This window comes from Sinorhizobium garamanticum (assembly GCF_029892065.1).
In the GTDB taxonomy this organism is placed as follows: Bacteria; Pseudomonadota; Alphaproteobacteria; order Rhizobiales; family Rhizobiaceae; genus Sinorhizobium; species Sinorhizobium garamanticum.
This window is the reverse complement of sequence record NZ_CP120373.1, coordinates 732,174-789,001: the sequence shown is the minus strand read 5'-3', so window position 1 is coordinate 789,001 and position 56,828 is coordinate 732,174. Positions and strand designations below refer to the sequence as shown.

Annotated in this window: 51 protein-coding genes, 1 tRNA gene and 2 pseudogenes (2 of these 54 cut by a window edge); 32 read left to right on the top strand and 22 right to left on the bottom strand. The window is 62.5% G+C overall.

Translation table 11 applies throughout. The features are described from left to right. On the bottom strand, window positions 1-184 hold the 5' end (the start) of the coding sequence (locus PZN02_RS03785; protein WP_280660285.1) for a class I SAM-dependent methyltransferase. Its footprint begins 626 nt before the window's first position; 184 of the gene's 810 nt are visible here — the first part of the coding sequence; the start codon lies at window positions 182-184; the stop codon falls past the left edge of the window. 126 nt (window positions 185-310) lie between these two features. Between PZN02_RS03785 and PZN02_RS03780 the strand changes: the two genes are divergently transcribed. Continuing rightward, window positions 311-1,075, top strand: coding sequence for a winged helix-turn-helix transcriptional regulator (locus tag PZN02_RS03780; protein ID WP_280661374.1), 765 nt, complete (start codon window positions 311-313; stop codon window positions 1,073-1,075). A gap of 6 nt (window positions 1,076-1,081) precedes the next feature. Here PZN02_RS03780 and PZN02_RS03775 read toward each other — a convergent pair whose 3' ends face one another. After that, on the bottom strand, window positions 1,082-2,275 hold the full coding sequence (locus PZN02_RS03775; RefSeq protein WP_280660284.1) for a hypothetical protein: 1,194 nt from the start codon (window positions 2,273-2,275) through the stop codon (window positions 1,082-1,084). Window positions 2,276-2,662: 387 nt separating this feature from the next. Here PZN02_RS03775 and PZN02_RS03770 point away from each other — a divergent pair, with 387 nt between their 5' ends. Then, a complete protein-coding gene (locus tag PZN02_RS03770; RefSeq protein ID WP_280660283.1) occupies window positions 2,663-4,402 on the top strand; it encodes a hypothetical protein in 1,740 nt (579 codons plus the stop codon). Window positions 4,403-4,507: 105 nt separating this feature from the next. Beyond that, a complete protein-coding gene (locus tag PZN02_RS03765) occupies window positions 4,508-5,116 on the top strand; it encodes a helix-turn-helix transcriptional regulator (protein ID WP_280660282.1) in 609 nt (202 codons plus the stop codon). A 134-nt stretch (window positions 5,117-5,250) separates the two neighbouring features. Here PZN02_RS03765 and PZN02_RS03760 read toward each other — a convergent pair whose 3' ends face one another. The 7 genes from PZN02_RS03760 to spdA form a co-directional block, all read right to left on the bottom strand. Beyond that, entirely contained in the window at window positions 5,251-5,928 is a 678-nt protein-coding gene (locus PZN02_RS03760; RefSeq protein WP_280661373.1) for a methyltransferase family protein, read from the bottom strand. A gap of 423 nt (window positions 5,929-6,351) precedes the next feature. Then, on the bottom strand, window positions 6,352-6,780 hold the full coding sequence (locus PZN02_RS03755; protein WP_280660281.1) for a DUF1810 domain-containing protein: 429 nt from the start codon (window positions 6,778-6,780) through the stop codon (window positions 6,352-6,354). Between the two features lie 49 nt (window positions 6,781-6,829). Further along, window positions 6,830-7,816, bottom strand: coding sequence for an aldo/keto reductase (locus PZN02_RS03750; RefSeq protein WP_280660280.1), 987 nt, complete (start codon window positions 7,814-7,816; stop codon window positions 6,830-6,832). 62 nt (window positions 7,817-7,878) lie between these two features. Continuing rightward, a complete protein-coding gene (locus tag PZN02_RS03745; RefSeq protein ID WP_280660279.1) occupies window positions 7,879-8,463 on the bottom strand; it encodes an IMPACT family protein in 585 nt (194 codons plus the stop codon). Between the two features lie 205 nt (window positions 8,464-8,668). Beyond that, entirely contained in the window at window positions 8,669-12,376 is a 3,708-nt protein-coding gene (putA, locus tag PZN02_RS03740; RefSeq protein ID WP_280660278.1) for a trifunctional transcriptional regulator/proline dehydrogenase/L-glutamate gamma-semialdehyde dehydrogenase, read from the bottom strand. A gap of 290 nt (window positions 12,377-12,666) precedes the next feature. After that, window positions 12,667-12,981 carry a YkgJ family cysteine cluster protein gene (locus PZN02_RS03735; protein WP_280660277.1) on the bottom strand — a complete coding sequence of 105 codons (315 nt, stop codon included), beginning with the start codon at window positions 12,979-12,981 and terminating at the stop codon, window positions 12,667-12,669. Window positions 12,982-13,021: 40 nt separating this feature from the next. Beyond that, complete coding sequence (gene spdA / locus PZN02_RS03730) at window positions 13,022-13,828, bottom strand: 2', 3'cyclic nucleotide phosphodiesterase SpdA (RefSeq protein ID WP_280660276.1); 807 nt, start codon at window positions 13,826-13,828, stop codon at window positions 13,022-13,024. 235 nt (window positions 13,829-14,063) lie between these two features. On the opposite strand from spdA, the gene PZN02_RS03725 reads away from it, so the two are divergent. After that, window positions 14,064-15,098, top strand: coding sequence for a proline racemase family protein (locus PZN02_RS03725; RefSeq protein WP_280660275.1), 1,035 nt, complete (start codon window positions 14,064-14,066; stop codon window positions 15,096-15,098). A gap of 48 nt (window positions 15,099-15,146) precedes the next feature. Here PZN02_RS03725 and PZN02_RS32125 read toward each other — a convergent pair whose 3' ends face one another. Together PZN02_RS32125 and PZN02_RS32120 are read right to left on the bottom strand one after the other, a co-directional pair. Next, the gene (locus PZN02_RS32125; RefSeq protein ID WP_342394714.1) at window positions 15,147-15,431 is read right to left on the bottom strand and encodes a tetratricopeptide repeat protein; all 285 of its coding nucleotides are present in this window, start codon (window positions 15,429-15,431) and stop codon (window positions 15,147-15,149) included. Between the two features lie 33 nt (window positions 15,432-15,464). Next, a pseudogene (locus PZN02_RS32120) lies at window positions 15,465-15,995 on the bottom strand (SEL1-like repeat protein); the annotation flags it as partial. A 233-nt stretch (window positions 15,996-16,228) separates the two neighbouring features. Between PZN02_RS32120 and PZN02_RS03715 the strand changes: the two are divergent. After that, complete coding sequence (locus PZN02_RS03715; RefSeq protein ID WP_280660273.1) at window positions 16,229-16,846, top strand: FecR family protein; 618 nt, start codon at window positions 16,229-16,231, stop codon at window positions 16,844-16,846. Window positions 16,847-16,855: 9 nt separating this feature from the next. On the opposite strand, the gene PZN02_RS03710 is transcribed toward PZN02_RS03715, so the two are convergent. Beyond that, the gene (locus PZN02_RS03710; protein ID WP_280660272.1) at window positions 16,856-18,736 is read right to left on the bottom strand and encodes a CHASE2 domain-containing protein; all 1,881 of its coding nucleotides are present in this window, start codon (window positions 18,734-18,736) and stop codon (window positions 16,856-16,858) included. A gap of 5 nt (window positions 18,737-18,741) precedes the next feature. Further along, window positions 18,742-19,446 carry a Crp/Fnr family transcriptional regulator gene (locus PZN02_RS03705; protein WP_280660271.1) on the bottom strand — a complete coding sequence of 235 codons (705 nt, stop codon included), beginning with the start codon at window positions 19,444-19,446 and terminating at the stop codon, window positions 18,742-18,744. Between the two features lie 216 nt (window positions 19,447-19,662). On the opposite strand from PZN02_RS03705, the gene PZN02_RS03700 reads away from it, so the two are divergent. After that, window positions 19,663-20,103, top strand: a complete 441-nt coding sequence (locus PZN02_RS03700; protein ID WP_280660270.1) for a DoxX family protein — start codon at window positions 19,663-19,665, stop codon at window positions 20,101-20,103. A gap of 78 nt (window positions 20,104-20,181) precedes the next feature. Here the strand turns inward: PZN02_RS03700 and PZN02_RS03695 are convergent, their stop codons facing one another. After that, window positions 20,182-20,610 (bottom strand): RbsD/FucU family protein, encoded by a 429-nt coding sequence (locus tag PZN02_RS03695; RefSeq protein ID WP_280660269.1) that lies wholly within the window; start codon window positions 20,608-20,610, stop codon window positions 20,182-20,184. Continuing rightward, the gene (locus tag PZN02_RS03690; protein ID WP_280660268.1) at window positions 20,610-21,842 is read right to left on the bottom strand and encodes an ROK family transcriptional regulator; all 1,233 of its coding nucleotides are present in this window, start codon (window positions 21,840-21,842) and stop codon (window positions 20,610-20,612) included. Before PZN02_RS03690 ends, PZN02_RS03695 begins: the two co-directional genes overlap by 1 nt. Before the next feature lie 384 nt (window positions 21,843-22,226). Between PZN02_RS03690 and PZN02_RS03685 the strand changes: the two genes are divergently transcribed. The 7 genes from PZN02_RS03685 (at window position 22,227) to PZN02_RS03655 (ending at window position 28,973) form a co-directional block, all read left to right on the top strand. After that, a complete protein-coding gene (locus tag PZN02_RS03685) occupies window positions 22,227-23,252 on the top strand; it encodes a sugar ABC transporter substrate-binding protein (protein ID WP_280660267.1) in 1,026 nt (341 codons plus the stop codon). A 213-nt stretch (window positions 23,253-23,465) separates the two neighbouring features. Continuing rightward, entirely contained in the window at window positions 23,466-24,548 is a 1,083-nt protein-coding gene (locus PZN02_RS03680) for an ABC transporter permease (RefSeq protein ID WP_280660266.1), read from the top strand. Beyond that, a complete protein-coding gene (locus PZN02_RS03675) occupies window positions 24,548-25,330 on the top strand; it encodes an ATP-binding cassette domain-containing protein (RefSeq protein WP_280660265.1) in 783 nt (260 codons plus the stop codon). The genes PZN02_RS03680 and PZN02_RS03675 overlap by 1 nt, the downstream gene beginning before the upstream one ends. Then, complete coding sequence (locus tag PZN02_RS03670) at window positions 25,327-25,947, top strand: nucleoside triphosphate hydrolase (protein WP_280660264.1); 621 nt, start codon at window positions 25,327-25,329, stop codon at window positions 25,945-25,947. Before PZN02_RS03675 ends, PZN02_RS03670 begins: the two co-directional genes overlap by 4 nt. A gap of 208 nt (window positions 25,948-26,155) precedes the next feature. Next, complete coding sequence (gene pyrC, locus PZN02_RS03665; RefSeq protein WP_280660263.1) at window positions 26,156-27,193, top strand: dihydroorotase; 1,038 nt, start codon at window positions 26,156-26,158, stop codon at window positions 27,191-27,193. 73 nt (window positions 27,194-27,266) lie between these two features. Next, entirely contained in the window at window positions 27,267-27,965 is a 699-nt protein-coding gene (locus tag PZN02_RS03660; protein ID WP_280660262.1) for an orotate phosphoribosyltransferase, read from the top strand. Window positions 27,966-28,046: 81 nt separating this feature from the next. Further along, window positions 28,047-28,973 carry a carbohydrate kinase family protein gene (locus PZN02_RS03655; RefSeq protein WP_280660261.1) on the top strand — a complete coding sequence of 309 codons (927 nt, stop codon included), beginning with the start codon at window positions 28,047-28,049 and terminating at the stop codon, window positions 28,971-28,973. 298 nt (window positions 28,974-29,271) lie between these two features. Here the strand turns inward: PZN02_RS03655 and pgi are convergent, their stop codons facing one another. Both pgi and PZN02_RS03645 read right to left on the bottom strand, forming a co-directional pair. Next, a complete protein-coding gene (gene pgi, locus PZN02_RS03650) occupies window positions 29,272-30,897 on the bottom strand; it encodes a glucose-6-phosphate isomerase (RefSeq protein WP_280660260.1) in 1,626 nt (541 codons plus the stop codon). Window positions 30,898-31,198: 301 nt separating this feature from the next. Further along, window positions 31,199-32,899 carry a long-chain fatty acid--CoA ligase gene (locus tag PZN02_RS03645; protein WP_280660259.1) on the bottom strand — a complete coding sequence of 567 codons (1,701 nt, stop codon included), beginning with the start codon at window positions 32,897-32,899 and terminating at the stop codon, window positions 31,199-31,201. A 327-nt stretch (window positions 32,900-33,226) separates the two neighbouring features. Here PZN02_RS03645 and PZN02_RS03640 point away from each other — a divergent pair. The 11 genes and pseudogenes from PZN02_RS03640 to PZN02_RS32215 all read left to right on the top strand — a co-directional run. Continuing rightward, window positions 33,227-33,412 (top strand): annotated as a pseudogene (locus PZN02_RS03640) (MFS transporter); the annotation flags it as partial. A gap of 175 nt (window positions 33,413-33,587) precedes the next feature. Beyond that, a complete protein-coding gene (locus PZN02_RS03635) occupies window positions 33,588-34,766 on the top strand; it encodes an AI-2E family transporter (protein WP_280660258.1) in 1,179 nt (392 codons plus the stop codon). Window positions 34,767-35,373: 607 nt separating this feature from the next. Next, window positions 35,374-35,463 carry a K(+)-transporting ATPase subunit F gene (gene kdpF / locus PZN02_RS03630; protein ID WP_136509178.1) on the top strand — a complete coding sequence of 30 codons (90 nt, stop codon included), beginning with the start codon at window positions 35,374-35,376 and terminating at the stop codon, window positions 35,461-35,463. A 27-nt stretch (window positions 35,464-35,490) separates the two neighbouring features. Then, window positions 35,491-37,194, top strand: coding sequence for a potassium-transporting ATPase subunit KdpA (kdpA, locus tag PZN02_RS03625; protein ID WP_280660257.1), 1,704 nt, complete (start codon window positions 35,491-35,493; stop codon window positions 37,192-37,194). A gap of 10 nt (window positions 37,195-37,204) precedes the next feature. Continuing rightward, complete coding sequence (locus PZN02_RS03620; RefSeq protein WP_280660256.1) at window positions 37,205-37,378, top strand: hypothetical protein; 174 nt, start codon at window positions 37,205-37,207, stop codon at window positions 37,376-37,378. Window positions 37,379-37,414: 36 nt separating this feature from the next. After that, on the top strand, window positions 37,415-39,505 hold the full coding sequence (gene kdpB, locus PZN02_RS03615) for a potassium-transporting ATPase subunit KdpB (protein WP_280660255.1): 2,091 nt from the start codon (window positions 37,415-37,417) through the stop codon (window positions 39,503-39,505). A gap of 11 nt (window positions 39,506-39,516) precedes the next feature. Continuing rightward, window positions 39,517-40,086 carry a potassium-transporting ATPase subunit KdpC gene (gene kdpC / locus PZN02_RS03610; RefSeq protein ID WP_280660254.1) on the top strand — a complete coding sequence of 190 codons (570 nt, stop codon included), beginning with the start codon at window positions 39,517-39,519 and terminating at the stop codon, window positions 40,084-40,086. 60 nt (window positions 40,087-40,146) lie between these two features. Next, window positions 40,147-42,852 (top strand): sensor histidine kinase, encoded by a 2,706-nt coding sequence (locus PZN02_RS03605; protein WP_280660253.1) that lies wholly within the window; start codon window positions 40,147-40,149, stop codon window positions 42,850-42,852. Next, a complete protein-coding gene (locus tag PZN02_RS03600; RefSeq protein ID WP_280660252.1) occupies window positions 42,849-43,544 on the top strand; it encodes a response regulator in 696 nt (231 codons plus the stop codon). Before PZN02_RS03605 ends, PZN02_RS03600 begins: the two co-directional genes overlap by 4 nt. Window positions 43,545-43,589: 45 nt before the next feature. Beyond that, window positions 43,590-43,799: a PTS sugar transporter subunit IIA gene (locus PZN02_RS03595; protein ID WP_280660251.1), complete on the top strand. Its 210-nt coding sequence runs from the start codon at window positions 43,590-43,592 to the stop codon at window positions 43,797-43,799. Between the two features lie 16 nt (window positions 43,800-43,815). Continuing rightward, window positions 43,816-43,986 (top strand): PTS sugar transporter subunit IIA, encoded by a 171-nt coding sequence (locus PZN02_RS32215; RefSeq protein ID WP_425336267.1) that lies wholly within the window; start codon window positions 43,816-43,818, stop codon window positions 43,984-43,986. A 158-nt stretch (window positions 43,987-44,144) separates the two neighbouring features. On the opposite strand, the gene PZN02_RS03590 is transcribed toward PZN02_RS32215, so the two are convergent. Both PZN02_RS03590 and PZN02_RS03585 read right to left on the bottom strand, forming a co-directional pair. Further along, the gene (locus PZN02_RS03590; RefSeq protein ID WP_280660250.1) at window positions 44,145-44,810 is read right to left on the bottom strand and encodes a phosphoribosyltransferase; all 666 of its coding nucleotides are present in this window, start codon (window positions 44,808-44,810) and stop codon (window positions 44,145-44,147) included. 4 nt (window positions 44,811-44,814) lie between these two features. After that, window positions 44,815-45,474, bottom strand: coding sequence for a dienelactone hydrolase family protein (locus PZN02_RS03585; protein ID WP_280660249.1), 660 nt, complete (start codon window positions 45,472-45,474; stop codon window positions 44,815-44,817). 353 nt (window positions 45,475-45,827) lie between these two features. Here PZN02_RS03585 and PZN02_RS03580 point away from each other — a divergent pair, with 353 nt between their 5' ends. Further along, entirely contained in the window at window positions 45,828-46,580 is a 753-nt protein-coding gene (locus PZN02_RS03580) for an aldo/keto reductase family protein (protein ID WP_280660248.1), read from the top strand. Between the two features lie 133 nt (window positions 46,581-46,713). Here PZN02_RS03580 and PZN02_RS03575 read toward each other — a convergent pair. Next, a tRNA-Thr gene (locus PZN02_RS03575) sits at window positions 46,714-46,789 on the bottom strand. Between the two features lie 76 nt (window positions 46,790-46,865). After that, window positions 46,866-47,876 (bottom strand): NAD(P)H-dependent flavin oxidoreductase, encoded by a 1,011-nt coding sequence (locus PZN02_RS03570; RefSeq protein WP_280660247.1) that lies wholly within the window; start codon window positions 47,874-47,876, stop codon window positions 46,866-46,868. Between the two features lie 396 nt (window positions 47,877-48,272). Between PZN02_RS03570 and PZN02_RS03565 the strand changes: the two genes are divergently transcribed. After that, window positions 48,273-49,427: a biotin transporter BioY gene (locus tag PZN02_RS03565; RefSeq protein WP_280660246.1), complete on the top strand. Its 1,155-nt coding sequence runs from the start codon at window positions 48,273-48,275 to the stop codon at window positions 49,425-49,427. Window positions 49,428-49,519: 92 nt separating this feature from the next. On the opposite strand, the gene ppk2 is transcribed toward PZN02_RS03565, so the two are convergent. Further along, a complete protein-coding gene (ppk2, locus tag PZN02_RS03560) occupies window positions 49,520-50,422 on the bottom strand; it encodes a polyphosphate kinase 2 (RefSeq protein WP_280660245.1) in 903 nt (300 codons plus the stop codon). Between the two features lie 139 nt (window positions 50,423-50,561). On the opposite strand from ppk2, the gene phoR reads away from it, so the two are divergent. The 6 genes from phoR to phoU all read left to right on the top strand — a co-directional run. Further along, complete coding sequence (gene phoR / locus PZN02_RS03555) at window positions 50,562-51,821, top strand: phosphate regulon sensor histidine kinase PhoR (RefSeq protein ID WP_280660244.1); 1,260 nt, start codon at window positions 50,562-50,564, stop codon at window positions 51,819-51,821. A gap of 194 nt (window positions 51,822-52,015) precedes the next feature. Then, window positions 52,016-53,053, top strand: a complete 1,038-nt coding sequence (locus tag PZN02_RS03550; protein ID WP_280660243.1) for a substrate-binding domain-containing protein — start codon at window positions 52,016-52,018, stop codon at window positions 53,051-53,053. Window positions 53,054-53,117: 64 nt separating this feature from the next. Continuing rightward, on the top strand, window positions 53,118-54,488 hold the full coding sequence (gene pstC / locus PZN02_RS03545) for a phosphate ABC transporter permease subunit PstC (RefSeq protein ID WP_280660242.1): 1,371 nt from the start codon (window positions 53,118-53,120) through the stop codon (window positions 54,486-54,488). Window positions 54,489-54,502: 14 nt separating this feature from the next. Beyond that, window positions 54,503-55,786 (top strand): phosphate ABC transporter permease PstA, encoded by a 1,284-nt coding sequence (gene pstA / locus PZN02_RS03540; protein ID WP_405052262.1) that lies wholly within the window; start codon window positions 54,503-54,505, stop codon window positions 55,784-55,786. A gap of 12 nt (window positions 55,787-55,798) precedes the next feature. Then, a complete protein-coding gene (pstB, locus tag PZN02_RS03535) occupies window positions 55,799-56,614 on the top strand; it encodes a phosphate ABC transporter ATP-binding protein PstB (RefSeq protein ID WP_280660240.1) in 816 nt (271 codons plus the stop codon). Between the two features lie 67 nt (window positions 56,615-56,681). After that, window positions 56,682-56,828, top strand: the 5' end (the start) of a protein-coding gene (gene phoU, locus PZN02_RS03530) for a phosphate signaling complex protein PhoU (RefSeq protein WP_280660239.1). It continues 567 nt past the right edge of the window; the window shows 147 of its 714 coding nt (coding positions 1-147); it begins with the start codon at window positions 56,682-56,684; the stop codon falls past the right edge of the window.

Here is a 56,828-nt window from a genome sequence, read left to right as displayed (position 1 = left end):
AGCCGGTGCCGGTGGCAACGTCGAGCACTTTGTCACCCGGCTTCGGGCTCAATCGCTGGACAGTATGTGCCAGCGCGTCCGAGATGGCGAAGCTGACAAGGTCGTAGTGCCTGCCGCCTGCTCCCCAGATTGCTGCCGCCTCGCGGTTATGTTCCTGGATCCCGTCGCTGTCATGTTCCGACATGAAACCCTCCTTCGGCTTTCGAGGACGCCATTTCACCACTTGGCGGGTTTGGTGGCTACTTCACGATCTGTAGTGGGATCGCAATCCTGCCGGGTGTAAACTGCCGCGCGAAAGGAAGTGATCGTGATGAGGAGCTACAACCAGTTCTGCCCGATCGCCAAGGCCGCCGAGATCTTTTGCGAGCGCTGGACGGCTTTGATCCTGCGCGACCTTGCGTTCGGCGCCACCCGCTTTTCCGAGCTGCAGCGCGGCGTGCCCCTGGCTTCGCCGACGCTCCTGTCGTCGAGGCTGAAGAAGCTCGAGGCGGAGGGCGTCATCGTCCGGTCCGTTTCCGACGACGGGCGCGGTCCGACCTATCGGTTGACGCATGCCGGCAAGGAGTTCGTCCCGATCATCATGGCGCTCGGAGAATGGGGCCAGCGATGGTCGCGGCGGACCTTGGCGGAACATGAGGTCGATCTCGGCCTGCTACTCTGGGCCCTTCAAAAGGGGGCGCATCCTGAGCTGTTCGGTACCGAACGCGTCGTCATTCAATTCGAGCTCACAGACCAGGCGGAGAATAAGCGCCACTGGTGGTTCCTCAATCAAGACGGCACCTGTGAACTCTGCCTGAAGCCGCCCGACCGCGACGCGCAGCTCTATGTCATCGTCTCACTTATCGACCTGACACGAATTTGGCGTGGTGACCTGCCGTTTGCTTCGGCACTCCATCACGGGGCGATAGAGCTGGACGGCAGCGCAAGGCTTCGCAAGGTCTTCCCGCTATGGCTCGGCATCAGCCCGCTCGCCCATATCCGATCCGAGCGGAGAGAGCCGTCGGCTAGATCATATACGTCATGGACTCCAAGGAGCCGGAGCGGCGGGAAAACCGAACATGACCGTAGACGGTGACCCACCTCACGGCGCGTCGAACTCCACGTCTCCGTCGAAATCGAAAACCGCTCGAACGCTGAAGATGTGAGCGGTTTCCTCATCGGCATTGCGTGCAAAGGTGTAAGCAGCGGCGAGTGTCCACCCCGTCCCTTCGAATGGCATGTCTTCGCCTTGCTCGTCGTCGGGCTCGTAGATGACCTCGAGATCAGCCAATTGCTCGCGTGTGTCCGGACCACCGGCAACAAGATTTAGCTGCCGGGTATAGGTCGCGACGTAAGTCAAGGGCTCCACTTCAAGCGCAGCGGAGCCGGTGAGGACCAGCGCATCATCCGGACCGCTGTCGAAATGGCGGAGATAGGCCGCCTCGCCGAGCAGCCTCAGCGTCATGTCGTTCATCTCCAGACTTGCGGTCGTGGATGCCAGGTAGGCCAGCTCGTCTTCAGGTGTGAGCCCTTCTTCCACATCCTCGCCGGTAGGCTCTCCGGCCCTCTGGTACCGGAAGCCCAGCCGGTAGCCGAAATCACCGTCCATGTAGCAATCCGTCGGCTCTGCCCCTCTGCAGCCGTCAAGGACAAGCGAGAGCGAAGACAGGCCATCGGTGTTACCGGCGCCACCATCCGACAGGCGCGTCCGCTCCCGGTTGGTGAGAAGGGAATCGCTGAAGATCGATCGGTCGGTCGTGAACGCACTTGCGGCCAGGGCCTGGTCCATCCCGAGACCGTCGAAGTCGAACACGATCTCGGCGCCGACGCGCTCATCCGCGTCGAAATCCGAGACCAGTTCGGTGGCGTTGATACCGGGCGCGACTTCGCTGGCAAGGCTGAAGATCGTATCGAATTTTCCGAGCCTCATGGTCGCCGGGCCCGCTTCGACGGTGGTGTAGAGTTCGGCCAGATAGGTGCCGATCCCTTCGAAAATCATGTTCTCGCCAGGCTCTGGCTCGACAACCGGCTCCGTGATGATGGACGTGACGAACCGCAAATAGTCCGTCGGCGCGAAGAACAGATCGACTGTAAGCGTCGGCTGCAATTCGTCGGATCTCAGAAGCGAGGGGCTGGCGGCAAACAACCAGTCGTTCTGGATCTCCGCGGAAACGTCGTACCCGGCACAGGGCGCAGTGCAGCCTTCGGCGAGCGCCGGCACGGCGTCTTCGGCCATTGCTGTGGTTGGGAGGGCCAGCAACAGCGTGCCGGCGCGGACGAAGGCGAGAAGACGCATACCGATCCGGTCAGTTCCTCGCGCCGACCGCTTGCCGCCGGTCGAACTTCCCCTTGCTCCCTTTCGTATAAAGCGAAATCCGCATGCCGTCGGTTCCTGTTTGACACTTGAGACCGACCATAGCGCATGAAGTGCCTTCCACCAATGTCGCCGCGAAGGGGGAGGCATCCGACACACTGTTCCCGCGAGCGGGATCCAGAGGATTGGACGATCTGGCGGCCTGCACATCTCACATCCGTGGGATGGGTCGCCCAAGTCTTTGAACCACTTGAGTCTTTTCCGCGTCACACCTGCCGGATTTCCGCGAAAGGGCAAACCGCCGCATGCTGCAACGGCGAGCGGGCGGTTGGGGCGCGTCCGCGACGCGTTCACCTCGGAGGACATGCCATGGCCATCTTACCCGATTTCGGTGCAGCGACCTTCGTTCCCGGAGCACCGATCGACAACCCTTACCTCCCGCTGATCCCCGGTCACGTCTTGAGTTACAAGGGCGATGAGATAGATCCCGATACCGGCGAGGTTACGACGGAGCGCAACGACCTCTTCACCACTTCTGCGACCTTTGAGGTCCGTGGCGTGAGCACGAGCGTGATCCGCGACACCGTCTACGAGGACGACGTTATTCTCGAGGACACCTTCGATTGGTATGCACAGGACACCGAAGGCAATGTCTGGTACTTCGGCGAGATCGTCGTCAATTACGAATACGACGACGACGGCAATTTCATCGGCGTCAACCACGAAGGCCAGTGGTCGGCCGATGATCCCGGCAACCAGCCGGGCTGGGCGATGAAGGCGACTCCGGAATTCGGCACGGCCTATTATCTCGAATTCGCGCCGGGTATCGCCGAGGACGAAAGCATCCTCGCGGAGACCGGGCTCAGCGTCAAAACACCGTTCGGGCAATTTGACGACGTGATCAAGATCATCGACAGCTCTGCCCTCTCTACCGGTGCCGAGTTCAAATATTACGCCCCCGGAGTGGGCCTGATCACCGAAACCGCCCTTGCGCCGGACGGCACGACGACGTCGACGGTTGACCTCTACCGACAAGGCGTGGTCGGCGTGCCGGATCCAGACGACACGGACGACGTCACGCCTGCTCTGGCGAAACTTCAAGAAGGCAAGGAGGTAAAGAATCTCCCGGACGTGCTTGACCTCAATGTGGCGGACTTCACCGGGACCGGGACGACGAAGCAGGTGACGGTGATCGGCGGTTCCACCGACAGCGCTGATGCGCTGGGTGCCTATTTCGTGGACGCGGCGACCGGTGCCTTCAGCGAAGCGCGCATACTCGTGTCGGATCTCTCCGATGCGGCGGGCGGCACCTCGGTATCTCTGGATGTGCCGGACGGCCAGTCTCTGTGCCTGTTCCTCGTGCGCGGCACCGACGAGATCGGCGTTGACCTGGGCCAGTATGCCGATGGCGGGCTGCACCTCAAAAACCTGCTGACCGGCGCGCCGGCGGGCATGAGCGACCTCTTTGCCCCCACTGTCATGGACGATGCCGGCAACATCTTGCCGATTCAGCCCTTGAGCGCGCTCGGGGCCGATGACGGTACAAATCTGTTGAACCCCGCCGGCAGCATGCAGGCGATCGGGCTTTCCTCGAAGGTGCCGGGGACTGCCGGGATCGAGATTGTCGGCTTCGAAGACCGGTTGAACACCAGTCCCGACTATGACGGCGATTTCAACGACGCGATCGTCGCGGTCAGCGATGCGCCGATCGCGTCCGAGATGCTCGGCCAGCTCGTGCGCGAAGCCGGCGCAAAGACCGGAGTGACAGGTGGCGGCCAGCCGAACAGCGTCAGCGCAGGTGACCTCCCAGCCGACGACCAAGCCGACGACCAAGTCGAGGATCAGGCCGAGGACCAGCTCGGAGACTGGCTCGATGACTGGCTGGCCGGCGACACTTTCCAGTTCGCCGACACGGCACTGTACGAGAGGCGCATCGCCGATTCCGGCGCCAGCGGCGGCCATTTGGTCGTGGCCGAGGATTGGGCCTTCTCCTTTGGCGAACGCATCCACGATGATTGGTTCGACGGTACCGATTTGATCGTCGCGGGCGAGGTCGATGTCGCAGCCTCCGGCGCCGCGCCGAGTGCCGATGGTTTCTTCTTCGCCTGAGCCCGCATTTTGCGCCCGTCTGTTGCGGAACCCGGCCCGCGGGCGCAAAATCCCCCACGGCACGGCACGTTGCGGGGCCACCGTGACGACTTGGGGAGGCGAACCATGGATTGGACCAGGGGACGTGGCCGACAGATCCTTGTCGCGGGTGCGGTATCGGCATTCGCGCTGTTGCTCGGCCTTGAGGTCGTGAAAGAGGAGGAGGAGTTAACAGTCGCGGAAGTGTTGACGGAAGCGGTGAGCATCGCGCTTCTCGTCGGCTGCTCCGCCTGCGTGGCGCTGCTTTCTTCGCGCCTTCGCGAACAGGAAGCGGGCAACCTCGATCTGCGTGACAAGGTCGCGCGCATACGCGAAAGCAATGCCCAGTGGCGCGCCGACCTTGCCGACCACTTTCAGGAACTCGGCGCAGCCATCCAGCGCCAATTCGCGGCCTGGGGCTGCACCCAAGCGGAGCAGGAGGTCGGCTTGCTGCTGCTCAAGGGCTTCAGCCACAAGGAGATCGCGCGGATCCGGGGCGCAAGTGAAGCGACAATTCGCCAGCAGGCGACCTCGGTTTACCACAAGGCCGAGCTTTCCGGTCGCGCCGCGCTCTCCGCCTATTTCCTGGAGGAACTGCTGATGCCGCCGGGGCCGACGTCGCCGTCTTCCGCCCACGGCGACGGCTTTGCTCATCCGGAGATCTCCGAAGCGGCCGGCCGCACCACCCCGGGCTGAGCGCGAGGATAGCGCGCCGTCACGGCGGTCTCGTGATCATCGGCAACCGTGATTCCTGAGCGGTCGGGTCTTCGATGGATCTCATCGTTCATCAACGCCGGCATCGACTTGCAATCGCGTCGCAACTCAATTGACTACCAGACGAAGGGGATGAGGCGGTAGCGCACCCGCGCCGCATAGTCGCCGTAGCCGGCAAGGCCCGCTCGGAGCGCAGTTTCCTCGATGCCGATGCGAATGGCGAGCAGCAGCGCCAGCACAACCGCCGTCGCGAGCCCCCACCACGAGCCGAGGAACAGCGACGTTCCGGCAACGTAGAGCAGGGCGCCGGCGTAGAGGGGATGGCGCACGTAACGGTAGGGCCCGGTGGAGACCACCCTTTGTCCCCGTTCGCTCTGAACCTTGACGACCGGCGACGCGAAGCTGTTTTCCCTGAACGTCCAATAATTGAGCCCCATGGAAAGCAGGAGCACCAGCGCGCCGAGCACCTGCACCCATGGCGGAACCGACGACCACCCGAACCGCACCGCATCGAGCGCCATGAACGCGAAGGAGCCGAACACGTACAGAATGATGACCGTGAGGAGCACCTTGTCGGCGAGGGGTTGCCCCTTCTGAATGGGTGCCGATAGCCGTTCCTTGAGAAGTGCCGGATCATGCCGCGCGAGCGACAGTCCCGCGATCAGGGAGACCGCCAGCATCACCGCGAGGAAGGTCCATCCGGCCGGCCAGGCGACGGTTCCGGCCGATGCGCAGAGCACAGCTGCGATGATTGCCAACCAGATGACGGTTTGCACGATCAGCCTGACGATCATGGGCACGTTCCAGATGATCGGGGACTCCTGGTTCTTCAGATAGTGCCGCCGCTCGGCATCGCAACCCTCCATTGTGCTGCATTCCCAATGATGCGGGAAAATCAAGGCCTCTGCGCCGACGATGCAGCGTGCAGCACTTTGATGCCGCCTACTGCCGATCGAAGACGGCTTTCTCCCTCAGCGAAGAGTGAAGCGCAGCTGTGATGGCAGCTCGCCTTCACGCTGTCGTGTGCAGGCCGCGGCTTAACAACCCTTTGCTCGATCCCCACATAAAGAGCGTGCTTCCCGACTCCGATCCGCCGGGAAGGAGGGTTTTATGTATCGCTATATGATGAAGGAACTCATGCTCGTCATCGTCGGACTGGCTGTCTTCTCGACGTTGATCCTGCTTGTCGTTCTGTAGACATTGTGAAGACGTCGGCGTCAGCCTTCACCGAGCTTTTCAAGCGTCCTCGGATCCCTCTCCCCGTCGAAATAGCGGTCGAGCGCCCTCGCGAAGACACCGACCGTGGGGGCGGCTTTTTCGAACAGCGTCATGGACGAGCGAAACTTGAGATCATCCGGTCGGCCGAAAATCTCGAGCGCGGACCGGCCTTGAACGGCGTTGACCGCCTCGGTGCACTCGAGGATGCGGTGGCCAAGCAGCGGATGCCTCAGATAGGCCCGCGCCTCGTCCAGGCTCGCGAGTGCATAATATTGCGCCGTCGGGGAATGGCCGAGGCCCTCGATCTGCGGAAAGATGAACCACATCCAATGGGTTCGCTTGGCGCCGGCGGTGAGTTCCGCGAGCGCGGCGCGATACGTGCTTTCCTGCGCTTTCACGAAGCGCTCCAGATCGAAGGCCTCTTGCATTGGTGCCTTCCTCCCCACGCTCACGCGTCTTCCGCGGAGCGCCGGTCTCCTACCATCTGTGATGAACATGAACCTTGATCAGCCGCTCGTAAAGTGCGGCAATCGCCGCCATGGTCGCGTTGTCTGGTGCCGGGAGTGCGCTTGCCGCGGCGTTCGACTGCGCCTGCGCCTCGTTGCGGGCGCCAGGGATAACGACGGAAACGGCCGGTTGCTCGAGGATCCAGCGAAGCGCGAACTGGGCCATCGCCACATTGGCCGGCACCAGCGCGCGCAACTCTTCCACCGCTTCGAGCGCGATGTCGAAAGGCACGCCGGCGAAGGTTTCACCGACATCGAACGCCTCGCCGTGGCGGTTGAAATTGCGGTGGTCGTCAGCCGCAAAGACCGTGTCCTTGCCGATCTTGCCCGTCAGCAGGCCTGAGGCGAGCGGAACACGCACGACGACGCCGACATTCTTCTTCCGCGCCTCGGCGAAGAACAATTGCTGAGCGCGCTGACGGAAGATGTTGTAGATGATCTGAACCGTGGCGACGCCCGGATATTCGATCGCCTTCAGCGCCTCCTCGACCTTTTCGACGGAAACGCCGTAGTGGCGGATCTTGCCCTTGGCCACCAGCCGATCGAGCGCCTCGAAAACATCCGGACGATAATAAACATCCGTCGGCGGGCAATGCAGCTGCACGAGATCGAGTGTTTCGACGCCGAGGTTCTTCAGGCTGCGGTCGAAGAAGGCCTCGATATTGGCGGCCGTATAGCCGTCGGCGACATGCGGATTGAGCCGGCGGCCGGCCTTGGTGGCAACGAAGGGCTTTTCGCCGCCGCGCTCCTTCAGCACCGCCGCGATGATCTTTTCCGAACGCCCGTCGCCATAGACGTCGGCCGTGTCGATGAAGGTGACGCCGCTGTCGAGCGCGGCATGAAGCGCGCGCTTGCCGTCTTCTTCGCTGACGTCGCCCCAGGCACCGCCGATCTGCCAGGCGCCAAAGCCGATTTCCGAGATCGTTGCACCCGTTCGTCCCAAAACTCGCGTTTTCATTTTGTCCTCGTCGTGTTCTGCGTCGGCGTGACTTCTATGCTGGTTGTGTTTCGCATGGAAGTTCAGTCTTCGAGCGAGACGGTCGCCTTGCCGCGACTGAGATCGGTGACGAGTGCAACGACCTCCGCCGCGATGTCCCGCCGCATCTCGGCTGTCAGGACCGCCCCTGTACCCGTGAATGCTTCTCCGGTGAGCGCTACGCCGCGGGCCGTCAGACGCGCCTTGATTAGGGCAAGATCGGTAAAGTCGCAGGCGATCGTGGCGCGCTGCGTGTCGACGAGTTCCACCTTTTCAGCGGCTCTCAGACAGAGTGCCGCAGTGCCGCCGTAAGCGCGGATCAGCCCGCCGCTTCCGAGCAGGACACCGCCGAACCATCGGGTGACGACGACCGCGACCCGATCGAGCGATTGGCCGTCGATCGCCGCAAGGATCGGCTTGCCCGCCGTGCCGCTCGGCTCGCCGTCGTCGCTGAACCGATAGCTCTGGCCGATGCGCCAGGCCCAGCAATTATGATTGGCGGTCGCGTCGGAATGCGCCGCGAGAAAGGCCTTTGCCGATTGTTCGTCCTCGATCGGGCCGGCGATCGCCAGGAACCGGCTTTTCTTGATTTCCTGTGTCGAAGTTTCGATGCGCTGGAGCGTGAACATCCGCTGCTTCCGTTTTTCTGGCGGTGATAGCGGATTGGGGAAGGGTGCGCCAGCAGGTATGCTCGGGCGATGGGGGCCCCTCATCCGCCTGCCGGCGCCTTCTCCCCGCTCGCGGGGAGAAGGGACAAGCCGAGACCCCTCAGTCCCCTCTCCCCGCGAGCCGGGAGAGGGCTAGGGTGAGGGGCAAATTCAGGGTGAGGCGCCCTTAGCCGATCGCCATCAGGCTGGCGTTGCCGCCGGCCGCTGCGGTGTTGATCGACGTTGAAATCTCTTCCAGGAGCCAGTTGAGGCAATAGGCGTCGGGGTTGCGGGCGATCTCTTCCTTCGACGCGGCCTGGACAAGCACCAGCGGGCCGGGCAGGGCGGCGATCGCCTTGTTGACGACGCGGATGCGCTCGGCGTCGCCCTCGACGAGGGCACCGGCGAAGGGTCCGTCCGCGGCCCAGTCCTTCGACCAGGAAAGACGGGCGGCGACGCTCTGGGGCAGGTCCTTGAGCGAAGGCTGCAGGCCGGAGGCGGCGTCGATGACGACGCTGTTGCCGGTCGCGAGCGCGGCGGCGAGCTGATGGTAGAGACCCGTCTCGGTCTCAGGCACGAGCAGGATCCGGCCGCGCGGGTGGAGCGCATAGAGATTGCGCTCGCCGACCGGGCCCGGCAGCTCCAGCTCGAGCCCGAGTGCCGAACTGCTGCCCGCGTTGCGCGCCGCTTCCGCTTCGGCTCTCGCGCCGCGGCCGTCGAGCCATTTGGCGAAGTCGAAGAGGGCAGGGTCCGTATGAACCGAGCTGTGCTGCGGCGGCACCGGCGCGGTCGTCACGAGGCGGCCGAGATAGAGCGGTCCGCCCGCCTTGGGTCCGGTGCCGGAGAGGCCGCGTCCGCCGAAGGGTTGCACGCCGACGACGGCGCCGATGATATTGCGGTTCACATAGAGGTTGCCGGCCTTCACGCGGCTGGTCACATGCGCGATCGTCTCGTCGAGGCGCGTATGGAGGCCGAAGGTCAGGCCGTAGCCGGTGGCGTTGATGTCATCGACCAGCCGGTCGAGATCATCGCGGCGGTAACGGATCACGTGCAGCACCGGCCCGAAAACCTCACGCTTGAGGTCGGAGAGTTTCTGAAGCTCGATAATTGTCGGCGGCACGAAGGTGCCCTGATCCGTCTCGGCGTCAAGACCGATCTGCTCCACCTTGCGGCCAAGCCCGCGCATCGTCTCGATGTGCTTTTCGATGATGCCCTTCGCCTCTGCAGTGATGACCGGGCCGACATCGACGGAAAGGCGGTCGGTGCGGCCGATGTTCAATTCGTGCAGCGCCCCCTTCAGCATGGCGAGCGTGCGATCGGCGACGTCCTCCTGCAGGCAGAGCACGCGCAGCGCCGAGCAGCGCTGGCCGGCGCTGTCGAAGGCCGATGCGATCACGTCGCCGACCACCTGTTCGGCAAGCGCCGAGGAATCGACGATCATCGCGTTCTGCCCGCCGGTCTCGGCGATCAGTGGGATCGGCCGTCCTGCAGGCGAAAGCCGGTCGGCGAGTTGCGCCTGAATGAGCCGCGCGACTTCGGTCGAGCCGGTGAACATCACGCCTGCGATCTCCGGTGCCGCGACCAGCGCCGCGCCGACACGACCGTCGCCGGGCAGGAACTGCAGCACATTGGCCGGAATGCCCGCCTCGTGCAGAAGGCGCACGCCTTCGGCGGCAATCAACGGCGTCTCCTCGGCCGGTTTGGCGAGCACGGGGTTACCCGCGACGAGCGCGGCGGCGATCTGGCCGGTGAAGATCGCCAGCGGGAAGTTCCAGGGGCTGATGCAGACGATCGGGCCGAGCGGCCTGTGGGCCGGACCGAGGGTGCGGCGGGTCTGTTCGGCGTAATAGCGCAGGAAGTCGATTGCCTCGCGCACCTCTGCGATCGCGTTCGGCAGTGACTTGCCGGCCTCGCGGGCGATCAGCCCGAGGAGCGTTGGCATGCGCGCCTGCATCAGGTCGGCCGCGCGGTCGAGGCAGGCGGCCCTTTCGGTCGGAAGAACGGCGGCCCACGCTTCGGCAGCCTCGAGGGCGAGGCGGGCCGCGCGCTTGGCATCCGCGTCCGACGTTTCCGTCACCGAGCCGACGATGTCGCGGTGGTCGCCGGGGTTGACGACCGGGCGCGTTTCGCCCGAGGCCGCGCCGGTCGCAAGCTGCGGCACGGAGGTCCAGGCGGTCGCGGCGCTCGCCTTCAGTGCTTCCGTCAGCGACGCGAGGTTGGCTTCATTCGAGAGATCGACGCCGGCGGAATTGGTGCGTGTCTCGCCGAAGATCTTCGCCGGCAAGGCGATCTGGTCGTGCTTCGCTCCGACCATCGGCATGGAACGGACGATTTCGACGGGATCGGCGGTGAGTTCGGCGACGGAGACTTTCGGGTCGGCGATGCGGTTGACGAAGGAGGAGTTTGCGCCGTTTTCGAGCAGACGGCGGACGAGATAGGCAAGCAGCGTCTCATGCGTGCCGACCGGCGCGTAGATACGGCACGGACGGTCGAGATTGCCGCGGCCGATGACCTCGTCATAGAGCGGCTCGCCCATGCCGTGCAGGCACTGGAACTCGTATTTGCCGACCTGAAAATCCTTGCCGGCCATGTGGTAGATGGTGGCGAGCGTCTGTGCGTTGTGGGTGGCAAACTGTGGGAAGATCACGTCTGTCGCCGAAAGCAGCTTGCGGGCGCAGGCGATGTAGCAAACGTCAGTATAGATCTTGCGCGTGAAGACAGGGAAATCCTCAAGCCCGTCAATCTGCGCGCGCTTGATCTCCGCATCCCAATAGGCGCCCTTGACGAGACGCACCATGATGCGCCGGCCCGAGCGGCGCGCGAGGTCGATGATGAAATCCAGAACGAAGGGGCAGCGCTTGCCGTAGGCCTGCACGACGAAGCCCATGCCGTTCCAGCCGGAAAGGCCGGCGTCGAGGCAGAGTTCTTCGAGGAGATCGAGCGACAGCTCCAGCCGGTCCGCTTCCTCGGCATCGATGTTGAGGCCGATGTCGTATTTCTTGGCGATGAGCGCGAGCGCCTTCACCTTCGGCAGCAATTCGCCGATGACGCGGGAGGCCTGCGCGCGCGAATAGCGCGGGTGGAGCGCCGAGAGCTTGATCGAGATGCCGGGGCCCTCGTAGATGCCGCGTCCGGCCGAAGCCTTGCCGATGGCGTGGATCGCGGTTTCGTAGTCCTTGTAATAGCGCTCCGCATCGGCCGCCGTGGTCGCCGCTTCGCCGAGCATGTCGTAGGAGTAGCGGAAGCCCTTCTGTTCAAGCGCCCGCGCACGGCGCAGCGCCTCGTCAATCGTCTCGCCGGTGACGAACTGCTCGCCCATCATCCGCATCGCCATGTCGACGCCGCGGCGGATCACCGGTTCGCCACAGCGGGCGATAAGCCGCGACAGCGCCGCAGCAAGGCTGCGGTCGTTGACGGTGGAGGTCAGCTTGCCTGTGACGACGAGGCCCCAGGTCGCGGCATTGACGAAGAGCGAGCGTCCGCCGCCGAGATGCGCCTTCCAGTCGCCGTCGGCGATCTTGTCGCGGATCAGCGCATCGCGGGTCGCCGTATCGGGGATGCGCAGCAGCGCTTCCGCAAGGCACATGAGCGCCACGCCTTCCTGGCTCGACAGCGAATACTCGTGCACGAGCCCCTCGACGCCCGAGCCCTTATGCTTGGCACGGAGCGCCTCGATCAGCTTGCGCGCGGTTTTGGCGGCGGCATCGCGGGTTTCTTTGGGCAGCGTCGCCGCCTCGATGAGCGCTGGCAGACATTCCGTTTCAGGACGGCGATAGGCGGCCGTGATCGCCTGGCGGAGCGTGGTTTGCGGCCGGATCGGTGGCGCGAAGTCGGCAAAGGGCGCTGGCGCAGCGTCCGTTGCTGGGGGGGATTTTTGAAGCTTGGTCTGGCTCATCGAACGCGGTCCTCCACGGAGCGGTAACAGGCGCTTGGCGCCTCTGATTTCGTGGGCAGAAAATATGCTTGGCGCCGCCGAAAATCCATCCGGCAATTTTCGGCATTCTCGGAATGTTTCGCTACCGATGTGCCAGCAAACTGCGGAACATGCGGAGTGTCTCCGCCAGTGCCGGATGATCCCTACTGCATGTTTCCTTAAATCGTAGCCGATTTAAGGATAAAAACACGCAGCAATTCAAAGTGCTACAGCGTCCTTTGCGCGTCTGATTAAGACGCGCGGCGCTGTAGTCAGGCGGCAGCACCGAAATGGCGTGCGCGCGCGATCAGACATTCGTCGTCGCCCGGCATGCACGTCCGGCACACGATCGGTCGCAACGCATAGATCTTGCAGGCGACGAAGCGGCCGAGCGTGCCGTCGAGCGCCGTGCATCGATCGTTCTCGCAACGCATGCCGCCAAGGTCGGCAGCGACATATTCCGCCGGAATGCGATCGAGTTCCTCGTCTGTCTCCAGTGAAAAGCGCGGCCAATCGGCCGAATAGGCACAACAGGCGCCGCAGCTTTGACAGTCGAAATCCTGGCTGGATGAAATGGAATGGCTCATGGCCCAGCCTAACACGAAGGCAGTGTCGTCGAAATGGCTGTCACGCCATTGCCGCGTCGCGCCGGGCAATTTCGTAGTCTTCCGTGTGGACGAGCACGCCGTCATCGGTAACCAGGATGATGCCATAGGCGGCCGGTTCATCGACGGAGAGCGAAGGGTCCGGTGTATCGAAGGGCATCGGCTGTTGATGAACCGGGCTCTTGAAAATCGAGAAGGGAATGCCGCGGCTGGAGCCGCTGATCGTGCGATGAACATGACCGGCGAAGATGTGGCGCACATTGCCGTGGCGTTTCGCGAGCGCGTAGAATTCCTCGCCGTTGATCAGGCGGATCATGTCGATACTCGTGAAGCCGGTCACATGCGGAGGGTGGTGCATGAAGATCAGCACCGGCCGGCCGCCCGCCTCGGCGAGTTGCCGATCGAGCCAGGCAAGACGCAGCTGGCAAAGATGCCCGGCGTGGCTCACGGGATAGTCGTAAGGCGGCGCGAACAGGGTGTCGAGCAGCACGGCGCGACAGTCGGCAAAATCGATCACCTGCTGGACGAAGCCGTTCTCGTCGGTCCCTGCGGCGGGAAAAACATCGAGGAAAACCTCGCGTCTGTCGTGATTGCCGATCATCATCGCCGCCGGCGGAACGAGTTCACCAAGGAGTGCCTTCAGGCGCTCGTAGGACGGGCGGTCAGCCCCGTGGGTGAGGTCTCCGGCAAAAATCACCCGATCCGCATCGGCATGGTAGCGGTTGACGTGAGCGATCCCGCTAGCGAGCCGCCGATAGGGGTCGAGCCCGATGATCGCCACACCTTCGGGAACCATGTGCAGGTCGGTGAAGATGATAAACTTCGTCATGCTCATTCCGGTGATATGCCGCGCTTTCACGCTCCCGCGCCGGGGCATGACCGTCAAGCGGCAACTTTGGGTGAATGGACAGCGGGCGAGGTGGGATGCGCTTGTCGAGACCGCCCATATTGCGGCAGGCCAATGAACCATGTATGCATCGCCGCTGTCTGATATATCAGGTGAGCCGCCGGGCCTGGTCGAGTTTCGGTGAACGGCGGGAAGACGCGATATCCGGAGATAGGTCATGAGATGGAAGCGCACGATCCAGTTGCTGGACGTTCATTGCGAGGGCGAAATCGGCAAGGTGGCGATCGGCGGCGTGCCGAAAATCCCGGGCAACTCGATCGCCGAGCAGTTGAACCACATCAACACGGTCGACGACAGCCTGCGTCGCTTCCTCTGCCTTGAACCACGTTCCGGATCGATCGGCTCGGTCAACCTGCTCGTGCCAGCAAAGCGCCCCGAGGCCGATGCCGGCTTCATCATCCTGCAGGCGGATCAGGCCCACGCCATGTCCGGCTCCAATTCGATCTGCGTGACGACGGCCCTGCTCGAATCCGGCATGATCGAGATGAAGGAGCCTGAGACCGTGGTGATGCTCGACACGGCTGCCGGCCTCGTCAAGGCGACGGCCACCTGCCGCGACGGACGGTGCGAAAGGGTGAAGCTCACCATGGTGCCGTCCTTCGTGCAGGAACTGGACGTCGAAATCGAAACGCCGGAATGGGGTCGCATCAAGCTCGATCTCTGCTTCGGCGGTATTTTCTATGCGCTGGTCGATGTCCGTCAGATCGGCACGACGATCGAAAAGGCGAATGCGCGGCGGCTTGTCGAGGCGGGCATGCTGCTCAAGGATCTCGTCAACCGCACGATCCCGGTCGTCCATCCGGAAATCCCCGAAATCAGCGGCGTCGCCTATGTGATGTTCCGGGACACCGAGGCGGATGGCACGGTTCGCACCTGCACGACGATGTGGCCGGGCCGCGTCGACCGCTCTCCTTGCGGCACCGGCAGTTCGGCCAATCTTGCGACGCTCCATGCGCGTGGCCACGTCAAGCCGGGCGACGTGCTGAAATCCCGGTCGATCATCGGCTCGGAATTCGAGGTGGGACTCGAGGGCGTGACGACGGTCGCCGGACGACCGGCAATCATTCCGACCATCTCTGGTCGGGGCTGGACCTTCGGCCTGCATCAGCTGGCGCTCGATCCGTTCGATCCGCTCGCCGAAGGTTTTGCGCTGACCGATACCTGGGGGCCGCAGGCGGGCGAGATCCGTTGAGACCCGATCGCGCGGCTGATTCCAACCAACCGCGCGGAGATGGCGTGTTCATTTGGGCCGGTCCATCTTTGCCAGCATGGCGGTATGTAAAATGCTGCCCGTGGCAATCGGGTCGAGCTTTTGCTGGCCAAGCGGATCGCCCCGATCCGCTGCCTGCCTGAACAGTTCCTGTGCGGCGACAGGATTGCGCCGCACGCCTTCGCCGCTTTCGAACATCAGCCCCAGGTTGATCATCGCGTCGACATTGCCGCGCTCGGCGGCGAGACCGTAGAATTTTGCGGCCTCGAGATTGTCTTCGGGCACCGCCTTGCCTTCGTCCAGCATCACCGCCAGGTTGAAGGCAGCGACATCGTCGCCGGCGAGCGACGCCCGCTCGAACCAGCGGACTGCAAGCGCGCCGTCAGCGGCGGTGCCGACACCGTCGCGATAGGCGACACCGAGATTGTAGGCGGCGAGGATGTTACCGGCTGCCGCCGCTCGCTGGTAGAGGTCAAACGCCGTTGCCGCTTCGCCCGCCTCGGCAAGCAGGGCGCCGTAATTCACCATGGCCAGCGCATGACCGTTGCGCGCGGCTTCCTCGAGGATGCGGCGCGACTGGATTTTCTGCCCGGCTTTGTCGAGGACACGCGCGAGTTGGAATTGTGTGCGCGCATCGCCGTTCTGGTTATAGGCTTCGCGGCAGGCGGAGAGCGCGATGCCAATGCGGATGTCTTCCGTGGAAACGGTCGGGAACGACCTGTTCCGCTCCAGGTCGAATTCGCTGCCCGCTTCCCGGTCGCATTGTTCGGCGGCGGTCAGATCGCCGGCACGCGCCGCGGGCAGCGCGATCGCAGCAAACGAAAGGAGCATGATCGCCGCCAGTAGCAGGAAATTGGCGATGCGAATGCGTTGATTGATCCGGTTGCCCATGATGGTCTCCCTCTTTGCGAACTGATGCTAGTGTGGTCACGGCGCGGGACCTGTTCCTGGGGAAACAGCGGCGATTGGGATCGGGCGGCGAAGTCGCGATTGAGGAGTGCCTGCGTCGCGCTAAGGCGAGATGCGTCTTGCTTCGCCTATGCATGCGGTTATCCTCGAAAAACGCCGGAGGCTCGAACAGGGAGCGTTGCGAGAGGCAGCGAGCAAGGCCGATGCGGCAGATTTATGTGAAAAGGCGGAGCTTTGTCGGCGGCCTGATGCTGGCGGCGGTCGCCGGCCCGTCGGCGCACGCGGCGCCCATTTCCGTGGTCGGCAAGGCGGAAAAGATACGCGGCAATGTTCGCCGTCGGCAGGGAGAGGACGAGGCGCGGCTTGCCGTTGGTGGTGACGTTCTCGACAACGATTATGTGTCGACGAGCACCAACAGCTTTGCCGATCTGGCGCTCAACGAAACGCGCATCCTGCTCGGCCCTCAAACGGAACTCTTGATCGACAGCTTCATCGCCGGTCAGGGCGGCACGCTCGAGCTCGGTCTCGGCCGGATGGTGTTCGACCGGCCGGAAGGGCTTTCGAAGGTGGACGTGGCGGTGCGCACGGCTTTCGGGATGATCGGCGTGCGCGGTACGAAGTTCTTCTGCGGCCCGAGCCGGGCGGCCTTCGCCGTTTTCGTGGAGCGTGGAGCGGTCTCGGTCCAGGGCGGCGGTGTGACGCGCACGGTTGCGGCCGGCCAGGGCGTCGACTTCGACCGGCCCGGCGCGGCACCATCGGAGCCGACAAACTGGGGGCAGGCCCGTATCCGGGAAGCCTATGCGAGCGTCGGCTTACTGTAACGCACGCCGTCACGCCGCCGGTGATGGCGGCTCCGCGACGGTGAAAAGCTCCATCGGCCCGAAACCGCGGATGTCATGGAGTCCCAGCGCCCGAAGAGGCGCGACCGACTGCGCCGCTGCCGCCGGCCCGATGCAGATTGCCGTTCCGAGGAATTTGTTCGCGTCCTGAAGCCGCGCCGCGAGGTTCACTGCGTCGCCATGAGCGGTGTAGTCGAGCTTGCCGCCCGCGCCTACCTCGCCGAGTATGGCCGGCCCTGTTTCGACGCCGATCCGCGTCCGGCCGAAACTGTTTTTTGAAAACTGCGGCCGCCGCCGCATTTCTTCGGTCAAGGCGTGGATCGCCACGGCGCATTCGATCGCCTTGTTGACGTGATCGTCGAGGTCTTCCGGTGCGTTGAAGAGCGCATGCACGGCATCGCCGACCACCTTGTCGACCATGCCGCCGTGGCGGGAGACCAGCGCGTTCACCTCCGCGAAATAGACGTCGAGGAGGGCCACGAGCTCGCGAGGACCGAGCTTGTGGGCGAGCGTCGAGAATCCCTCGATATCGGTGAAGAGGGCGGTGACCACGCGTTCCTCGCCGGCCACGCGGCCGGCATTCGGCTGGTCGATGTAGCGCGCGACCACGGACTGCGGCAGGTATTGCGAAAATTTCTGCCGGGCGATCGCTTCGGCGCGGCGCACGTGGGCGAGTTGCAGCGCACTCGTAACCACGAGCACAGCAATGAGCGCCGCACCGATGCCGACGGCATCGACGAGCCAGCCCGTCGCGGCATAAATCCCGCCGGCGCCGGCGACGACGAAGAGCAGCGCGAGGAAGCCGAGGCCCAGCGTTGCGAGCGGCCGAAGCCGCGTCGCGCCAACGGCTGCAAGCGTGCCGGCGGCGAAGCTGAACAAGGCTTCCAGGAGCGGCAGCCCGCCATACCGATAGGGAACGAAGCCGGTGATGATTGCGTTGGCGATGTCGGCGTGGATCTGCACCGAGGGCTCAAGCGGCATCGAGGCGCTGGGCCTCAGCCCGCCGAGGCTCGGCATGCTGCTACCGATGAAGACCAGTTTGCCCGCAAAGCGGTTCCGATCGGCCGTGTTTGCCATGACGTCGGCAGCCGAGAGCGTGCGTGCAGCAATTGCATCTTCCGAGCTTGCCACGAAGCGCAAGTTTCCCGCCTCGTCGAGGGGGATGAAGGCATGGTCGAGTCTGAGCCAGGCAGGCTCGCCGCCGAGCACCGGCGTGCTGCTCCCGGCCGCGAGCCGTCCCGCTTCGATCGCGAGTGCGGGGTAGGCGTCGTCGCCGAGGATCGCGAAAGCCTGCGCCCGCCGCACGCGTGCATCCTCGTCGCCGACGAGAAAGCCGGCCGCCGCCGCCTTGGACCGGTCCATGAACGCCGGGCAGGATGTTTCCGCCCCGGCAATGAACCACGGCTCCGGTACCGCAAGCGGGCGTCGCAGGGCGAGCGGTGGAACCGGACGCGGATGCTCCAGCGCACGGTCAGCGGCGAGAAAGCCCAGAACGACAGGTGCCTCCGCGATCGCGGAAGCAAGCGCGACATTGCCGGCGGCGTCGGCCCCGCATTCGGAGCTGAAAACGAAATCGATCGCAATCACCTTCGCTCGCGCCTTGGCCAGCCGCGATATCAGCGCTGCCGTCGCCGCCCGGCCCCAGTTTCCGGAGCCCAGCGCCTCATGCGCCTTGCGATCGATGTCGATAACGGTGATGTCCGGTGACCGGGGCGAGGTCACCCATTGCGTGAGGTTGTCGAAGAAAAGTTCGCGCGGCGTTTTGAAGACGGTTTCGCCGTAGAGATAGAGAAGCAGCGCCGCCGCCAGGCTTGCGACGATCCCGCCGAAGAGCGGGGTGACGCGATGGTGGCGGCGGTGCTTCGCACGCAATCGAGCTAGCCCTCCTCGGGATCGGCGACACTCAGGAGGCGATCGACGTTGCAGCAAATGATGCCGTCCGTGCGCTTCAGCGCACCGCATTCCTCAAGTGAGAGAATGGCGCGATTCACCTTTGGCCGGCTCGCGCCGAGAATGGCGGCAATGTCGGTCTGGCTCAAGGCTAGACGCAGATTGGCGCTGCTAGGAAGCTCCTGGCCGTGAATCTGTTTGAGCGTTGCCAAAAAGAAGCGGGCGACGCGGGCGTTGAGGTCGTAGAGCGCGATCGTTTCCAGCCGCTCTGTGGTATCGCGTAGCTGCGCGCACAGGAAGCGGATCACAGCCTCGGCGATCTGCGGCCTGTGGATGATGAGATCGAGGAAGGCCTTCTTGCCGATCACGTAGCCTTCGGATGCGATGACCGCCGTCGCATCGGCCGACCGCGGCTGGCCGTCGAGCAGAGCCATTTCACCGAAGAGTGCGCCCGCCTCATGCTGGCGCAGCATCAGTTCGCGGCCCTGAGGCGTGAACAGCGAGAGCTTGATGCGGCCTGAAACCACGACAACCATGTAGTTGCCTTCGTCGCCGCGCTGGAAGATGACCGTGCCTGCCGGCCATCTCCGGTACGTGGCGATACCGGCGAGCTCCATCAGCGTCTCCTTGTCGAACTCCTCGAAAATCGGAAAGGATCGCCAGAAGGCCGGGCTCCTGTTGACTTCGCTCATGAGTTCTCCCCTGCGTTCCCCTTGCAAAGCGTTGAAATTCTTCACCCAGTCCGTCCTTCCTTGCAACAGAAAAGAGTTGGTTGGACCAAGGGCCGGTTGACGATAGGCGGCTTCTGTCTCCACATTGTGAACGATGTGTCGTCGGTTGTGCAGCTAGATGTTTTTGAAAATGCTGATATTTCTGCTGCCAACACGTTTCCAACAGGAGCCTCGCGCATGCCTCAGAATGTTATCGTCCTCATCGGGCGCATCCTCCTTTCGATCATCTTTATCATGTCGGGCTTCGGCAAGCTGACCGATCCGGCGGCAACCGCTGGCATGATCGCCGGCGCCGGATGGCCGGCTGCAACGGCACTCGCCTACCTCGCCGGCCTGTTTGAGCTGGTCGCCGGTGTTGCGGTCCTCGTCGGTTTCCAGACGCGCATTGCGTCCTATCTGCTGGCCGCTTTCTGCCTGGTTACCGGTCTCGTCTTCCATAGCGGCGCGATCAACGTTCCGGACTTCCCGCCGGCTGCAAACGGCCTGCTGACCGTCTTCAACCAGATCATGCTGATGAAGAACATCACGATCGCCGGTGCCTTCCTGGTGCTGGCCGCCTTCGGTCCAGGCGCGCTTTCGCTCGATGCCCGCACGGGAAAGGCCCTCGCCACCGCATAAGGCGTGACGAAAAGCTTTCGACCAAAACAAAAAGCCCGCCGGCTGTCCCCGGCGGGTTTTTCGCATCGTCGCGTGATGTCAGGGGTAGATGACGCCCTTGCGGAGAATGACGTTGCCATAAAGGCGCGGTTCGCTGGTCTGCACCACCGTATGGGCGGCCTTCACGCGGGGATAGAAGTCGGCGCCGAGCAGCGGCACCACCTTCTGTGATGGCTCATGCCTGCCGCAGCATTCGATGATTTCCCGATGCACAGGGTCGAGCGCGTGCTTGTCCTGTTTGACGGTGGCGCGGAAGATCGCCTCAGGCACAAAATCGTCGATTGGCAGGACGCTTAAGATCGCGTCGAGCACCGGGATGAGGCCGTGTCCGTCGAGGCGGACAAGACGACGCGCGTGTTCCTGGCCCGGATAATTACCGTCGACGAGCGCGATCTCGTCGCCGTGACCCATTGCCCTCAGCGCCGAAAGAAGCTCCGGACCGAGCAGCGGGTTTATTCCTTTCAACATTAACTAAGCTCCTTGAAGAGGACATTGGTGTCCAGCAGATAGCGCGAAAATAGCGGAAGGCTCGCGCCGCCGATCGCTCGGGCGTGGCTCCCGACCGCACCTTCGACAAGATCCGGAACCGTCACCCCCTGGAGGTCGAGAGTTTGCAGGGCCCGACGCGTCGCCGCAAGGATGCGCGCCCGCACCCAGGAAGGAAAGCCGCCATCGATGACTGCCGCCGAGAAATCGATGATTGACGCGGCGGAGACAACGGCCTGGGCAAGGGCTGCGGCGGTGTCCTGGATCCAGATCTCGAGCGGTTCGCCGAAGTCGATCCAATCGTCCGCCGAATACCAGAGCGGCTGCGGATCGATGCCGCGCTCGCGCAGCAGGTTTTCAAGCACGAAGACCGAAGCGATCTTCAGCAATTGCGTGGACTTGCCGTCCTTGCCGGCGACCGGCAGCGGGCCGACAGCTCCTGCGGTCCCGGTCCGCCCGGAAAAGAGAGCCGAGTTTAGGACGATGCCGCCGCCGATGAAGGAGCCGATGTAGAAATAGACGAAATCGGGGTAACTCGAGCCGACGCCGAAGGCGAGCTCCGCTCCACAGGCGCTCGTTCCGTCGTTCTGCAGAAAGACCGGGTGTCGTATCCGCGCGGCCACGGCCGCCTGCAGGTTGGTATCACGCCACCGATCCATTTCTTCTCGTGGCGCGCCGACTTCCTCGGCCCAGTTCCAGAGTTCGAAGGGCGTCGCGATACCGACGCCGGCGATCCGCGCGCGCTGCTCGGGCGCGAGTTGCTGCTCGAGCTTTTCGATGCCGCCGACGATGAAGGTGACGAGATCCTCGGGGAGCGGGTAGGTATGGATCTGATGCAGATGCAGCCGGATATTGCCGACGAAATCCATCAAAACCAGGTCGGCACTGCGCCGGCCGATCTTGATTCCGAAGGAGTAGACCGCATCCGGATTGAGGCGCATCGGGATCGAGGGCTGACCGACGCGGCCGCGTACTGGGGCGCCGCGGATCAAAAGGCCGTCGCGTTCCAGCGCGCGCATGATGACCGAGACGGTTTGGGCGGAGAGGCCGGAGCGCCGGGCGATGTCCGCTTTCGACAGGCTGCCGTGGCGGCGGACCAGCGACATGACCAGGCGCTCGTTATAGGCGCGCACGCGGGTCTGGTTCGCTCCGCCGCTCGGGTCGATCACGTCCGGTTGCGTCGATCCCCCGCGGGAATCGTCTGTCAGTGACATGCCACCGTCTCCTCCCGTTGGCACCGCGGCAAGATTCCTTAAATCGGGGCCGATCCAAGGACAAATCATGCAGCAAATTCAAAGTTCTACAGCGGTCCTTGCGCGGCTGATCGGACGCGAGGCGCTGTAGATGCTCGCTTGGCGCGAGTCTGTTGTTTCCACTTCACGTCGATCTGTCAATTTGCCGGACGGTCCGGGTTCCTCCAAGCTCGTCCCGGGCCTAAGAATGACACAACGGAATAATAATTCAATTTGATTTATTTATTGACACCCAGAAAGTTTGGTGTTTGACTTACCTTCGGAAGCGCCGTCCGCAGGAGGAGAATGCTGCGGCGGCGGTGCCTGTGCCGGTCCACCGGCGTTTTTCATCCTTGGGAGGGTTTTATGAAGAAAACAGTTCTTTCTGCCGCATTCGGCGCGCTCGCGCTTGGCGTGGCCTTCGCTTCGCCGTCGCAGGCAGCCGATATCTCCGCCTGCCTCATCACCAAGACTGACACCAACCCCTTCTTCGTGAAGATGAAGGAAGGTGCCACCGCCAAGGCCCAGGAACTGGGCATGACGCTGAAATCCTATGCCGGAAAGATCGACGGTGATTCCGAAAGCCAGGTTGCGGCGATCGAAACCTGCATTGCCGATGGCGCCAAGGGCATCCTGCTGACGGCATCCGACACCAAGGGCATCGTGCCGCAGGTGCAGAAGGCACGCGAAGCCGGCTTGCTGGTCATTGCGCTCGACACGCCTCTGGAGCCGCTTGATGCCGCCGACGCCACCTTTGCGACGGACAATTTGCTGGCCGGCAAGCTGATCGGCCAGTGGGCGGCCGCGACGCTCGGTGACGCCGCCAAGGATGCGAAGGTCGCGTTCCTCGACCTGACGCCATCGCAGCCGACCGTCGACGTTCTGCGCGACCAGGGCTTCATGATCGGCTTCGGCATCGATCCGAAGGACCCGAACAAGATCGGTGACGAGGACGACGCGCGTATCGTCGGCCACGACGTCACCAACGGCAACGAAGAAGGCGGTCGTACGGCCATGGAGAACCTTCTCCAGAAGGACCCGACCATCAACGTCGTGCACACCATCAACGAACCGGCCGCCGCCGGTGCCTATGAGGCGCTGAAAGCAGTTGGCCGTGAAAAGGACGTGCTGATCGTTTCCGTCGACGGTGGTTGCCCGGGCGTCAAGAACGTCGCCGAGGGCGTCATCGGTGCGACATCCCAGCAATATCCGCTGATGATGGCCGCGCTCGGCATCGAAGCGATCAAGAAGTTCGCCGACACCGGCGAAAAGCCAAAGCCGACCGAAGGCAAGGACTTCGTCGATACCGGCGTTTCGCTTGTCACCGACAAGCCGGTCTCGGGTGTCGAGTCGATCGACACGAAGGTCGGCACCGAGAAGTGCTGGGGCTGATTGGCTCCCAGTCCAGACAAATAATGTCCAGACAGATCACGTGACAGGGAAGGGCGGCCCCGGCCGCCCTTCGCGTAAGCGCCGCAGTCTTTGACAAGGCGCGGAAAACCTGCGCAATTTTTAGTAATTGCTGAAACGCGCCGCGATCACAGGCGGGCCGCATCCGGCAGCAATGCAACCCCCTTGGGAGTGGGGTTCACGGGAGGAGTCTCCATGGGCGAACCAAATACAGCCGCACCGACATCCCAGGAATTCGAAAAAGTCCTGGTCAACAGCTCGACGGAAGTGGCGTCCTTCGACACGCATGACAAGACGCCACTTCAGAAGCTCCAGCATTTCCTTCATTCAAGTCCGGCCGCCGTTCCGCTGATCGTGCTGGTCCTGTCGTTGATCGCCTTCGGCGCCATCCTCGGCGGCAAGTTCTTTTCGGCCTTCACGATGACGCTCATCCTGCAGCAGGTGGCGATCGTCGGCATCGTCGGCGCCGCGCAGACGCTCGTCGTGCTGACGGCCGGCATCGATCTTTCGGTCGGCGCCATGATGGTGCTGTCATCGGTGGTCATGGGGCAGTTCACCTTCCGCTACGGCCTGCCGCCGGCCTTCTCGGTCCTCTGCGGTCTCGGCGTCGGGGCGCTCTGCGGCTTCATTAATGGCACGCTCGTTGCGCGCATGAAGCTGCCGCCCTTCATCGTCACGCTCGGCATGTGGCAGATCGTGCTCGCCTCCAACTTCCTCTATTCCGCCAACGAGACGATCCGGGCCCAGGATATCTCCGCCAATGCGTCGATCCTGCAGTTCTTCGGTCAGAATTTCCGCATCGGCAATGCGGTGTTCACCTATGGCGTCGTTGCCATGGTGCTCCTCGTGGCCCTGCTCTGGTACGTGCTCAACCGCACCGCCTGGGGGCGCTATGTCTACGCGGTCGGCGACGACCCGGAGGCGGCCAAGCTCGCCGGCGTCAATGTGAAGGGCATGCTCGTCACCATCTACACCCTGTCGGGCCTCATCTGCGCGCTTGCCGGCTGGGCCCTGATCGGCCGTATCGGCTCGGTGTCTCCGACAGCAGGCCAGTTCGCGAACATCGAATCGATTACCGCCGTGGTGATCGGCGGCATCTCGCTGTTCGGCGGCCGCGGCTCCATTCTTGGCATGATCTTCGGCGCGCTGATCGTCGGCGTCTTCTCGCTCGGGCTTCGCCTCATGGGCACGGACCCGCAATGGACCTATCTCCTGATCGGCTTGCTGATCATCATCGCCGTCGCAGTCGACCAGTGGATCAGAAAGGTAGCAGCCTGATGGCACAACAACCCCTTCTCACCGCTCGCGGTCTCGTCAAGCGCTACGGTCGCGTGACCGCTCTCGACCACGCCGATTTCGATCTCTACCCGGGTGAAATCCTGGCCGTGATCGGCGACAACGGCGCCGGCAAATCCACGATGATCAAGGCGATCTCCGGCGCCATCACCCCTGACGAGGGCGAGATCCGGCTCGAGGGCCAGCCCATCCATTTCCGCTCGCCGATGGAAGCCAGGAAGGCCGGTATCGAGACCGTCTATCAGAACCTCGCCCTGTCTCCGGCGCTATCGATCGCCGACAACATGTTCCTCGGCCGAGAGATCCGCAAGCCCGGCATCATGGGCAAGTGGTTCCGCTCGCTGGACCGCGCGGCCATGGAAAAGCAAGCGCGGGCAAAGCTCACCGAGCTCGGCCTGATGACGATCCAGAATATCAACCAGGCGGTGGAAACGCTGTCTGGGGGCCAGCGCCAGGGTGTCGCCGTCGCGCGCGCTGCCGCCTTCGGCTCGAAGGTCGTGATCATGGACGAACCGACCGCGGCGCTCGGCGTCAAGGAAAGCCGGCGCGTGCTGGAACTGATCCTCGACGTTCGCCGCCGTGGCCTGCCGATCGTCTTGATCTCGCACAATATGCCGCACGTCTTCGAGGTGGCGGACCGGATCCACATCCACCGTCTCGGCCGGCGCCTCTGCGTCATCAATCCCAAGGACTACACGATGTCCGATGCAGTTGCCTTCATGACCGGTGCGAAGGCGCCGCCCGGAGAGGTGCTGGCCGCATGAATGTGCAGGCCTTGAGGGACGAGATCCTGAAACGGGCGGCCGGCGCCGCCCGTTTCATCGTTGCGATTGCCGGCCCTCCGGGCGCCGGCAAATCGACGCTCTCCGAAGCGCTCGCAGAGGCGCTCGTCGCAGCCGGGGAGAAGGCGGCTGTCCTGCCGATGGACGGCTTCCATATGGACAATGCCGTCCTCGAAGAGAAGGGCCTGCTTGCCCGCAAGGGCGCGCCCGAAACCTTCGACTTCCGATCGCTTCTCTCGACGGTCGTCGCCGTTCGGGCCAATGATGGCGAAGTCCTGGTGCCGATCTTCGACCGGTCGCGCGAACTGGCAATTGCATCTGCTCGGATAGTCGCCCCGGAGACGCGCATCGTTCTTGTCGAAGGCAACTATCTCATGCTCGACGAGGCGCCGTGGAACAGGCTCGAGGGAGCCTTCGACTTTTCGATCTTCATCGATCCCGGCCTTGAAGTGATCGAGCGACGGTTGCTGAAACGCTGGTTCGATCACGGCTACGACGACGAGACGGCGAAGACGAAGGCATTCGGCAACGACATCCCGAACGCCCGGCGCGTCGTCGGCAACTGCCGGCCCGCTAACCTCGTCATACGGGATTTCTGAGAGATGGGCTCGGAGCGGGATGAGGAAAAGTGTGCGCGGTTTTCCGCCCGCTTCCCGCTCGGCGATTTTCGAATCGCCATTGTGTTTTGCGGCGCAATGATGGTATCGAGGCGCGGTTTCACCACATGAAGTACCGCCCATCGAGCGCACCGGCCGGCCGCAACGCCGCTCGCGCCGATCGGACGCGAGCATCGGGAGAACGCTGACCATGCAAGACCTCGTTATCCGCCGCCCGGATGATTGGCACCTTCACCTGCGCGACGGCGGCATGCTGCGCGGCGTGATCGCGGACACGAGCCGCCACTTCGCCCGCGCCATCATCATGCCCAATCTGGTGCCGCCGGTCGTGACCACCGCCGATGCCGCCGCCTACCGCGAGCGTATTCTCGCCGCCGTTCCCGCGGAAGATCGGTTCGAACCGTTGATGACGCTCTATCTGACCGAGGGCACCGACCCGGACGATGTCGAGGCGGGCTACAGGCGTGGCCTCGTCAAGGCGGTCAAGCTCTATCCGGCGGGCGCGACCACCAATTCGTCGAGTGGCGTTCGTGACATCGAGAAGGCGATGCCGGTACTGGAACGCATGGCCGAGATCGGCGTGCCGCTCTGCGTCCATGGGGAGGTGACGACGGCAGATGTCGACATCTTCGACCGCGAAGCGGTCTTCATAGAAACCGTGCTCGACCCGCTCCGCCGGCGGCTGCCCGAGCTTCGGATCACGATGGAACACGTGACGACGAAGGACGGCATCGACTACATCAAGGCGTCGAAGGCCAATCTCGCCGGTTCGATCACGACCCACCATCTGATCATCAACCGCAACGCCATTCTCGTCGGCGGTATCAAGCCGCATTATTACTGCCTGCCGGTCGCCAAGCGCGAAACGCACCGCCTGGCGCTGCGCGCGGCCGCGACGTCCGGTGACGCCCGCTTCTTCCTCGGCACCGATTCCGCACCCCATGTCGATCCGCTCAAGGAATGTGCCTGCGGCTGCGCCGGCATCTACACCTCGATCAACACCATGAGCTGCCTTGCCCACGTCTTCGAAGAGGAGGGCGCGCTCGACCGCCTCGAGGCCTTTGCGTCGTTGAACGGCCCCGTCTGGTACAGCCTGCCGGTCAACGAGGAGACGATCACGTTGCGCAAGAGCGAAGAGCCGGTGCGCTATCCCGCGAAGGTCGAGACGGAAGCAGGCCCGGTCACGGTTTTTGATCCGATGTTCCCGCTCTACTGGGCGGTTGTCTGATTAACGAGGGTTCGTTTTGTCGCGTGACTGAAGCCGAAAACCGCTTTTCGGGTCATGCTAGAAGGAGAGTTTCATGTTTTCCAACGCGTTCACCGACAAGGCGGTGATGGCCGAGCTGGTCGCGAAAATGCTCTGGGAGATCAAGGCGGTGCATTTCCGCGCCGACGAGCCCTACAAGCTCTCCTCTGGCATGGCGAGCCCTGTCTACATCGATTGCCGCAAGCTGATCTCCTATCCGCGCATCCGCTCGGCGGTGATGGATTTCGCCGCCGCGACGATCCTTCGCGAGGCCGGCTTCGAGCAGTTCGACGTCGTCGCCGGCGGCGAGACGGCCGGCATTCCCTTCGCGGCCATGCTTGCCGAGCGGCTCGGTCTGCCGATGATCTATGTACGCAAGGCCCCGAAGGGCCACGGTCGCAATGCGCAGATCGAAGGTCACATGCCGGAAGGGGCGCGCGTGCTGGTCATCGAGGACCTGACGACCGCCGGCGGATCGATGTTCAAGTTCATCGATGCGATCCGCGCGGCCGGCGGCATAGTCGATCACGGCATCGCACTCTTCTATTACGACATCTTCCCGGAAGCGCGCGGCAACATGAAAGCAAGGGGCGTCGATCTGCACTTCATCGCCACTTGGCGCAACGTGCTGGCGGTTGCCCGCGAGCAGGCGCTGTTCGACGAGAAGACGCTGAACGAGGTCGAGGCCTTCCTCAACGCTCCGCTCGCCTGGTCCGGACGCAATGGCGGCGTCAGCGGGCTTGCAGCCCAGTGAGCTTTCCGCTGGCTTTGGCGGGAAATCTGATTTAAATCGATTGAATAATCGAAAGAATAACCGTTTAAGGGAGGAATGCCGATGATCGTTTGTTGCGGGGAAGCCTTGATCGATATGCTGCCGCGCGACACGGCAGCCGGGGAGAGCGCCTTTGCGCCCTATGCCGGCGGCGCGATCTTCAACACCGCCATTGCGCTCGGGCGGCTCGGCATCCCGACGGGCTTCTTCACCGGCCTTTCCGACGACATGTTCGGCGATATCCTGCGCGCTACGCTGAAAGCCGCGAATGTCGATTTCGGCCCCTGCGCGACCCTGCCGCTGCACACGACGCTTGCCTTCGTGAAACTCGTCGACGGTCACGCGAGCTACGCCTTCTTCGACGAGAACACCGCGGGACGGATGATCACCAAGGATCATCTCCCGGCGCTCGGCGATTTCTGCGAAGCGCTGCATTTCGGTGCGATAAGCCTCATTCCCGAGCCGTGCGGCTCGACTTATGAGGCCTTGATGATGCGCGAGCACGAGAAACGCGTGATCTCCTTCGACCCGAACATTCGCCCCGGCTTCATTAAGGATCGCGAGGCGCATCTCGGACGCATGAACCGCATGGCCGCGATGTCGGATATCATCAAGTTTTCGGACGAGGACCTAGCCTGGTTCGGGATGGAAGGCAGCCATGACGAGCTTGCCGCGGAGTGGCTGAAGCGCGGCCCAAAGCTGGTGTTGATCACCAAGGGCGCCGACGGCGCCGTCGGCTATACCCGGAACCACAAGGTTGAGGTTGCCGGCGAACGGGTCGCGGTCGTCGATACGGTCGGTGCGGGTGACACGTTCGATGCTGGCGTGCTGGCGTCGTTGAAGCTCAACAACCTTCTGACCAAGGATGCGGTGGCAAATCTGAGCGATGCTGCGGTCCGACAGGCGTTGGCGCTCGGCGCCAAGGCCGCGGCCGTTACCGTCTCGCGCGCCGGCGCAAATCCGCCATGGCGGCATGAACTCGGGCTTTGACGTTGATACCTGCGGCGCTGGGCTATCGGCCGATATGATCGGCGTTTGATTGCAGCGCGGAAAATCGGGACCGGAATTGTCGCCACCCCCCTCTGCCCTGCCGGGCATCTCCCCCCTTGTGGGGGAGATTGACAAGCGGCAAAGTCTCGCTCCTCCAAACCCGCGGCATGACTTACACGTGTCGTGGTGTCGACCGGTACAGAGCTATCTCGGGGCAGGAGCGTGTCCCCAGCTAATCTCCCCCCTTGTGGGGGGGATGCCCGGCAGGGCAGAGGGGGGTAGCGTTCGCCGCTTTCGCTCAGCGTGCCGCCTTCAACAGCGCCGCAACAAGGCCGGCGGTCGATGAATCGTGGCCTTCGGCGCTTTCCTTGCCTTCGACCACCGGCAGCAATCCGGTAGCCAATTCCTTGCCGAGCTCGACACCCCATTGGTCGAAGGAATTGATGTTGAAGAGCGCACCTTCGACGAAGACGCGATGTTCGTAGAGCGCGATCAGGCGGCCGAGCGCGAAGGGATCGAGTTCATCGTAGACGATGGTGAGAGACGGCCGGTTGCCGGTGAAGACCCGGTGCGGGGCGATCTTGTCGGCCTTGGCGTCATCCATGCCCTTCGAGGTGAGCTGCGCTTTGGCTTCGGCAAGGGTGCGGCCCTTCATCAAGGCTTCCGATTGCGCCAGGCAGTTTGCCATCAGCAGCTGATGCTGATGACGCAGTTCCTTTTCGTGGCCGTTCGCGGCGATCATGAATTCGGCCGGGATGATGTCGGTGCCCTGGTGGATCAGCTGGTAGAAGGCGTGCTGGCCGTTGGTGCCCGGTTCGCCCCAGACGACCGGTCCGGTCGAGAATTCGACCGGCGTGCTGTCCATCGTGACGCCCTTGCCGTTCGATTCCATGTCGAGCTGCTGCAGATAGGCTGGGAAACGCGCAAGGCGCTGATCGTAGGGCAGGATTGCCCGCGACGGATAGCCGAGCACGTTGCGGTGATAGAAGCCGATGAGGCCGAGCAGCATCGGGATATTCTGACGCAGTGGCGCTGTGCGAAAATGCTCATCGATCGCGTGGCCGCCGTCGAGGAAGCGGCCGAAATTTTCCTTGCCGATCGCAATCATCAGCGGCAGGCCAATCGCCGACCAGATCGAATAGCGTCCGCCGACCCAGTCCCAGAAGCCGAAGACACGCGCCTGGTCGATGCCGAAGGCCGCAACCTTGTCGAGCGCGGTCGAAACCGCCGCGAAGTGGTGGCCAACCGCCGCCTCACCGAGCTTGCCGGCGATGAAGGCGCGAGCGGTGGCGGCATTGGTCATCGTCTCGATCGTGGTAAAGGTCTTCGAGGCGACGATGAAGAGCGCGGTTTCCGGATCGACGAGCTTCAGCGTATCGGCGATATGCGCGCCATCGATGTTGGAAACGAAATGCAGTCGCGGACCGTCGTGGAAGGGGCCGAGCGCCAGCGTCGCCATCACCGGGCCGAGGTCGGAGCCACCGATGCCGATATTGATGACATCGGTGATCTTCTTGCCGGTGGCGCCCTTCAAGGCGCCGGACCGGATGCCGTCGGCAAAGGCACCCATCGCATCAAGCACGGCGTTGACGTCGGGCATGACGTCCTTGCCGTCGACGAGCACCGGCCGGTTGCTCCGATTCCTGAGCGCCGTGTGCAGCACGGCGCGACCTTCGGTAATGTTGATGATGTCGCCGCGGAACATGGCGTCCCGCTTTTCTTCCACCTTCGCCGCCTTGGCGAGTGCTTCGAGACCCTCGAGAATCCGGTCATTCACTGCGCATTTCGAATAGTCGAAGAGGAGGTCGCCGAGCGTCGTGCTGAAGCGGGAGAAGCGGTTCCGGTCGGCCGCGAAGGCGGCGCGAATGTCGGTTGCATTGGTCTCGCGTGCAGTGGCTTTGAGGTTTTCGACAAGCGCTTTCATCGCAGGCTCCTTGCATCGGAAATTGGCTGCGATAGCTAGTCGGTTTGTTTGCGGTAAATCAAGGGCACGTGTGCGCTGCAGCAAAAAAAGGCCGCCTGCGTTGTGCCGCCCTCGCCGCATCAGCCCTGAAGCGCGTCGCCCGAAAGCGCAGCGGCTTCGGGAGTGGATGCCCCTCACCCTAACCCTCTCCGCGGGCGGGGAGAGGGGGACTAAGTCGGCGCCGCGAGTCTCCTTCGCCCCGCCTGCGGGGGGAAGGTGGCGGCAGCCGGATGAGGGGCCTTTCTGCGCCGGGCAATGCGGTCTACCCGCGCAAATCCTTGCGCAGAATCTTGCCGACATTCGACTTCGGCAACTCGGTGCGGAATTCCACGTGTCTCGGCCGCTTGTAGTTGGTGAGGTTGGCGGCGCAGTGGCGCTTGACCTCCGCCTCGGTGAGATCGGGATCCTTCCGCACGACGAAGAGCTTCACGGCCTCGCCCGAATGCGGATCGGGGATGCCGATGGCGGCACATTCGAGGATGCCCGGGTGGGTTGCCGCGACTTCCTCGATCTCGTTCGGGAAGACGTTGAAGCCGGAAACGAGAATCATGTCCTTCTTGCGGTCGACGATTTTCGTCAGCCCCTCGGAGTTCATGAAGCCGATGTCGCCGGTGCGGAAGAAGCCGTCCGGCGAGATCGCCTTGGCCGTCTCGTCTGGCCGCTGCCAATAGCCGGCCATGACCTGCGGACCACGGATGCAGATCTCACCGATTTCGCCGACCGGCAGCGTGTTGCCCTGCTCGTCGCGAATCTCGACCTCGGTCGAAGGGAGCGGCATGCCGATCGTGCCGGTGAACTCGCCGGTATCGAGCCGGTTGGCGGTGGCGACCGGAGAGGTCTCGGAAAGCCCGTAGCCTTCGTGGATCGGGCAGCCGGTCATCGCCAGCCAACGCTCTGCCACCGGCCGCTGCACGGCCATGCCGCCACCGAAAGTCAGCACGAGCGACGAAAAGTCGAGCTTCTTGAATTCGGCATTGTTCATCAGTGCGTTGAACAACGTGTTGAGGCCGGGAAAGATGTTCGCCTCGTACTTGCCGAGTTCCTTGACGAAGGCGGGAATATCGCGGGGATTAGGGATGAGAATGTTGTTGCCGCCCGTCGCGAGGCCCATCAGCGAATTCACCGTCAGCGCGAAGATATGATAGAGCGGCAGCGCGCACACGAAGGTGAGATTTTCCGGGCGTGCCTTGCGCCGGAAGGCGGTTTCCAGCCACAGCTCCATCTGCGCCATGTTGGACAGAAGGTTGGAATGCGTGAGGGTGGCGCCCTTGGAAACGCCGGTGGTGCCGCCGGTATATTGCAGGAAGGCAACATCGGAAGGCGCCAGATGGGGTTTCGTGAGGGTCAGTTTCGCACCCTTGGCAAGTGCGGCCTTGAAGGAGGTATGCCCCGGGATCGACCAGTCGGGCACGAGTTTCTTGACGCGCCGCACGACGAGATTGACGATTGCTCCCTTGACGCCGAGCATGTCGCCCATGCTGGCGACCACAACATGTTTGACCGCAGTGCGGGCGAGGACCTGCTCGACCGTGTGGGCGAAGTTCTCGAGCACGAAGATCGCCTTGGCGCCCGCATCAACGAGCTGATGCTCGAGCTCGCGCGGCGTGTAGAGCGGATTGACGTTGACCACCGTCAGGCCCGCGCGCAGGATGCCGTAGACGATCACCGGGTTCTGCAGGATGTTCGGCAGCATCACCGCGACGCGATCACCCTTTCTGAGGCCGAGCGATTGCAGCCAGGCGCCGATCGCGGCCGAATGGGTATTGAGAGCGGCGAAGCTGAGCGACTTGCCCATGCAAGTGAACGCCGGGCGCCAGGAATATTGCGCGACCGCGTGGTCGAAGAACTCGCCGATGGAGCGATAGGGGAGGGGCCCGATTTCGGCCGGCACGCCGGGCGGATAGGACTTGAGCCAGATTTTTCCCGGGTTGGAACCCGACTGCTGCGTGCTTGTTTCCGCCATGACCTTCCTCCCTCTGGTCGCCATTGACCGGCCGTGCTCACGGCGAAGAAAGATCCCTCCCGATCTTCCTCTCCGTCGAAGATGAAGCTTTTGCAGCCTCTCTTCAAGCCGTGATTCCGATTATATGACTTTGACGTAAACGTCAACAATAGGCGCTACGCGATACACTGGCACAATGCACGAGATTTTGGTCCGCGCTCCAGCATAACTCCTTGCGACAGCAGGCAAACTATCTCTACTGCATCGCAGCAGGCACGATTGGTGCACGCCGTCCGCCGCAGTTCCAGATATCGAATCTTGAGCAGCGGTTGAAGTGCCGCAGCATGGCTGTTGCATGTCCGACGACGCCCCTCCATTGTCGCGCCCCGCAGCCGCGTGTCGGCGGCCGAGTTTAAGCTCGCCGTCGCCGGGTTCGGCATCGGCCCAGGTGCAATCATGGGGCCGCTGCCCCAGGTCGCCGAAGACGTCGCCGTCTCGGTGCCCAAAACCGGCGCCGTGATCAGCGCTTATGCGTTTGTCGACTCGAAATTTCGCGCGACATCTTGAGTGTGCCTAAATTTCCCTGTCATGTCCCGCCGCTAACGTCCGCGGCGATCGGCCTTCCATCGGAAACTGACTGTCAACACAGCGGATGGGCTGGCAAGGCCTCGGCTTTGTTGTAATGTTGCTAAAAGACGGAGGATGACAGGTGCAATTGGGCAATCGTGAACGAGAAAACCTTCCCGCGGAGCCGAGGCTCTTCGGGCAGCCGGCCCATTCACGTTCTGCCCTCGTCCTGCCGATCTCGGCTGCCCGTTGGTCGCTCGTTCTGGTTCTTCTTGCCGGCGTCTATTTCTTCCATGGCTTCGTGGTGCCGGTGCTCGCGGCCGTCGTCATCGGTTTCGCCAGCTGGCCGATTTACAGACGGCTTCTTGAGGCGGTGAACGGCAACCGCACCCTGGCAGCTACGATCGCCATCGTCTGTGTCGTCGCCTTCATCGTGGTGCCTATTTCGCTCGCCGCCGTCTACGCGGTCGACGAGGTGCGCGACTGGCTTGTCTGGGCGGTTGAAACCAACGCCAACGGGGCGATCGTTCCCACCTGGCTGACATCGATCCCGGTTGTCGGCGCCTGGCTCGGCGAGCAATGGGTGAAATATGTCGGCCACCCGGGCGCGCTCGGTGAACTGGTGCAGCTCGTCAGCGGCTCCAATATCGGCAATATCTATCGCGGCGTGCTCGTGATCGGCGCCTCCGCCTTCCAGTCGTTCCTGACGCTGCTCTTCATGCTGATCACGCTGTTCTTCGTCTACCGCGACGGCCAATCCTTCTCGAAGCAGCTCGACCACCTCGGCGAGCGGATCTTTCCGATGCGCTGGGAGCGGCTGTCGCGCGTCGTGCCGCTGACCATTAGCTCGACGGTGACGGGCATGGGCATTATCGCGATCGGCGAAGGCATCGTTCTCGGGGTGGCCTACTGGCTGGCGGGCGTCCCGTCGCCGGTGACCCTCGGCATCATCACCGGCATCATGGCACTGATACCCGGCGGCGCGCCGCTCTGTTTCACCCTGGTGTCGATCTATCTCGTGGCGAGCGGCTCGCCGGTGCAGGGCGTCGTACTTTTCGCCTGGGGCACGACGGAGCTTTTCATCGTCGACAAGACGCTGAGGCCGAAACTCGTCGGCGGACCGATCAAGCTGCCTTTTCTGCCGACCTTCTTCGGTCTGATTGGCGGCGTAAAAACGATGGGCTTCCTCGGCCTGTTCGTTGGCCCCGTGCTCATGGCACTGCTCGTCGCCATCTGGCGGGAATGGCTGCACGAGGTGACCACGCAGCCCGAACAGCCGACCGTCAACCACATCTCGCGGGCCGACATATCCGTGAAGTGATGCTTTCTAGTCATCGGCCCGAAAATCGGACCCGATCTTCGGAAAGCACGATGCGTAGATTCAAAGAGTTACAGCGACCTTTGTGCGTCCTAAAGGACGCACGGCGCTGTAATGACTCGCGAGGACAGTCCTGACTCAATCCTTGGCGCTTCGGCCGGAAGCCGGCAGGCTGACATTTCCTTGATCTCAAACAAAATATAGAGTTTTCAATAGTTTAGATTGTCTCGGCGCGTTCCGAAAGGCCCTCAGGGCTTCCTGCTGCATGTTTCCTTGCGCGCGTGGTAAGGCGCGCGGCGCTAGGCTCGACGGCGCGAAGACCAGCCTCGTCTATATAAGTTTTTTATTTCTTTGCTCCTCGGCCTCTCTCGAACGTTTATGCGGTTCGAGCCATATTGCTGCCGGGTTTAGCTTTTGCGCACCGATCTTCAGTGCGCATGGAGAATATCCGCTCGCCGGCGCGAGCATAAAGAGCAATGTCTCTCAGTCTTCATAATAAAATAGGAGCAGTCCAATGGATTTCTTCGTCCTGTCGATAGGCGTTTTGTTTTTCGCGTTGTCTTTTGCGTACGCCAATGCGTGCGACAAGCTTTAGAAGAGTGAACAAATTATGTTCGTCGAATACATTCTTGGTGGCGCCGTAACGGTGTTTCTCTTCACCTACCTGATCTACGCGCTCGTTCGTCCAGAGCGGTTTTGATCGCACAGCACCCGGAAAGCCACGTTTATGACTCTCAACGGATGGATACAGATCCTCGTCTTCTGCGGGATCGTCATTTTGCTCGTGAAGCCGCTTGGCGGTTACATGATGCGCGTCTTTAATGGCGAGCGCACGGTTCTTTCGATCGTCTTCGGCCCAATCGAGCGCACTCTCTACCGGATTGCAGGAACGAGCGAGCGCGAGGAGCAGCATTGGACTGCCTATGCCGCGGCTGTGCTTTTCTTCAATCTCGCCGGCTTCCTGCTTCTCTATTTCCTACAACGTTTACAGGGCGCCTTGCCGTTCAATCCGGCCGGCATGAGCGCCGTTCCACCGGAGCTTGCTTTCAACACGGCGGCGAGTTTCATGACCAATACCAATTGGCAGAACTACGGCGGCGAAAGCACGATGTCCTATCTCGCGCAGATGGCCGGCCTGACGGTGCAGAATTTCGTCTCGGCTGCGACCGGCATTGTGATCGCCGTGGCCCTGATCCGCGGTTTCGCCAGGGCATCGGTGAAGTCGATCGGCAATTTCTGGGTCGATATGACCCGAAGCACACTTTATGTGCTGTTGCCCATCTGTGTCGTACTGACGCTCGTCTACGTTTATCTCGGCATGCCGCAGACCCTTGGCGCCTACGTCAACGCGACGACACTCGAAGGCGCTGAGCAGACGATAGCCGTCGGCCCCGTTGCCTCGCAAATCGCCATCAAGATGCTGGGCACCAATGGCGGCGGCTTCTTCAACGCCAATGCGGCGCATCCGTTCGAGAATCCGGACGCGATCTCGAACCTGATCCAGATGGTCTCGATCTTCGCGATCGGTGCGGCTCTCACCAATGTCTTCGGCCGCATGGTCGGCAACGAGCGTCAGGGCTGGGCCATCCTCGCGACCATGGGCGTCCTTTTCCTCGCCGGTGTTGTCGTCTGCTATTGGGCCGAGGCCACCGGCAATCCGCTCGTCCATGCGCTTGGCCTTGAAGGTGGCAATATGGAAGGCAAGGAAGTCCGCTTCGGCATTTCGCTGTCGGCACTTTTTGCCGTGATCACCACGGCTGCTTCCTGCGGCGCTGTCAACGCAATGCATGGCAGCTTCACGGCGCTCGGCGGCCTCATTCCGCTCATCAACATGGAGCTTGGAGAGATCATCGTCGGCGGCGTCGGCGCCGGCTTCTACGGCATCCTCCTGTTCGTCGTCCTGGCGATCTTCGTCGCCGGGCTGATGGTCGGACGCACGCCGGAATATCTCGGCAAGAAGATCGAGGCGAAAGAGATCAAGATGGCCGTCCTCGCGGTGTTGTGCCTGCCGGCAGCGATGCTGATCTTTACGGCCATTGCCGCGGTCCTGCCGATGGGCGTCGCCTCGATCGGAAATCCCGGCCCGCACGGCTTCTCGGAGATCCTCTATGCCTACACGTCGGGTGCGGCCAACAACGGTTCGGCCTTTGGCGGCCTGACGGGCAATACGCCCTGGTACAACATCACCATCGGTCTTTCGATGCTGATCGGACGGTTCCTGGTGATCATCCCGGCTCTCGCGATCGCCGGCTCGCTCGTGACCAAGAAGACCGTACCCGCCTCCGCCGGCACTTTCCCGACCGATGGCGCGCTGTTCGTCGGTCTTTTGGGCGGCGTCATCCTGATCGTTGGCGGGCTGACCTTCTTCCCGGCGCTTGCCGTCGGGCCGATCGTCGAGCATCTCGCCATGCTTCTCGGACAGACCTTCTGAAGGTGATGTCATGGAACAGCGGTTCCGGCAGTCACGCAAACACGTCGATCCTCGCGCCGGTCACGCGGCGCGGGGACCGGTCGAGCCGCCGCGCGTATCGAGCATCCTTCTCCTGATGATGGGCGTCGTGGTGTTGATCGTGCTCTTCGTCGAGGCGCTCATTCCATTGTTCACGGCGGTCTGACTGCGGTGATCTTAGAGTTTCAAGCTGGAGTCTCCCATGAGCCAGTCCAAATCCGCGAGCATCATGGACGCTCGCATCCTCGTGCCCGCCATTGGCGATTCATTCCGCAAGCTCAATCCCAGGAGCCTTGCCAAAAATCCGGTGATATTTGTCGTCGCCGTCGTCTCCACCCTCACGACGATCCTTTTGATGAGGGATCTCGCGACCGGTGGGGACAATATCGGTTTCTCGTTTCAGATCGTTCTCTGGCTCTGGTTCACCGTGCTCTTTGCCAATTTCGCAGAAGCGGTTGCCGAGGGGCGTGGCAAGGCGCAGGCAGACTCTTTGCGGCGCACACGGACGGAAACCCAGGCCAAGCTGCTGACAGGCGGCGACCGCAAGAACTTCAAACTCGTGCCCGGCACCAGCCTGAAAGTCGGCGACGTCGTCCTCGTCGAAGCCGGCGACATCATCCCGTCCGACGGCGAGGTGATCGAAGGCGTGGCGTCGGTCAACGAGGCCGCGATCACCGGCGAGTCCGCTCCGGTCATCCGAGAGTCCGGTGGCGACCGTTCGGCCGTCACCGGCGGTACGCAGGTATTGTCGGACTGGATCCGCGTGCGGATCACCGCGGCGGCGGGTTCGACGTTCATCGACCGCATGATCTCGCTCGTCGAGGGCGCCGAACGCCAGAAGACGCCGAACGAGATCGCGCTTAACATCCTCTTGGCTGGAATGACGCTGATCTTCCTGCTCGCAACGGTCACCATTCCGAGCTTCGCCACCTATGCCGGCGGCTATATCCCGGTTCTGGTGCTCGTCGCACTCTTCGTGACGCTGATCCCGACGACGATTGGTGCCCTGCTTTCCGCAATCGGGATCGCCGGCATGGATCGCCTCGTGCGCTTCAACGTGCTTGCCATGTCGGGCCGCGCGGTCGAGGCGGCCGGCGACGTCGATACGCTGTTGCTCGACAAGACCGGCACGATCACGCTCGGTAATCGCCAGGCAACGGCGTTCAAACCGGTCACGGGCGTCACGGCCGAGGAGCTTGCCAATGCCGCTCAGCTCGCGTCGCTTGCCGACGAGACGCCGGAGGGCCGCTCCATCGTCGTTCTTGCCAAGGAGAAATACGGCATCCGCGCCCGCGAGATGGGCAGCCTGCATGCCGCCTTCGTGCCCTTCACGGCCCAGAGCCGAATGAGCGGCGTCGACTTCGACGGCTCCACCATCCGCAAGGGGGCTGTCGATGCCGTTCTTCAGCACGTGGAACACACCGTTGCGGCGGTCGCAAACAGCCCGGGGAATGCCGTGGCCCTGCGCGAACCGCAGGCGATCCGCGAAATCCAGGCAATCGCCGATGAAATCGCCAAGTCCGGCGGCACACCGCTCGCCGTCGTCAAGGACGGCCGGCTGCTTGGCGTCGTTCACCTCAAAGACATCGTCAAGGGCGGCATCCGCGAACGCTTTGCCGAATTGCGCCGCATGGGCATTCGAACCGTCATGATCACCGGCGACAACCCGATGACCGCCGCCGCGATCGCGGCGGAAGCCGGCGTCGACGATTTCCTGGCGCAAGCTACGCCGGAAAACAAGCTCAGCCTCATCCGCGAGGAGCAGGCCAAGGGCAAGCTGGTAGCGATGTGCGGCGACGGCACCAACGACGCGCCCGCGCTCGCCCAGGCCGATGTCGGCGTCGCGATGAACACCGGCACGGTCGCGGCGCGCGAAGCCGGCAACATGGTCGATCTCGATTCCGACCCGACCAAGCTCATCGAGATCGTCGAGATCGGCAAGCAGTTGCTGATGACGCGCGGCGCCTTGACGACCTTCTCCATCGCCAATGACGTCGCGAAATACTTCGCGATCATCCCCGCGATGTTCCTGGCGTTCTATCCGCAACTCGGTGCGCTCAACATCATGGGGCTCGCGACGCCTGAGAGCGCAATCCTGTCGGCGATCATCTTCAATGCGCTGATCATCGTCGTGTTGATCCCGCTCTCGCTGAAGGGCGTGAAATACAGGGCCATCGGCGCCGGCGCGCTGCTGTCGCGAAACCTCATGATTTATGGCCTCGGCGGCATCATCGTGCCCTTCGTCGGCATCAAGGCGATCGATGTCGTCATCACCGCGCTTGGCCTCGTATAAGGATCATCTCCATGTTGAAGCAACTCAGACCCGCGATCGTCATGATCATCGCGTTGACCGCCATAACCGGACTGTTTTACCCCCTCGGAATGACCGGGATCGCCCAGGCCTTCTTCCCGTACCAGGCCAATGGCAGCCTGATCGAGAAAGACGGGAAGGTGATCGGCTCGGAGCTGATCGGCCAAGCCTTCAGCAGCGAGGGCTACTTCCATGGCCGTCCCTCTGCCGCCGGCGACGGCTACAACGCTGCCGCATCCAGCGGCTCCAACCTCGGGCCGACGAGCGCGAAGCTGATCGACCGCATCGAGGCCGATACCGCGGTGCTGAAGGCGGAAAACCCCTCGGCGCCGGTGCCGATGGATCTCGTCACCACGTCCGGCAGCGGACTCGACCCGCATATTTCCCCGGAAGCCGCCTACTTCCAGGTGCCGCGCGTCGCCAGGGCCCGCGGCATGGACGAGGCCGCGGTCAGGGAACTGGTCGATGGTCACATCGAAGCGCGGGAACTCGGCTTCATGGGCGAACCGAGAGTGAACGTGCTCGCGCTCAACCTTGCGCTCGATGGCAAGGGCGCGCAATAAGACGAAGGCGTCGGAGCCCGTCCTCGCGGCGGGCTCGATCGTCTCAACGAGGAAAGACGAATGGTTGACGAGAGACACGGTACTGATGCCCGACCGTCGCCGGACGCTCTCCTTGAAAACGCCGAACGCGAGACTCGCGGCCGCCTGAAGATCTTCCTCGGCGCTGCGCCCGGCGTCGGCAAAACCTATGAAATGCTGGTTTCAGGCAGGGCGCGCAAGGCCGAAGGCGTCGATGTCGTCGTCGGTGTCGTCGAGACCCATGGTCGCAAGGAGACCCAGGCACTTGCCGAAGGTTTCGAAGTCGTTCCGCGCAAGAAGGTCGATTACAAGGGCCACCTCCTCGACGAGATGGACATAGACGCCGTCCTCGCGCGCCGCCCGGAACTGGTTCTCGTCGACGAGCTTGCCCACACCAACGTCGACGGCAGCCGCCACGCGAAGCGCTACCTCGACGTTGAAGAGATCCTCGCGCGCGGCATCGACGTCTACACGACGCTGAACGTCCAGCACGTCGAAAGCCTCAACGACGTCGTCGCGCAGATCACGCGCATCCGGGTCCGCGAGACCGTACCGGACTCGATCATCGATCGCGCCGATGACATCGAGATCATCGATCTGACGCCGGACGACCTGATCAAGCGCCTGCACGAGGGCAAGGTTTATTTGCCGAAGACGGCAAAACGGGCGATGCAGAACTACTTTTCGCCCGGCAATCTGACGGCCTTGCGCGAACTCGCTCTGCGTCGCACGGCGCAACGCGTGGACGAGCAGCTTGTAAGCCATATGCAGGCGCATGCCATTCCGGGCCCATGGGCGGCGGGAGACCGGGTGCTCGTCTGCGTCGACGAGCACCCGCGTGGGGCGTCGCTCGTCCGCTACGCCAAGCGCCAGGCGGACCGCTTGCGCGCTCCCTGGGCGGCGCTTCATGTCGAGACGTCGCGGTCGGTCAACCTCTCCGATGCCGACAAGGACCGGCTTGCCGCGCATCTGCGGCTCGCCGAGCAACTCGGCGGTGAGGCAACGACGATTCCCGGACAGAACGTAGCAAGCGAAATCCTTCGCCACGCGGCGGCGAACAACGTCACCCAAGTAATCATCGGCAAGCCCGACAAGTCCCGCTGGCGCGAGCTCGTCGCAGGATCGGTCTCCCATGACCTGATCCGGCATGCGGGTGATATCAGCGTACATGTGATTTCCGGATCAGCGGCAGCGCCGGCCGAGCAGCGCGGCATCAAGACGGCGCCGCCACCGACGCAGTTCAAACTCCGGCCCTATCTCTTGAGTACGGTCTATATCGCCGCCGCACTCGCACTCGGCGCGCTGCTAGACCAGGTTCTGGACGTCCAGAATATCGCGCTGGTCTTCCTGATGGCGGTGCTGACTTCGGCGCTGACCGCGGGATTGTGGCCGGCACTCTATGCCTGCGTCGTGAGCGCGCTGGCTTTCAACTTCTTCTTTCTCGAGCCCCGCTACACCTTGACGATCGAGGACCCGGAGAGCGTCCTGGCGCTCGTCTTCTTTCTAGTCGTCGCGGTTATCGCGAGCAATCTGACGGCGCGGGTGCAGCGGCAGGCAATCGCCGCGCGCCAGCGGGCAAGGACGACCGAGGACCTCTATCTCTTCTCGAAGAAGCTCGCGAGCACGGGCACCTTGGATGACGTGCTCTGGGCCACGGCCTACCAAATCGCCTCCATGCTGAAGGTGAGGGTAGTCATTCTCCTTCCCGAAGAAAATTCGATCGAGGTGAAGGCGGGCTACCCGCCGGACGACACGCTGGTCGATGCCGATATCGCCGCTGCACGCTGGGCGTGGGAACATGACCGGCCGGCCGGGCGCGGGGCCGATACGCTGCCGGGCGCAAAGCGCCTCTATCTCCCCTTGAAGACTGGGCGTACCGCCATCGGCGTAGTCGGGCTCGACAATGACAAGCAGGGACCCCTGCTCACGCCCGAGCAGCGGCGGCTCTTCGATGCGCTGGGCGATCAGGCGGCGCTTGCCATCGAGCGAATCCAGCTTGTCGCCGACGTCGATCGGGCGAGACTGGCGGCGGAGGCCGATAGGCTGCGCTCCGCGCTGCTGACATCGATCTCCCACGACCTCAAGACACCGCTTGCTGCCATCATGGGAGCGGCCAGCACCTTGCGTGACTATTCGGCGTCCATGCCGGAGGAAGACCGCAGCGACCTTCTTTCGACCGTCGTCGATGAATCCGAGCGTCTCAATCGGTTCATCACCAATCTCCTCGACATGACACGGATCGAATCCGGCGCGACCCAGCCGAACGCCTCTTCGCACTATGTCGGCGACATCGTCGGCACCGCCTTGAGCCGGGCGAACAAGATTCTGGCAAGGCACAGGACACTGATCGACATTCCGCCGGATCTGCCGATGTTGAAGCTCGATCCCGTCCTGTTCGAGCAGGTGCTGTTCAATCTTCTCGACAATGCCGCCAAATACGCCGCGCCGAACTCGACGATCCAGATTCGCGGTTGGGCAGACGGCAACGTCGTTTTGCTGCAGGTCATGGATGAGGGCCTGGGCATTCCGAGCGGCGACCTCGAGCGGGTGTTCGATTCCTTCTATCGCGTCGAAAAGCGCGATCATGTCCGGGCCGGCACCGGGCTCGGCCTTTCCATCTGCAGGGGATTTGTCGAGGCGATGGGCGGTACGATTACCGCCGGAAACAGGACGGACCGATCGGGCGCGATCTTTACGATCAGGATGCCCATTCCGGCGGAAAGACCAAATCTGGAAAATCTGACATGACGATTTCTGCCGTGAAAATACTGGTCGTGGACGACGAGCCGGCAATCCGGAAGCTGCTTCGCGTAGGCCTGACGACGGAAGGCTATGCGGTGATCGAAGCGATCAATGCCAAGGACGCGATCGCTCAGGTGAGCGCGGATCAGCCGGACCTGATCCTGCTCGATCTCGGCCTGCCCGACATGCCTGGCCACGACCTCCTTGGCAAATGGCGAAACGAAGACGCGCTGGATTTGCCGATCGTCATTCTCTCCAGCCGCACCGACGAGACCGGTATCGTCCGGGCGCTGGAGATCGGCGCTGACGACTATGTCACCAAGCCGTTCGGCATGAAGGAACTCGTGGCGCGCATCCGGGTCGCGCTTCGGCACAGGCTGCAGCAACAGGGAGAGCGACCGATCTTCAAGACCGGCGAACTTTCGGTCGATCTTGTCAAGCGCATCGTGAAGATCGGGGACAAAGAGATCAAGCTGTCGCCCAAGGAGTACGATATTCTGCGCGTGCTCGTGCAGCATGTCGGCAAGGTCATCACGCACCAGTATCTGTTGAACCAGGTTTGGGGCGGATCGACTGACGTCCAGTATCTTCGCGTCTACGTTCGGCAGCTTCGCCAGAAGATCGAGCGCAGCCCGGACCAGCCCCAATACATCACCACCGAGACCGGCGTCGGCTACCGCCTGCGCGAGGTCGAATAGGCGCCCAAAGCCAACACTTGAGCGCGCGAACAGCGAAGTGACGCAATGAAAATCTCGGAAATCATCAGTCCGGAGAGTGTGAGGCTTGATCTGACCTCTCCATCGAGGACGAGCCTTCTTCAGACGATCTCGGAAATCGCCGGAACGGCGCTCGGCATTGGAGCGTCCGAAATATTCCTTGCCTTGAGCAACCGGGAAAAGCTCGGCTCGACTACAGCACCGCGTGTCTTATCAGACGCGCAAAGGACGCTGTAGCACTTTGAATTGTTGCATGTTTTTCGCCTTTAATCGGCTACGATTAAAGGCAACATGCAGTAGCATCGGTCAAGGCATTGCCATTCCGCACGCGCCCGTACCGGGTGTCGAGAGCCCCTTCTTCCTGATGATACGGCTGAAAAAACCGATTGATTTCGAGGCCGTCGACGACGCTGCCTGTTGCTGACACCGGTTCAGGGAAGCCAACTGAATGTGCTGGCCCACCTGGCCAGAAAGCTGCGTTCAACGGAAATCGTCGGGCGATCCGTTCCGCGTCGTCGCGTGAGGAAGTCTTTTCGCTGCTGGCGGATGACGGCGCACCGTAGATTGGAAGACGCAGGTCGCTCAAGCCGTGCCGCTGCGAGCCTCGTCGAGAAGCCTGGTGACCTCTTCGTCCGATGTCTGGTCGAAGTCGACATAGTGGTGGCCGACCGCCCGGAACGGGTCCGGTGCTTGCAGGCAAATGACGTCGTCAGCTTCCGTTTTCAGTTGCTCGAGGGCGTCGCTTGCGGCGACGGGAACAGCAAGAATGATCTTGCCGGTTCGCGCTTTGCGCAACGCCTTCACGGCGACTTTGACAGTGCTGCCGGTCGCGACCCCGTCGTCGACAACGATCACCGTACGTCCTTCGGTCGGCGTCGGCGATCGGTCGCCCTGATAGATCTCCCGCCGCCGCTCGATTTCAGCGAGCTGGTGCCGGCTTTCGGCCTCGACGTAAGCAGCGTTAGGATCGACGAGGCGCATCGCCTCCTCGTTGTACACGAACTGCGGATCACTGCCGTCCACTACAGCGCCGATGCCATATTCTGGATGCCCGGGCGCGCCGATCTTGCGCACCAGGACCAATTCGAGCGGTGCGCGCAGGGCTTTGGCTACTTCGAATGCCACGGGCACGCCGCCGCGCGGCAGTGCCAAGATCAGAGGATCCGACTGAGCATATTTCGCCAGAACTCCTGCGAGCTGCCGTCCCGCATCCCGGCGATCTGCAAATTTTCGCTGTGGAGATACCATGGTCTCAAGTCCCTCTTCGTGTGTTGCCGAGATGGATCAAGAACCAGTCTGTCGCGTGCCGGATCACTTGATCCATCGTGCCGGGCTCCTCGAACAGGTGGCCCGCACCCTCGACAATGATGAGGCGCTTCTCGCAGGCAAGGGCGTCGAAAGCGCGCTGGTTCATGTCGATCACCGGCCCGTCGAGGCTGCCGACGAGAAGGAGCGTGGGAGCGCGAACCCCTGGGAGCACCTGGATGGCAAGGTCAGGGCGACCGCCGCGTGACACCACCGCGCCTACATCCGGTTCGGCATAAGCCGCCTGCAGCGCCGCGCCGGCACCTGTGCTCGCGCCGAAATAGCCGACCGCCAAGTGCACCGTCTCGGGAGCTTCGGTGATCCAATGCTTGGCCGCCACCAGCCGTTCAGCAAGGAGAGCGATGTCGAAGACGTTCCGGCGGTCCTGTTCCTCGTCCGGTCTCAGGAGATCGACGAGAAGTGTCGCCAATCCTGCTTCCCTCAGTGCGGCCGCAACGCGATTGTTGCGAGGGCTGAAGCGCCCGCTGCCACTGCCATGCGCAAAGATCACGAGACCGCTCGCGCCGGAAGGGACGCCGAGAAAGCCCTCGATGCCCGAGGGTCTGATTCTTACGGACTGCACATCGTCAGGTATCGAAAAGGCCATCTGCTTGCCCTCTCAGTCGCGCTGTAGGTGTCTGCGCGCCATGTCGTCACTGGATCTTTCGGGTTCGCCCGATCCGATTTCCCACCGAAAACAGCGTACAGGCCTAGTTACTGGCCGGAGTTGTCCGCCGAACCCGAACCGCCGATCGTCATGTGTTCCAATCCCGGCAGGCGCCGATTGTTCCCCGCTTCACCAGACGATCGACCGGAACACTTTTCCCGAGCGGATGTTTGGTGGTGAGAGCAGAGCGCGGCGACGCCGTGGGATCGAATCGTTCCCCATCAAAGGCAAAGGTGCAAATCATGGACCCGAGGACTGAGCTAAAGCTGCACACCGGCAACAGGATGCCAGTTATGGGCGTCGGAACATGGCAGTTGACGACCGACACGGCGGACACGATCGCAACTGCCCTGAAGCTCGGCTATCGAATGATCGACACGTCCGGAGACTATGGGACCCAGCCGGGCATCGCGGAAGGAATAAGCAGGAGCGGCGTCGAGCGCACGGACTTCTACCTGGTTACAAAAGTGGAGGAGGTCGGGGACGCCTATCAAGCGACGCGGAAAAATCTCGACGAACTGCAACTGGACTATGCCGATCTCATGCTCATACACCGTCCGCCGCGAACGGGTGCGGGAGAGGATCTTTGGCGAAGTCTGATCCGGGCGAAAGAGGACGGCCTTACGAAAGATATCGGCGTCAGCAATTACTCGATCGAGCGCATCGACAGGTTGATAGATGCGACCGGCGCAGTCCCGACCGTCAATCAGATCGAGTGGAGCCCGTTCGGGCACAGCGACGATATGCTGCGCTATGCGAGGGAAAAGCAGATCGTCATCCAGGCCTACAGCCCCCTGACACGCACGAAACGGCTCGGTGATGCCACGCTTGCGGAGATCGCCGCGAAATACGGCAAATCGCCGGCCCAGGTGCTGATCCGATGGAACCTTGAGCGCGGCACGGTTCCCGTTCCCAAGGCCAACCAGCGGCAACACTTGGAAGAGAACATCGATGTGTTTGATTTCGATATCAGCGAGGACGACCTGGGAGCCCTCAATCGCCTGAACGAGCGCTACTCGTCGCTCGGGACGCTTCCATATAATTAATCATAAAGTCCGTACGCAGCGCGCGCAGCCGGGGCCGACAAGCCCAGGCTATCATGCCGCATTCCCTTCTCGCCGAAGCCGGTGTGTTTGCCACAGGCGGATGGCGGCGTGTTACCTAAGTCTTTGAAAAAAATGGTGCCGCTTACGTGACTCGAACACGTGACCCCATCATTACGAATGATGTGCTCTACCGACTGAGCTAAAGCGGCCCTCAATGGTCCCGCGGAGAGCCGCGGAACGAAGTGTGAGGCGCTGATAAACGCAAAGCGGTAAGATTTCAAGCCATCAGTTTCGAGAACTTGAAAATTCCTTGGGCGGATGAACATGGCGATAGGCGCCGAGCCCGAGCCGCGTTCGGGCCGCGTCGTATTCCCGTTCCAGCCGGTCGATGAGCTCAGCCACCGTGCTGATCTCGCGGATGGCGCCGATGCCCTGGCCGCAGCCCCAGATGTCCTTCCAGGCTTTCGCCCCTTCGGCGGCGCTGCCGAAATCCATCTTCGACGGGTCCGCCTCCGGCAGTCGATCCGGATCCATGCCGGCCGCGCTGATCGAGGGCTTGAGGTAGTTGCCGTGAATGCCGGTGAAATAGTTGGAATAGACGATGTCGGCAGCGCTGCTGTCGACGATCATCTGCTTGTAGGCATCGCTGGCGCGCGCCTCTTCGGTGGCGATGAAGGGGGAACCGATATAGGCCATGTCCGCGCCCATCGCCTCTGCCGCGAGAATGGCGCCGCCGGTGGCGATCGCGCCGGAAAGCATCAGCGGCCCGTCGAACCACGCGCGGATCTCCTGGATAAGCGCAAAAGGCGAGAGCGTTCCGGCGTGGCCGCCGGCCCCGGTGGCAACCGCGATCAGGCCGTCCGCACCCTTGCGGATCGCGGAATTGGCGTGCCGATTGTTGATGACGTCGTGGAGCACTATCCCGCCGTAGGAATGGATGGCGGCATTCACTTCCGGGACCGCGCCGAGCGACGATATGACGATCGGTACCTTGTATTTGACGCAGAGCATCAGGTCGTGCTCGAGCCTGGCATTCGACTTGTGGACGATCTGATTGACCGCGAATGGCGCCGCGGGCCGGTCGGGATGTTTGGCATCGTGGTCGGCGAGCGTTTCGGTGATTTCCGCAAGCCACTCATCGAGCTGCGATTGCGGGCGCGCATTGAGGGCGGGAAAGGAGCCTATGACACCGGCTTTGCACTGCGCGATCGTCAGCCTGGGATGCGAGACGATGAAGAGCGGTGCGCCGACCACCGGCAGTCTCGTTGTTCCGGAAAGGATTGGCGGCAAGGGCATCAGGTTTCTCCATCCCACATTGTTTTGACGTTTGCGTAAACGTCAAAACAAATAGCAGCTACCAGTGGACTTGCAAAGAGACGCTTTTCCGCGCATCAGTCGAGCCCTGCCTTGTTTTCCCCGTCGAAGTCCCGGTGGTTTTGCGCCCGGACTTGCGAATTCCGAAAGCAACGGTTACCCAATCGTTAATAAAACCAACGGCGTGGATCGGGAAGGGGACTATTCTGTCCTTGAAGGATGGAAATACCCGCTCGGCTGCGGCGCGCCGCTACAGCGCACGCGCGTCTTGTCAGACGCGCAAACGTCGCTGTAGTGCTTTGAATTGCTGCATGTTTCTTTAGCTCAGTGCGACCTAGGGAAACCTGCAGCAGGCTTCGTTGCACAGAAGGACTTGATGTGAGCGGACTCGAAACTGCGATCAGGAATGCACTGGAACGCTCGGACAGAACCAACGCGGAAATCCGTGCACGCATCTATCAGTCGGCCCGTCAGGCGCTGGAAAACGGACTGAAAAAGCAGCAAATCGAAGACCCCGACGTGATCGCGAAACAGCGCCATCGGCTCGAGGCGGTCATTCACGCGATCGAGACGGAAGAACGCGCGGCCCTGCGGGCGCGTTCCGCTGCGGCACCGGTCGCCAGCCTCGGCGAAGCAGGCGAGTGGGCGGCGCCCAATCCGGCGGCCGCGGACCCTTCCGTTTCCGCCCGTCGCGAGCCGGCTGCCGGTGAAAAAGGGCGCGCGGCGCAGGGCGAGAGCGACCTTGGCGCCCTGCGCGCCGATCGCGAGGATTCGTTGGCCTCGGGGCGGATTGTCGCCACACCGCCATCGGCAGCCGCGGACGGCAAGGCCGCGTCGGCTGCGCCCGACGTCGGTGCCGCCGACAAGCGGCCGCGCAAGCGCCGGCGCGGGCGCCTGCTATCCCTCGCCATGGTCGTGGCAACGCTCGCTGCGGCTGCCGGCGCCACGGTGTGGTGGATCCAGACGAACGACCTGCTGAAATCTCCGGCCGATACCAGCGTCGCCAATCCACCGGCCACCGTGGAATCGGAAGATTTCCACGGCGCGGCAGGACTTCAGAACCTCGCCGCACAGGAAGGCTTCTCCGGCGAGTGGATCGAGGTATTCACGCCGGCGGAGGTTGCGGCGATCAAGCCAGGCGCACGCTCGACCGTCGAGCCCTTGAACGACGACGGCGGCGAACGCGTGCGCGTGACGTCGGCCGTCGCCGGCAGGGATGGGGATCTCGTCTTCGAAATTCCCGCCGATACACTGGCACAGCTCTCGGGCAAATCATCGACATTGGCGCTTACCGTCCAGGCCATGCCGGGCAAGACCGCGGAATTCTCCGTCGAATGCGACTTCTCCTCGCTCGGTGCCTGTGGCCGCCACCGGTTCACCGTGCATGACGAGCGGCTGGATATGCTTTTCAAGATCTCATTCGAGGGGAATATTGCGCCAAGCGGTCCCGGCAGGCTCGTGCTCAACAGCGACGTCAGTGGGGCGGGCAACAGCCTGGACGTTTTCGCGATTCGCGTGCTGCCGGGGCAATAGGCCGGTCTGGCGCCCTGTGTCGCGAATAGGCGTCTGACATGACGTGCGGCACCGTTCGTGCGTTCGCTTGAACGCGCGTTCCAATCTTCAGATCATTTCAGAAAGCCCGGTCCGGAGCCGACGATCTTGTCATCGACCTCGCCGATGGCCGCCTTGTCCTTGCCGTCATAGTCCAGATTCTTGAGCATGTGGCGGATCAGATTGATTCGGGCACGGCGCTTGTCGTTGCCGCGGATGACCGTCCAAGGGGCGTGGTCGCTGTGTGTCTCCTTCAGCATCCGATCGCGCTTCTCGGTGTAATCGTCCCACTTGTTTAATGCCGCGATGTCCATCGGCGACAGCTTCCAGATCTTCAAGGGATCATGCCGGCGATCATGGAATCGCTTCAATTGCATCTCCCGGCCGATATTCAGCCAGAATTTGAAGAGCTGGATGCCCTCGTGGGCGATCATTTTCTCGAAGCGGGGAGCCTGCTTGAGAAAATGCTCGTACTGCTCTGGTGTGCAGAAACCCATGACCGGTTCCACACCGGCGCGGTTGTACCAGGAGCGATCGAAGAGCACGAATTCCCCCGCCGTCGGGAAAGTCGCCACGTAGCGCTGGAAATACCATTGCCCGCGTTCGGTCTCCGTCGGTTTGGTGAGGGCGACGATCCGGGCGGAACGAGGGTTCATATAGGCCATCGTCGCGTGGATGGCGCCGCCCTTGCCGGCCGCGTCGCGTCCCTCGAAAAGCGCCATCACCCGCTTGCCGGTCGCCTGCATCCAGAACTGGACCTTGACGAGTTCGATCTGCAGTTTCGTCAGCGTTTCCTCGTACTCGTCCTCTTCGAGCTTCTTCTTGTAGGGATAGTCATCGGAAGGGAAGGCCTCGTCATCGATCCACTTCGGCAATTCCGGGTTGTCTATATCGAAGACGCGGGACTTGCCGCCAATCCGCAATTCGACCGCCCGGCTCTCCGGCTTGGCCTCGGCTGCCGCTGTTCCTGCTGCCATCTGCATTGCCTCCCGCTGGCGCTCGATTTCTTCGAAGGAGGCCATAATTGCGTTGCGGATTCAAGCATGTCGTGAAAATCATGTCATGAAGCAGCGCTATCTCTCTGCCTTCGCGCCATCGTGATCAGGGGGACCGCAATTGAGTCATGAGGATGTTGTGTGGGACGATGCAAAGGTGTTCTGGCGAACGCTGCTGCCGAAGTTGAAGGCGGAACGGTGGGTTCTCGGCCTTTCGGTCCTTATCGCCGTCCTCGCCACGCTCGCCGGTATTCATATCCTTGCCGTGCTGCCGTTCTGGATCGTGCTTGCCGCAGCGCTGCTCAAGCGCAGCGCGCCGTCCGTGCCGCCGGCGCCGGTTAGCGCCGTTGCCGCCGACAAGGGAGGGGATCCGCTGGTTCCGGCGTTGAACGCGCTCGATATGCCCGTGCTTGTCGTCGCCGCGGACGAGACAGTGCTGTTTCAGAACATTGCCGCCGAAAAGGCCTTCGGCACGATTCCCCCGAACAGCGATCTTTCCGCGCGTGTCCGGTCCCCGGGCATCCTCGATATGGTTCGCGAGACAATCGCCACCGGCAAGATCAATCAGATCGAACATACCGAGAGACTGCCGTCGGATGCCGTCTATGTCGTGAGGGTTGCGCCTGCCGAGATTGAAGCCGATGCTTCGAGCCGGCGTATCTTCCTGCTGACCTATCGCGACATCTCACAGGCGCGCCGGATCGACCGGATGCGCTCGGATTTCGTCGCCAATGCCAGCCACGAACTGCGTACGCCGCTCGCCTCTCTTCGCGGCTTCATAGAGACGCTGCAGGGGCCGGCGCGCAACGATCCGAAGGCGCAGGAGAGATTTTTCGTCATTATGCACGAGCAGGTCACCCGCATGAGTCGCCTGGTGGACGATCTCCTGTCGCTCTCCAGGCTCGAACTGAAATCGCATCTTGCTCCGGAAGACATGGTCGATCTGGCGCCACTGCTCGGGCACGTGCGCGACAGCCTGCTGCCGCTCGCGACTGAGCTCGACGTGGAGATTTCGCTCGACGTTCCGGATGCACCGGTCTTCGTCCGGGGAGATCGCGATGAGTTGATCGAGGTTTTCGAGAACCTGATCGAGAACGCCTGCAAATACGGCCAGGAGGGCAAGAAGGTCGAAGTGTGTCTCGCAGGCGGCGAGGGCGAGCAGGCCGAGGTGACGGTCACAGATCACGGCCCGGGCATCCCGGCCGAGCATGTACCGAGAATTACCGAACGTTTCTATCGGGTTAACGTCGAAGCGAGCCGTTCCAAGAAAGGCACCGGTCTCGGGCTTGCCATCGTCAAGCATATCCTTACGCGCCACCGCGCCCGTCTCCTTGTCCATTCGGAGGTCGGCAAGGGTACGATCTTCACAGTCCGCTTCTGACACAAAACGTCGTCGCCTGATCGCGGAATTCGGAATCACGCAGATTCTTCAATGATATAGACTGTCATAAATGTTTCATCGAATTGACATAAAAGGTGTGGCCATCGGCGGCTAACTAGGGGCGGCCGATCATACGGCGAAGAGAGCGCTGGAACTCAAGCGCACCAACACAAGCCCATTCCGGGAGAACATCTATGAAAGCTCTTAAACTCACTGTAGCGGCGCTGGTCGCCTCCGCCGCGTTCGCGGGCGCCGCAACGGCTCGCGACCAGATCAAGCTCGTCGGTTCCTCGACTGTGTTCCCCTATTCGCAGGCTGTGGCCGAAGAGTTCGCCAACAAGTCCGGCAAGACAGCGCCGGTCGTCGAGTCCACCGGTACCGGCGGCGGCTTCAAGGCCTTCTGCGGCGGCGTAGGCGAAGATTTCGCTGACGTCACCGGCGCGTCGCGCGCCATCAAGGAATCCGAAGTGAAGCTCTGCGCCGACAACGGCGTAAACGACATCACCGAAGCGATGATCGGCTATGACGGCCTCTCGATCGCTGTTTCGCGCGCCAACGAAACCGACTGGAATCTCACCGAAGAACAGATCTTCAAGGCTCTTGCAGCCGAGCTTCCGGACGGCAAGGGTGGCTTCGTCGCCAACCCGAACAAGAAGTGGTCGGACATCGACGCTTCGCTTCCGGACACCAACATCGTTGCCTTCGGCCCGCCGCCGACCTCCGGCACGCGTGACGCCTTCGTCGAACTCGTCATGCATGACGGCTGCAAGGGCCTGCCGGGCATGGCCGACCTGAAGAAGGCCGATGAAAAGAAGTGGACCGAAGTCTGCTCGCGTATGCGCCAGGACGGTCCGTTCGTCGAAGCCGGCGAAAACGACAACCTGATCGTGCAGCGCCTTGAATCCGACCCGAACTCGGTCGGCATCTTCGGCTACTCGTTCCTCTACGAAAACTCCGACAAGCTGAAGGCCATCAAGGTCAACAATGTTGAAGTTAACTTCGACACGATCGCTGATGGTTCCTACCCGGTCGCTCGCCCGCTCTTTGTCTACATCAAGAACGCTCACCGCGACGTCATTCCGGGCATGAAGGAGTTCCTGGAAGAGTTCGTCTCCGACGCGGCTCTCGGACCGGATGGCTACCTGGCAGAGCGCGGCCTGACGCCGCTCGACGACGCCAAGCGCGGCGAAGTCCAGAAGGCTGTTTCCGAAGCCAAGAAGCTCGGATCGTAACTCAGGCATTGGGGCTGGCTGCCGCCTGTGGTAGGCAGCCCCACCTTTTGATCTGGGGGCCACGATGTCCGGATATTTGTTAGCCATTTTGGCGCTTGCGGCGCTTGTTATGCACTTTGTCGGCTCTGCGCGCGCACGCGCGACGCAAAACGGAGCTTCTGAAAAAACACATTCGCGACCGATCTACCACGGTCTGAATGCCGCCATCTGGACCGGTGTGCCTGCCTTCATCTTCCTTTTGCTGTGGCTGGCCGGGCAGAACAGCGTCATCAATCAACTGGTTGTCGCCAGTTTTCCTGGCTCGGAAAGCCTCGACGCGACCACTCGTTCTCTTATTATGAGCGAGGTCCGCCAGGTCGCGGCAGGGAATATCTTCAAGGAACCGACTCCCGAAATCCAGGCTGCCGTTACGCATCTGAAGTCGCTTCAGCAGATTTCGGCCGTTGCGATGGTCGCTGTCATCGCAGCCCTGATGGCGATCGGTGCCTTCCTCGGCTACAAGGTCATCGGCAACCGCTTCCGGGCACGCCATAGCGTCGAGCGTTCCGTCACCTATTTCATGATGTTCTCGTCGCTTGTCGCGATCGTGACGACCCTCGGCATCATCGCCTCGCTTGTCTTCGAGGCGCTCCAGTTCTTTGCGAAGGTGCCGATCACCGAGTTCCTGTTCGGGTTGCGCTGGGAGCCGCAGATCGCCATCCGCGCGGACCAGGTGGCGGGGCAGGGCGCATTCGGCGTCATTCCGGTTCTCTTCGGCACCTTCGTGATCTCGCTCATCTCGATGATCGTCGCCGTTCCGACCGGAATCCTTTCGGCGATCTATCTGACGGAATATGCCGACAAGCGTTTCCGCGCGGTGATCAAGCCGCTGCTCGAAATCCTGGCAGGCGTTCCAACCGTCGTGTACGGCTTCTTCGCCGTTCTCACTGTGGCGCCTGCCGTGCGCAGCCTCGGCATCAGCCTCGGGATCGAATCCTCTCCGAACAGCGCTCTGGCGGCCGGGGCTGTGATGGGCGTCATGATCATCCCGTTCATCTCCTCGCTTTCCGACGATGCTCTCGCGGCCGTGCCGACGGCGATGCGCGAGGGTTCTTTTGCCCTCGGCGCCACGAAGGGTGAAACCATCCGGAAGGTTCTGCTTCCGGCGGCATTGCCCGGCATCGTCGGCGGCGTATTGCTGGCGCTCAGCCGCGCCGTCGGGGAAACGATGATCGTCGTGATGGCCGCGGGCCTGATCGCGAAGATGACGGTGAACCCGTTCGACGCGGTTACGACAGTGACCGTGCAGATCGTCACGCTTCTCATCGGCGACTCCGAATTCGACAATCCGAAGACACTGGCGGCGTTCGCGCTGGGTCTGATCCTCTTCATCGTGACGCTCATCCTGAACCTCATCGCTCTGCGCACCGTGCGGAAGTACCGGGAGAAATATTGATGTCCAGCGCAGCACTGACCGACACCGTCTCAGCGGCCGGCGTGGACTGGCACTCCGACGAGATGAAAGCCCGACGGAGGGCCAGGTACGCCTCCGACCGACGGCTGCAGATCTATGGCATCATCGCAATTACGTTCGCGCTGGGCTTCCTCGCAATTCTCGTCGGCTCGCTTACCTTCACGGGCTACACGGCCTTCACGCAGACCGTCGCGACCATCGAAATCGATCTGTCGACGGCAAAAGTGGATCCGGCGAACATTGGCGAGGCCGACTGGCGCGGCATCGTCCGTGGCGCATTGCGGGCACAGGTGCCTGAGATGCGCAGAAGCGATGAACGCAAGTTCTTCGAAATGTTCACCTCGTCGGCACCATTCCTCGTACGCGATGCCGTCGTTGACGACCCCGGCCGGTTGACCGGCAAGAGCAGCTTCACCATTCCGATGGCCGATCCCGTCGATCAGTTGGCCAAGGGCGCGATCAGCCGCGACATCCCGGAGAACCAACGCCGCATCAATGACAAGCAGATTGGCATGTACGATCAGTTGGTCGCCAATGGCGTGATCTCGAAGCCGTTCAACTGGGGTCTATTCTTCAATGCCGACAGCCGCTTCCCGGAGCTTGCGGGTCTGGCGGGTGCGATCTCTGGCTCGTTCTGGTCGCTGCTGGTGTGCTTCGTGATCAGCTTCCCGATCGGGATCGCCGCTGCGATCTATCTCGAAGAGTTCGCGCCGAAGAACAGGTTCACCGACCTCATTGAGGTGAACATCAACAACCTGGCCGCCGTGCCCTCCGTGGTGTTCGGTCTGCTCGGCCTTGCGGTTTTCCTCGGATGGCTAGGCTTGCCCCGCTCCGCTCCGCTCGTCGGTGGCTTCGTTCTCGCGTTGATGACGCTGCCGACGCTTATCATCGTGACCCGCGTATCACTGAAGTCGGTACCGTCCTCGATCCGCGAGGCCGCGCTCGGCGTGGGGGCGTCGAAGCACGAGGCGATCTTCCACCACATCCTGCCGCTTGCGATGCCGACCGTCATGACCGGCAGCATCATCTCGCTGGCAAGAGCGCTCGGCGAAACCGCGCCGCTGCTGCTGATCGGCATGAACGCCTTCATCACCAGCCCGCCCGAGGGCGTCTTCGCTGCATCTACCGCACTACCGACACAGATCTACATCTGGGCCGATAGCCCCGAACGCGGCTTCGTGTCCCGAACCTCCGCTGCAATCCTGGTTCTTCTGGCATTCCTCGTGCTGATGAACGGGATCGCGATATTTCTCAGGCAGCGCTTCGAGCGCCGCTGGTAGGGAGAAACAGAGATGAATATTATGTCCGAAGCAGCAGTTGAAAAGGCGCTGGATCAGAAGATGAGCGATGCAAACTTCAAGATGGTCGGAAAGGACGTATCCGTCTACTACGGCGAGAAGCGCGCTCTCTTCGACGTGAACCTGAATGTTCGCAAGAATACCGTGACGGCGCTGATCGGTCCCTCGGGCTGCGGCAAGTCGACTTTCCTGCGCACGCTCAACCGCATGAACGACACCATCGAAGGCTGCCGCGTAACCGGCAAGATCACGCTCGACCAGTCGGACATCTACGATCCGAGCGTGGACGTGGTCGAACTCAGGGCTCGCGTCGGCATGGTGTTCCAGAAGCCGAACCCGTTCCCGAAATCGATCTACGAGAACATCGCCTACGGCCCGCGCATCCATGGTCTGTCGCGTAACAAGTCCGACCTGGATCAGATCGTCGAGAACAGCCTGGTGAAGGCTGGCTTGTGGAACGAAGTCAAGGATCGGCTGCTAGAGCCGGGCACCGGCCTCTCCGGCGGTCAGCAGCAGCGCCTCTGCATCGCGCGTGCCGTTGCGGTCAGCCCCGAAGTGATCCTGATGGACGAGCCCTGCTCGGCGCTCGATCCGATCGCCACCGCGAAGGTCGAGGAGCTCATTCACGAGCTGCGCGCGAATTTCACGATCGTCATCGTGACCCATTCGATGCAGCAGGCCGCGCGCGTTTCGCAACGCACCGCCATGTTCCACCTCGGCAATCTCGTCGAGGAGAACGACACCGACAAGATGTTCACCAATCCGGATGATCAGCGCACGCAGGACTACATTATGGGTCGGTTCGGCTAAAGCGGTTTCCAACCCTTACGATTGATGAAGGTCCATGCAGAACAGCGCGCGCCTTGAGGAAACGAAAATGACTCATGCACATATAACCTCAGCCTTCGACGAGGAGTTGAAATATCTCGCGCGCCGGATCTCCGAGATGGGCGGGCTTGCCGAGCAGATGGTTGCGGACTCTGTCCGGGCGCTGGTGAACTCGGATCTGGCCCTGGCGCAGAAG

Excerpts from the sequence above, each read along its gene's own strand:
- PZN02_RS03780 (WP_280661374.1), top strand. The coding sequence starts at position 311 with ATGAGGAGCTACAACCAGTTCTGCCCGATCGCCAAGGCCGCCGAGATC.
- PZN02_RS03775 (WP_280660284.1), bottom strand. The coding sequence starts at position 2,275 with ATGCGTCTTCTCGCCTTCGTCCGCGCCGGCACGCTGTTGCTGGCCCTC.
- PZN02_RS03770 (WP_280660283.1), top strand. The coding sequence starts at position 2,663 with ATGGCCATCTTACCCGATTTCGGTGCAGCGACCTTCGTTCCCGGAGCA.
- PZN02_RS03765 (WP_280660282.1), top strand. The coding sequence starts at position 4,508 with ATGGATTGGACCAGGGGACGTGGCCGACAGATCCTTGTCGCGGGTGCG.
- PZN02_RS03760 (WP_280661373.1), bottom strand. The coding sequence starts at position 5,928 with ATGATCGTCAGGCTGATCGTGCAAACCGTCATCTGGTTGGCAATCATC.
- PZN02_RS03755 (WP_280660281.1), bottom strand. The coding sequence starts at position 6,780 with ATGCAAGAGGCCTTCGATCTGGAGCGCTTCGTGAAAGCGCAGGAAAGC.
- PZN02_RS03750 (WP_280660280.1), bottom strand. The coding sequence starts at position 7,816 with ATGAAAACGCGAGTTTTGGGACGAACGGGTGCAACGATCTCGGAAATC.
- PZN02_RS03745 (WP_280660279.1), bottom strand. The coding sequence starts at position 8,463 with ATGTTCACGCTCCAGCGCATCGAAACTTCGACACAGGAAATCAAGAAA.
- putA (WP_280660278.1), bottom strand. The coding sequence starts at position 12,376 with ATGAGCCAGACCAAGCTTCAAAAATCCCCCCCAGCAACGGACGCTGCG.
- PZN02_RS03735 (WP_280660277.1), bottom strand. The coding sequence starts at position 12,981 with ATGAGCCATTCCATTTCATCCAGCCAGGATTTCGACTGTCAAAGCTGC.
- spdA (WP_280660276.1), bottom strand. The coding sequence starts at position 13,828 with ATGACGAAGTTTATCATCTTCACCGACCTGCACATGGTTCCCGAAGGT.
- PZN02_RS03725 (WP_280660275.1), top strand. The coding sequence starts at position 14,064 with ATGAGATGGAAGCGCACGATCCAGTTGCTGGACGTTCATTGCGAGGGC.
- PZN02_RS03715 (WP_280660273.1), top strand. The coding sequence starts at position 16,229 with ATGCGGCAGATTTATGTGAAAAGGCGGAGCTTTGTCGGCGGCCTGATG.
- PZN02_RS03705 (WP_280660271.1), bottom strand. The coding sequence starts at position 19,446 with ATGAGCGAAGTCAACAGGAGCCCGGCCTTCTGGCGATCCTTTCCGATT.
- PZN02_RS03700 (WP_280660270.1), top strand. The coding sequence starts at position 19,663 with ATGCCTCAGAATGTTATCGTCCTCATCGGGCGCATCCTCCTTTCGATC.
- PZN02_RS03695 (WP_280660269.1), bottom strand. The coding sequence starts at position 20,610 with ATGTTGAAAGGAATAAACCCGCTGCTCGGTCCGGAGCTTCTTTCGGCG.
- PZN02_RS03690 (WP_280660268.1), bottom strand. The coding sequence starts at position 21,842 with ATGTCACTGACAGACGATTCCCGCGGGGGATCGACGCAACCGGACGTG.
- PZN02_RS03685 (WP_280660267.1), top strand. The coding sequence starts at position 22,227 with ATGAAGAAAACAGTTCTTTCTGCCGCATTCGGCGCGCTCGCGCTTGGC.
- PZN02_RS03680 (WP_280660266.1), top strand. The coding sequence starts at position 23,466 with ATGGGCGAACCAAATACAGCCGCACCGACATCCCAGGAATTCGAAAAA.
- PZN02_RS03675 (WP_280660265.1), top strand. The coding sequence starts at position 24,548 with ATGGCACAACAACCCCTTCTCACCGCTCGCGGTCTCGTCAAGCGCTAC.
- PZN02_RS03670 (WP_280660264.1), top strand. The coding sequence starts at position 25,327 with ATGAATGTGCAGGCCTTGAGGGACGAGATCCTGAAACGGGCGGCCGGC.
- pyrC (WP_280660263.1), top strand. The coding sequence starts at position 26,156 with ATGCAAGACCTCGTTATCCGCCGCCCGGATGATTGGCACCTTCACCTG.
- PZN02_RS03660 (WP_280660262.1), top strand. The coding sequence starts at position 27,267 with ATGTTTTCCAACGCGTTCACCGACAAGGCGGTGATGGCCGAGCTGGTC.
- PZN02_RS03655 (WP_280660261.1), top strand. The coding sequence starts at position 28,047 with ATGATCGTTTGTTGCGGGGAAGCCTTGATCGATATGCTGCCGCGCGAC.
- pgi (WP_280660260.1), bottom strand. The coding sequence starts at position 30,897 with ATGAAAGCGCTTGTCGAAAACCTCAAAGCCACTGCACGCGAGACCAAT.
- PZN02_RS03645 (WP_280660259.1), bottom strand. The coding sequence starts at position 32,899 with ATGGCGGAAACAAGCACGCAGCAGTCGGGTTCCAACCCGGGAAAAATC.
- kdpF (WP_136509178.1), top strand. The coding sequence starts at position 35,374 with ATGTTCGTCGAATACATTCTTGGTGGCGCCGTAACGGTGTTTCTCTTC.
- kdpA (WP_280660257.1), top strand. The coding sequence starts at position 35,491 with ATGACTCTCAACGGATGGATACAGATCCTCGTCTTCTGCGGGATCGTC.
- PZN02_RS03620 (WP_280660256.1), top strand. The coding sequence starts at position 37,205 with ATGGAACAGCGGTTCCGGCAGTCACGCAAACACGTCGATCCTCGCGCC.
- kdpB (WP_280660255.1), top strand. The coding sequence starts at position 37,415 with ATGAGCCAGTCCAAATCCGCGAGCATCATGGACGCTCGCATCCTCGTG.
- kdpC (WP_280660254.1), top strand. The coding sequence starts at position 39,517 with ATGTTGAAGCAACTCAGACCCGCGATCGTCATGATCATCGCGTTGACC.
- PZN02_RS03605 (WP_280660253.1), top strand. The coding sequence starts at position 40,147 with ATGGTTGACGAGAGACACGGTACTGATGCCCGACCGTCGCCGGACGCT.
- PZN02_RS03600 (WP_280660252.1), top strand. The coding sequence starts at position 42,849 with ATGACGATTTCTGCCGTGAAAATACTGGTCGTGGACGACGAGCCGGCA.
- PZN02_RS03595 (WP_280660251.1), top strand. The coding sequence starts at position 43,590 with ATGAAAATCTCGGAAATCATCAGTCCGGAGAGTGTGAGGCTTGATCTG.
- PZN02_RS32215 (WP_425336267.1), top strand. The coding sequence starts at position 43,816 with ATGTTTTTCGCCTTTAATCGGCTACGATTAAAGGCAACATGCAGTAGC.
- PZN02_RS03590 (WP_280660250.1), bottom strand. The coding sequence starts at position 44,810 with ATGGTATCTCCACAGCGAAAATTTGCAGATCGCCGGGATGCGGGACGG.
- PZN02_RS03585 (WP_280660249.1), bottom strand. The coding sequence starts at position 45,474 with ATGGCCTTTTCGATACCTGACGATGTGCAGTCCGTAAGAATCAGACCC.
- PZN02_RS03580 (WP_280660248.1), top strand. The coding sequence starts at position 45,828 with ATGGGCGTCGGAACATGGCAGTTGACGACCGACACGGCGGACACGATC.
- PZN02_RS03570 (WP_280660247.1), bottom strand. The coding sequence starts at position 47,876 with ATGCCCTTGCCGCCAATCCTTTCCGGAACAACGAGACTGCCGGTGGTC.
- ppk2 (WP_280660245.1), bottom strand. The coding sequence starts at position 50,422 with ATGGCAGCAGGAACAGCGGCAGCCGAGGCCAAGCCGGAGAGCCGGGCG.
- PZN02_RS03550 (WP_280660243.1), top strand. The coding sequence starts at position 52,016 with ATGAAAGCTCTTAAACTCACTGTAGCGGCGCTGGTCGCCTCCGCCGCG.
- pstC (WP_280660242.1), top strand. The coding sequence starts at position 53,118 with ATGTCCGGATATTTGTTAGCCATTTTGGCGCTTGCGGCGCTTGTTATG.
- pstB (WP_280660240.1), top strand. The coding sequence starts at position 55,799 with ATGAATATTATGTCCGAAGCAGCAGTTGAAAAGGCGCTGGATCAGAAG.